Genomic DNA, 57,160 nt, shown 5'->3' with positions numbered 1-57,160 from the left:
GGCTGTCGGGGTCGGGGAACTCCACGGCCGCGTTGATGAAGGGGCAGCCCCGGAAGTCCGCGCCGCACACGGTGGCGGAGATGCCGACGACGACCGCCTCCAGGAGCTGGTCCGGGTCGTCGAGGGACGCCTCGGCCGCCCGGTACTGCGCCCGCAGCTCGTTGTCCTTGGCCTCCAGGTAGGCGGTGACGAGGTCGTCCTTGCCGGAGTGGTGGCGGTAGAACGTCGCCCGGGTGATGGCCGCCTCGGAGATCAGCCGCTCGATGCCCACCGCCCGGATGCCCTCCGCGTAGAACAGGCGCGCGGCGGTGTGGAGGAGGCGTTCACGCGGGGTCAGGGAGCTTTCGGCGGGTTCGCGGTCGTGGTCGTGCATGTCCCCAACATAGCGACCCGCCGATCTGCTGCTACGGTGGGAGAAAGACCGGTCGGTCTACCTGATGTCCCGGCTGTTCACAGGTCCGCCCGCCCCCCTCCCCGCCCCGGAGCGTGTCCCCATGGCCTTCACCGACGTCGTCCTCATCCACGGCCTCTGGATGACCCCGCTGAGCTGGTCGGACTGGGCCCGGCGGCTCACGGAGCGCGGGTTGCGCGTCCACACGCCGACCTGGCCCCGGATGGACCACCCGATCGCCGAACTGCGCGCCGACCCCTCCCTGGTGGGCGGCCTCGGGGTCACGGAGGTCACCGATCACCACGCGCTCCTGATCGAGGGCCTGGACACGCCGCCGCTGATCATCGGGCACTCCGTGGGCGGCCTGGTCACCCAACTCCTCCTGGACCGGGGCCTCGGCGCCGCCGGAGTCGCCGTGCACCCCGGACAGACCAAGGGTGTGTGGGGTCTCCCGCCGGTCCAACTGCGCGCCGCGCGGCCTGTGTTGGGAAACCCGTTCAACCTGAACAAGGGGGTTCCGCTGACCGCCGAGCAGTTCCACTTCGGCTTCGCCAACGCGCTCGACGCCGCCGCCTCCCGCCGCGCCTGGGAGACCTTCCACGTCCCCGCGCCCGCCCGCCCCCTCTTCCAGGCGGCGTTCGGCAACCTCACCCCGCGCGCCGCCACCCGCGTCGACTACCGCCGCCCGGACCGTGCCCCGCTGCTGTTCGTCGCCGGGGGCCTCGACCGCACCGTGCCGTCCTCGGTGGTCCGCGAGAACCACCGCCGCTACCGCAGCGGCGTCGTCGAGCTGAAGGAGTACCCGGCCCGCTCCCACTTCACCGTGGGCGAGCCCGGCTGGGAGGACGTCCTCGACGACGCCGTGCGGTGGGCCGAGCAGGTCTCCCCGCAGCACTGAACCCCGGTCGGCCGCGGCACTGAACCCCGGTCGGCCGCGGCGCTGAACTCAGGACGGCCGCGGCGCGCTGAACTCAGGACGGCCGCGGCGCTCGGCCCGGCCGTCGCAGCACGCGGCGCCCGGTGGAGGCGCACGCCGGAGCGGGCGCCGCGCGCGGGCGGACACTCCGTCGGTGCGCGGTTCCCCGCCGTGATCGATGCGCATAGGCTGCTGACCCGCCGGAACAGCTCTACGGGAGAGTCTTGGTGACGATTCGTCAGCACGTGCCGGTGCGGCTGTGCCAGGAGGACGCGGACGCGCTCGCCGACGCCCTGGAACGGGCGCGTGGACACGACACCGGCACGGCGTTACGGCTCCTGCTCCCCGGACTCGCTGAGGCGGAACGGTCGGCCGTCGCCGCCCACTGCGCCCTGGCCCATGTCGCGGTGATGGTCTTCCCGCCCTCGATCGGCCTGCTCCGCACGTCACTCACCGATCTCGGCCTGACCGTCGGCCCGCCGACCCCGAGCACGGTCGTACGGGAACGCGTCGCCCGTCGGCACGGCCTCGACCCCGCCGGACTCGACGTGGTCATCCTGCGGGCCGCCGTCCCGGTGGCGGGCGGGAACCCGCGCGAGGTGGAGGTCTTCGCCCTCGCCACGGACGACGGCACCCGGCACGGGCCGATCGCCGCCCGTGAACGCGCCGAACGGAACGAGTCCCACGTGGCCTTCGGCGTCCCGGACGCCGACGAGGTCGTCCTCGCCGGGCTCCGCGCGCTCCTGACCGGCCCCGGCGCGATGCGCGCGGACGGCGGGGGACACAACGCCCACGAAGACACCACCGTCCTCTACTTCCGTACGCCACCCGGAGAGCCCGACGGCACGGCGTCCCCCTCGGGGGAACAGGGGCAGCGGCTCGAACTCGGCGCCCCCGGACGCTTCGAGAGCGCCCTGACCACCCACACCGCGGCCACACACGCCCCTTGGACACCGGAGACACCGGACACACCGGACCACAGCCCTGCGGAGCCGACGGCGCTGGCAGGGCCGACGGCGCCGACGGAACCGACGGCGCCGATGGCGCCGACGGAACCCGCCCGCAGGCTCCTGGAACTCATGACGGGAGCCTGGGCCACCCAAGCTGTCGCCGTCACCGCCGAGTTGGGCATAGCCGACCACCTTCCGGCCCCCGGAACCCCCGACGAGGCGCCCGCGCTCCCGGAGCTGGCCGAACGCGTCGGCGCCCGGCCCGATCCCCTAGCCCGCCTGCTGCGCTACCTCGCGGCCCTCGGACTCCTGGAGCGCCGGGGAGACGCGTACGCCCTCTCCGCGACGGGACGGCTGCTGCGCGAGGACGCGCCCCGCTCGCTGCGGCCCCTCGCGCTCCTGTACGGCGGCCCCTTCTACCGGTCCTTCGCGGAGCTGGCGCACTCCGTCCGCACGGGCGGCGACGGCTTCGCCCGCCTCCACGGCCGGGGCCACTTCGACCACTTCGCCGCGGACCCGCGGCTCGCGGACCTCTTCGAGCGGGCGATGGCGGCCAGCGCCGAGATGTTCGACCCGATCCCCGGACTCGTCGACCTCTCGACGGCCTCCGTCGTCGTCGACGTCGCGGGCGGCAACGGCGAACTCCTGGCCGGAATCCTGACCCGCCACCCCCACCTGCGCGGCGTCCTGCTGGAGCGGCCCGGCACCCTGGAGGCCGCCCGCGAACGCCTCGCGCGGGCCGGGTGCGCGGACCGCTGCACCTTCGTGGCGGGCGACTTCACCACCTCCGTCCCGACCGGCGGGGACGTCTACCTGCTGTCGCGGGTGCTGCACGACTGGGACGACGAGACCTGCGCCGCCCTCCTGCGCCGGTGCGCGGCGGCGATGGCGCCGGGCGCGCGGCTGCTGCTCGTCGAACGCGTCCTGCCCGAGGACAGCCGGCCCTCGCTCGCCCCGGCCTGGGACGTCCACATGCTCTGCAACGTCGGCGGCCGGGAGCGGACGGCCGCCCACTACGGCCGTCTCCTCACCGCCGCCGGTTTCACCCCGGGCGCGGTGTCGCCCCTGCCGCTGGACGCCCACCTGATCCGCGCCCGCCGCACCCCCAGCCCGGAGCCCTCCCATGCCCCTCACTCCTGACGACTACCTCGTCCGGCCCCCTGCCCCCGCGCGCGGCGACACCTTCCGCACACTGCCCGACGTGTTCGCCGAGGCCGTGGCCACCCGCGGCGACGCGTACGGGGTACGGGGCGCGCGGCGCCGGTGGACCTGGCGGCAGTGGGACGAGGAGTCCGCCGCGCTCGGGGCCGGGCTGCGGCGGCTCGGCGTCGGCGCCGGGGACGTCGTGGCCGTACAACTCCCCAACTCGTGGGAGTTCCTTCTCGCGCACGTGGCGATCGCCGCCGCCGGGGCGGTGATGCTGCCCCTGCACCGGGCCCTCGGGGAGCGGGAGGTGCGGGCCCTGCTGGAACGGGCCGGGGCCCGGCTGCTCGTGGTCTCCGCCGACGCGGCCGGTGCCCTGCCGACGGCCCGTCCCGCCTGCGTACGGCACACACTGGTCACCTCCGGCCCGCCGGACGCCCCTGCCGGTCCGGAGGGCCTCACGGGTCCGGCCGGTCCCGCCGACCCCCAACACCCCACCACCGTCTCGTCGTTCACGGACCTCGTCCGCGCGCACGCCGGTGCCCGACCCGACCCCGTCCCGGTCACGCCCGACGCGCCGTTCGTCCTGCTGCCGTCCTCCGGCACCACCTCGGCCCGCCCCAAGATCTGCCTGCACAGCCACGGCGGACTCCTGTCCAACGCGGCGGCGGTCGCCGAGGACGGCCGGGCCGACGCCGACCGGACCCTGATCAGCGCCAGCCCCTTCACCCACCTGTTCGGCCTGCTGTCGGTCCACCTGACCCTCCTGACCGGCGCCCGTCAGGCCCTCCTGCCCGCCTGGGACGTCGACGCCCTGCGCGCCCTCGCCGACCCCGGCGAGCGCACCGTCCTCTTCGCCGTCCCCGCCCAACTCCGCGACCTGACCCGGCGCGCGGCGGACCCGACCGCGCCCGAGGCCGACGTACGGCTGCACGAGGTGCGGACCGGCGGCGCCGCCGTCCCCGGCGACCTGGTCACCGACGTACGGCGGCTGCTGGGCGCCACAACCGTCGTGCAGTGGGGCATGTCCGAACTGGGCGCGGGCACGTACACGCGGCCCGGTGATCCGCCCGAGGCCGCCGTACGCGGCATCGGCCGCCCCGTCACCGGCAGCGCCGCCCGCGTCGCCGCGCCCGACGGGACGCCGTGCCCGGACGGAGAGACCGGCGAACTCCACTTCCGAGGAGCGCACTTGTTCCGCGGCTACCTCGGCGACCCCGCCACGACCCGGGCCGCGTTCACGGGCGACGGCTGGCTGCGCACCGGCGACCGGGCCGTCCGCCACGCCGACGGCTCCTTCTCCTACCGGGGCCGGGAGGCGGAGCTGATCAACGTCGGCGGGACGAAGTTCAGCGCCTCCGAGGTCGAGGGCCTGCTCGCCGGCCTGCCCTTCGCGGCCCTCGCGGTCGGCGCCCGCCCGGACCCCCGGCTGGGCGAGATCCCCTGCCTGGTGGCCACCCCGCGCCCCGGGGCCGACGTCGGCCTCGACGAGGTCCGGGCCCACCTGCGGGCCAAGGGGGTCGCGGAGTACAAGTGGCCGCTCGACCTGCTCCTCGTCGACGAGGTCCCGATGACCCCCACCGGAAAGGTCGCGCGGGCCGCGCTGGCGTCCCTGCTGGCGGCCCCGGCGCCGGGCGCAGACCCCGGGTGGGCCGCCGCGCTGGCCGCCCTCGGCCCGGCGGAACGCCTGCGCCGGGCCCGCGACCTCGTCGAGGAAGCCGTACGGGAGGCCACGGACACCGCCCCCGACACCGCCCCCGACACTGGTCCCGACACCGGTCCCGGCGGCCAGGACGTCTCCCCGGACGCCTCGTTCCGTGACCGGGGGATCGGCTCCCTCGCCGCGGTGCGCCTGGCGGCGGTCCTGGCCGCGCGGACCGGTCTGCCCGTCTCCGGCACGGCCGTCTTCGGCCATCCGACCCCGCCGTCCCTCGCCGCCCACCTGCTCGCCCTCGCGGCCGAAGCCTCCGGGACACGGACGGGGACGGGCATCGTGAAAGAGGCGGAAGCGGGGGAAGCGGCGGACATGGCGGACGCGGTGGACACGGGCCGCCGTGCGGACGGGCGCGCGGGCCCCGCCTCGGCCGCCGCCTCGGCCGCCCGCGCCGACCCCGTCGTCATCACCGGGATCGGCTGCCGCTTCCCCGGCGGCGTCCGCACCCCGGACGACCTGTGGCGGATCGTCGCCGACGGGCGGGAGACACTGGGCGACTTCCCCGCCGACCGCGGCTGGGACCTCGCCGCCCTGCGCCACCCCGACCCCGGCCACCCCGGGTCGACCCCGGCGCGCGGGGGAAGCTTCCTCGACGACGTCGCCGGGTTCGACGCCCGCTTCTTCGGGATCGCGCCCCGTGAGGCGACGGCCATGGACCCGCAGCAGCGGCTCCTCCTGGAGACCGCCTGGGAGGCGCTGGAGCGCGCCGGGACCGACCCGGCCACCCTGCGCGGCTCCCGTACCGGCGTCTTCGTCGGCATGATGGCGTCCGACTACGCGCCCCGCCTCCACGAGCACCCCGAGGCCCACGACGGCAGCCTGCTGACCGGGAACGCGGCCTCCGTCGCCTCCGGGCGCATCGCCTACACCCTCGGGCTGACGGGCCCCGCGCTGACCGTCGACACCGCCTGCTCGTCCTCCCTCGTCGCCCTCCACCTGGCCCGCCACTCCCTCCTGCGCGGCGAGTGCCGGCTGGCGCTCGCGGGCGGGGCCACCGTCATGTCCACCCCCGCCTCCTTCGTGGACTTCGGACGGCAGGGCGCGCTCTCCGCCGACGGCCGGTGCAAGCCCTTCGCCGCGTCCGCCGACGGGGCCGCCTGGGGCGAGGGCGCCGCGGTCCTCGTCCTGGAGCGGCTTTCGGACGCCGTCCGCGCGGGGCATCCGGTGCTCGCGGTGCTCGCCGGGTCGGCCGTGAACCAGGACGGTGCCAGCAACGGCCTCACCGCGCCCAGCGGTCCGGCGCAGGAGCAGGTCATCCGGCAGGCCCTCGCGGACGCGCGGCTCTCGGCCGCCGACATCGATCTGGTCGAGGCGCACGGCACCGGCACCCCGCTGGGCGACCGGATCGAGGCCGAAGCCCTCCTCGCCGTCTACGGCACCGACCGGCCCGCCGCACGGCCGCTCGGGCTCGGCTCGGTCAAAGGCAACATCGGACACACACAGGCGGCCGCCGGGGTCGCCGGGGTCATCAAGACCGTCCTCGCCCTGCGTCACGCCACCCGGCCCCGCACGCTGCACGCCGACGCACCGCACCCCGGACTGGACGCGGACAGCGACGGACCCGTCCGGCTCCTGCGTGACGCGCTGCCCTGGCCCCCGGGACCACGGCCCCGCCGCGCGGCCGTGTCCGCCTTCGGCATCAGCGGCACCAACGGCCACCTGATCCTCCAGGAACCACCCCACCCCGACGCACAGCCCCACCCGCATCCGCAGTCCTCTCCGCACCCGCAGCCCCCTAGGCACCCCCACCCGGATGCGCAGCCCCTGCCCTGGGTCCTGTCCGCCCGGACCCCGGCCGCGTTGCGTGCCACGGCCGCCGCGCTCGCCGAGATCCCGGAGATCACCGACCCCGCCGCCGCACGCCAACTCGCCCTCACCCGGACCGTGTTCGACCACCGGGCCGTGATCGTGGCCGACGGCGACCCCGACGAACTCCGGCGCGGGCTAAGGGCGGTGGCCGAGGGGGAGTGGCATCCGCGGGTCGTCACCGGACGCGCCCGCCCCCGCACCCGTACGGTCTTCGTGTTCCCCGGCCAGGGGGCCCAGTGGCCCGGCATGGCCGCCGAACTCCTTCACACGGAAGGGCCGTTCGCGGACTCCCTCGCCGCCTGCGACCGGGCGCTCGCCGCGCACGTCGACTGGTCGGTGGCCGACGTCCTGCGCGGCGCCCCCGGTGCCCCGCCGCTGACGCGGGACGACGTGGCGCAGACCGCGCTCTTCGCGGTGATGGTCGCCCTCGCCGCGCAGTGGCGTGCTCACGGCGTCCGCCCCGACGCCGTCATCGGGCACAGCCAGGGCGAGATCGCCGCCGCCCACGTGGCGGGCGCCCTCGGTCTGGAGGACGCGTGCGCCGTCGTGGCCCGGCGCGCCGCCGCCGTCCGCGCGCTGCCCCCGGGCGCGATGGCCACCGTCGCCCTGTCCCGGCGGGACACCGTGGCCCGGATCGCCGCCTCGGCCGACCCGGAGACCGCCTCGCTCACGGTCGCCGCGGTCAACGCGCCCCGCGCCACGGTGGTGACCGGTCCGCCCGCCGCCGTCGCCCGGCTGGTCGCCGGACTGACCGCCGAGGGCGTCCGCGCCCGCGCCGTCCCCGTCGGCTACGCCTCCCACTCGGCCGCCGTCGAGCCCCTCCGCGCCGCCCTGCTCACCGGCCTCGCGGATCTCGTCCCCCGCCCGGCGGAAGTCCCCTTCTACTCGACGGCCGAGGGCGCGCTCCTCGACACCACCGCGCTCACTGCGGAGTACTGGTACGGCAACCTGCGCCGCCCCGTCGAGTTCGCGGCGGCGGTGACGGCGGCCCTCGCCGACGGCTGCACCGCGTTCCTGGAGATGAGCCCGCATCCGCTGCTCACCCACGCCGTCCTGGAGACCGCGGAGGCGGCGGACCGGCCCGCCACCGCCGTCGGCACCCTCCGACGCGGCGAGGGCGGCCCCGAACGGTTCCTGCTGTCCGCCGCGGAGGCGTTCGTGGCGGGCGTACCCGTCCGCTGGGACACGGCGATACCCGAGCCAGAAGCGGGAGTTGGGCTGGTCGACCTGCCCACGTACCCGTTCGAGCGCACCCGCCACTGGCTCACCCTCCCAGGCCGTACGACCGCCCCCACCCCGCAACCGGCCCCCGCACCCCCGGCCCCCGTGACGGAGCCGCCGGTCGGCGCGGCCGACGTCCTGGACCTCGTACAGGCCCTCACCGCCGAGATCCTCGGCTACGCGGACGGCGCCGGACCGGCACCGGACGAGACGTTCCTCTCCGCCGGGATGACCTCGCTGTCCGCCACCCACCTGCGTACCCGCCTCACCCACCGCCTCGGCGTACGGCTGTCCGCCACCGCCGTCTTCGACCACCCCACCCCCGCCGCGCTGACCCGCCACCTCACCGCCCTCCTGGCCCAGCTTCACCGCGCACCAGCCCCGGACGCCCAACTCCCTTACACCGAGGGGCCGTACGGCGGAGAGCCGCACGGCGAACTCCCGGACGGTCTCGAAGCCCTCTACCGGCGGGCCCTGGCCGCGGGCCGCGCCGATGTGGCCCTGCGCCTCGTCGGGGACGCCGCCCTGCTGCGGCCGTCGTTCGACGCGGCCTCCCACGCCGCCCACCTCCCCCCGGCCGTGCGGCTGGCCGACGGGGACACCGCGCCCGCCCTGGTGTGTTTGCCGTCCCTCGTGCCGCTGTCGGGGCCGCACGAGTACGCCGCGTTCGCCCACCTCCTTCCGGGCGGCCACCGCGTCGACGCCCTCCCACACCCCGGTTTCGCCCCAGGGGAGGCCCTGCCGGGGGACGCCGAGGCGCTGCTCGCCGTGCAGACGGCGGCCCTGACGCGGCTCGGGCCGGGCACCGCGTACGTCCTGTGCGGGCACTCCTCGGGCGGCCTCGTCGCCCGCGCGCTCGCCGCCCGCCTGGAACGGCTCGGGCGGCCCGCGGCGGGCCTCGTCCTACTGGACACCTTCGAGGGCGACGGCCTCCTCGACGCCGGGCCGCTGTCCCGGTTCCTCGCCGCCTCCGCCGCCCGTCACGACCTGCTCGGGTCCGCCGGGACCGGAGTCACCCGCCTCACCGCCGCGGGGGGTTACCTGCGGCTGCTCGGCGACCTCACCGGCACCCCGGCCGCCACCCCGACCCTCCTGGTCCGCGCCGCCCGCCCGCTGCCCGGCACCCCGCCGGACGCGCCGGAGGCCCGCCGTCCGGCCGCCGACGACACCGCCACCGCCGACGGCGACCACTTCACGATGATGGACGCGCCCCGCGCGGCCTCGGCCGCCGCCCTCGTCGCCGACTGGCTGGCCGCCCGGTGACCGCGCCGCCCGCCCCGGACCCGCGCCCGGCCCCCGCCCCCGCCCCGACCGCGAAGGAAGCCACAGCCATGACCGCCCCGTACGACCGGGACCTCGTCGACCTCCTCACCGACGCGTCGTTCGACCGGTTCGCCTCCGGCGACCCCGACCCCGCCGCGTGGGCGTACGCGGGCCTGCGGCGGATCACCGCGGCCCTCGGCGGGGAGAAGCCGCTGCTCGCGGACCACCGCAGGCTGCGGCAGTTGCTCGAACTGGCCGCGATGACCGACCCGGTCCTCTTCCACGTCCTGTTCCTCCACCACTGCATGACCATCGGGCCCGCCCTGGACCACGGGGCCCGGCCCGACGACGTCGCCGCGCTCGCCTCGGCCGACGCCGTCGGCGCCGCCCTGATGACCGAACTCGGCCGGGGCAGCAGCAGCGCGGACATCCGCACCCGCGCCACGTACGACCCCGCGACCGACGGGTTCGTCCTCGACACGCCGGAACCCGGCGCGGCCAAGTACCCGCCCAACGTGGGCCTGCCGGGCGTCGCGCGGCTCGCCGTCGTCAGCGCCCGCCTGCACGCGGGCGGCGCCGACCGCGGCACGTTCCTGTTCCTCGTCCCCCTCGCCGACGACCACGCGCCGCTGCCCGGCGTGGTCGTACGGCGGCGGCCCCCGACCGCCCTGCTGCCGCTGGACTACGCCACCGTCGCCTTCGACGGCGTACGGCTGCCCCGGCACCGCTGGCTCGCCGACGGCGCCACCCTCGACGCCGACGGCCGGTTCCACGACCCGCTGGCCGACCCCGCGGCCCGTACCGCGCGCAGCCTCGGCATGAGCCGGTTCGCCTGCGGCGCCGTCACGGCGGGCCTCGCCGCGACGGCGCGCGCCGTGACCGCCCTCGCTCTGCGGCACGCGGTCCGCCGCCGCACCCACGACCGGCTCGCGGGCGACGTGCCCGCCCTCGCCCACCACCACCAGCGGCGCCTCCTGTTCGGCGCCGCCGCCCGCGCGCGGGCGGCCACCGCCCTGGCCCGCACCGTCACCGAGGACTGCTGGTCCGTCCCCGGCGGCGGCGGACGCGGCAGCGGCCCCGCGCCCGAGGTGATGCGCCGCTGCGCGCTGGCCAAGGCCGCCGCCGCCCGGCTCGCGGAGACGGCGGTCGCCCGGAGCCGGTCCGCCGCCGGTGCCGTCTCGTTCTTCTCCGAGAACCGGCTGCTCGGCCACCACGGGCTCGCTCTCGCCTTTCAATCCGCGGGTGGCGACAACCGGCTGATCCTCCTCGACGCGGCCCGCTCCATGGCCGCGGGCACCGGCTACACGCCCCCGGCCGGGGACGGGCCCGACCGGTGGACCACGCTGTTCCGGGCCCGCGAGCGCCTGCTCCACGAGCGGCTGACCGGCGCCCTGCGCGCCGCCGAGGCCGCGGGCACCGACGGCTTCCGCGCCTGGGACGACGCGAGCGACCTGGCCGAACGGTTCGCCGCCGCGCACCTCACCCGCGTCACCGCCGAGGCGTCCCACGCCGCGCTCCCCGCGCCCGGTGCGCCGAACGGCCCTGACGTCCGCCGCGCTCTCCACCTGCTGTTCTGCGCCGAGGAGACCCTGGCCGACACGGGCTGGTTCCACGAGGCCGGACTGCTCACCGTCGAGGAGTCCCGCACCCTCCCGGACCGGCTGGCCGAGACCGTCCGGGGCCTGGCGCCCCACGTGGACACGGTGCTGGACGTGCTCGGCGTACCCGACGGCGTGACCCGCGGCCCCCTCGCCGACGACGACTACGTCGCCACACTCTCCGCGGACGGGCATCCGGCGACGTCCTGACGGCCGACGGGGCGGCGGGGCGGCGGCGTGCCACGCGGGGCGGTGCGCGCGGTGTGGCACGCGGGGCGGTCCGCCCTGGCCCCCACCTTTGGTTACTATCCCCGGATGGGTGAACTGAGGGGTCCCGCGCCATGCTGAGACAGGTCGTCGCCACCCGCTACGTCGAACCCCTGCGTTCCGGCGGCTCCGTGCCCGCCGTCGTCGAGGCCGACGACCTCGGCACGTACGTCGTCAAGTTCACGGCGTCCGCGCAGGGGCGCAAGGCGCTCGTCGCCGAGGTCGTGGTGGGGGAGCTGGCGCGGGCGCTGGGGCTGCGCTTCCCCGAACTGGTCCTGGTCGACTTCGACCCCGCGATCGCCGACGCCGAGCCCCACCAGGAGGTCCGCGACCTGCACGCCGCGAGCCCCGGCCTCAACCTGGGCATGGACCACCTGCCGGGCGCCCGCGACTTCACCCCCGAGGTCGCGCAGGTCTTCCCGGTGGACCCCGAGGAGGCCGGACGGATCGTCTGGCTGGACGCGCTGACCGCCAACGTCGACCGTACGGTGCACAGTTCGAACCTGATGGTGTGGCCGACGTCCGGCACGGTGCCCGCCCGGCTCTGGCTCATCGACCACGGCGCCGCCCTCGTCTTCCACCACCGCTGGGACGGCGCCGACCCCACCCGGCGCTACGACTTCCGCCACCACGCCCTCGGCCGCTACGCCCCCGACGTGACCGCCGCAGACGCCGCGCTCGCGCCCCGCGTCACCGAGGACCTGCTGCGGGCCGTCGTCGCCGAGGTGCCGGACGCCTGGCTCGCCGACGACCCCGCCTTCGACGGGCCCGACGCGGCCCGCGCCGCGTACGTCGCGCATCTCCACGCGCGCGTGGAGGCCTCCGCCGCCTGGCTGCCCACCGACTTCCCCACCCGCGAGGAACTGGCCGCCGAGGACGCCCGCCGCACGGCCAGGACCCGCCAGGAACGCCCGGACTGGCTGAAACGCGTCCCCGACCTGCACGGGAGACCGGCGGCGGAACAGGACTGGTCCATCCACCTGGGCTGACGGCGACGAGGTCAGCCGGGGTGTTCCTCGGGCCGGTGGCTGGGACGCCTCGGGGCGGGGGCCGACGCGCGCTCCGGGATGGGTGACAATCTCCGCGATGAACACCACCGAGAACCCGCCGGACCCGGCGCACGACGCCCCCGCCGACCAGAGCCCCGCAGAGCAGCCCCGCCGCGTCGAGATCGAGTACTGCACCCAGTGCCGCTGGCTGCCCCGTGCGGCCTGGCTGGCGCAGGAACTGCTCACCACCTTCGAGGCCGAGCTGACCGAACTGGCCCTCAAGCCGGGCCGCGGCGGCGTGTTCGTGGTCCGGGTGAACGACGAGGTCGTCTGGGACCGGCGCGAGCAGGGCTTCCCTGAGCCGACGGCCGTCAAGCGGGTCGTCCGCGACCGGGTGGCCCCGGGGAAGTCCCTGGGCCACTCGGAGCGCGGCGCGTCCGGCGAGGTCAGCCCCTGAGCCGCTCGTACGCCGGGAGGGTCAGGAAGTCGGCGTAGTCCTTGTCCAGGGCGACCGTCAGCAGCAGGTCGTGCGCCTCCTGCCAGTGCCCGCCCGCGAAGGCCTCCTCACCGATCTCGGCGCGTACGGCGGCGAGTTCGCGGGCGGCGATCTCCCGCGTCAGCTCCGGCGTGGCCCGCACGGTCGCGCCGTCGTGCTCGAACTCCACGCCCGCGTCGATCCACTGCCAGATCTGCGAGCGGGAGATCTCGGCGGTGGCCGCGTCCTCCATCAGGTTGAAGATGGCGACCGCGCCGAGCCCGCGCAGCCAGGCCTCGATGTACCGGATGCCGACCTGGACGGCGTTGACCAGCCCGTCGTACGTTGGCCGCGCCTCCAGCGAGTCGACGGCGAGCAGGTCGGCCGCCGTGACGTGGACGTCCTCGCGCAGCCGGTCCTTCTGGTGGGGCCGGTCGCCGAGGACGCGGTCGAAGGACTCCAGGGCGATCGGCACCAGGTCCGGGTGGGCGACCCAGGACCCGTCGAACCCGTCGCCCGCCTCGCGGTCCTTGTCCGCGCGGACCTTCTCGAAGGCCACCTTGTTGACCTCGGGGTCGCGCCGGGAGGGGATGAAAGCGGCCATCCCGCCGATCGCGTGCGCGCCCCGCCGGTGGCAGGTGCGGACGAGGAGTTCGGTGTAGGCGCGCATGAACGGGGCGGTCATCGTGACCGCGTTGCGGTCCGGGAGGACGTACTTGGCGCCGCCGTCACGGAAGTTCTTCACGATGGAGAACAGGTAGTCCCAGCGGCCCGCGTTCAACCCGGAGGCGTGGTCGCGGAGTTCGTAGAGGATCTCGTCCATCTCGAAGGCGGCCGTGATGGTCTCGATGAGGACGGTCGCCCGGATCGTGCCCTGCGGGACGCCGAGCCGGTCCTGCGCGAAGACGAACACGTCGTTCCAGAGCCGGGCCTCCAGGTGCGACTCGGTCTTCGGGAGATAGAAGTACGGTCCCTTCCCGAGGTCCAGCAGCCGTCGCGCGTTGTGGAAGAAGTACAGCCCGAAGTCGACCAGCGCGCCCGGCACTTCCGCGCCGTCGACCCGCAGATGACGCTCGTTCAGGTGCCAGCCGCGCGGCCGGGTCACCACGGTGGCCAGTTCCCCGGCCGGGCGCAGCGCGTACGCCTTCCCGGAGACCGGGTCGGTGAAGTCGATCCGGCCGCTGTAGGCGTCGATCAGGTTGAGCTGGCCGAGGACGACGTTCTCCCAGGTGGGCGCGGAGGCGTCCTCGAAGTCCGCGAGCCACACCCGCGCCCCGGAGTTGAGGGCGTTGACGGTCATCTTCCGGTCGGTCGGCCCGGTGATCTCCACCCGGCGGTCGTCCAGAGCCTGCGGAGCGGGCGCCACCCGCCAGGAGTCGTCGGCGCGGATCGCGGCCGTCTCCGGCAGGAAGTCGAGGGTTCCGGTGCGGGCGATCTCGGCGCGGCGCTCGGCGCGGCGGGCCAGCAGTTCGTCCCGGCGCGGGGTGAACCGGCGGTGCAGGTCGGCCACGAAGGCGAGGGCCGCGTCGGTGAGGACCTCCGCCTGCCGGGGCAGGGGCTCGGCGTCGACGACGGCCGGGGTCGGCGCTGGTGCGGACATGAGCGGTCACTTCCTTCGACGGGCGGGACACTCCGGATGTGGATATTAGTTTCCTCATTGTGGAAGTTCAACGGTGGGTGGCAGTGGGTGGCGGCTCCGGGCCGTCCGGCCCACCGAGACCGAACGGACCATCGAGACCGCGCGGACGACCGGGGCCGTCCGGCCCGCCGACGTCGCCGGGTGTGCCGAGGCCGTTCACGTGTCTCAGGTCGGCGGGGGTGTCGATGTCGTACGGGCGGGCCACGTCCCCACACTCCACGAGCCGGAGCGTGTCCGCGTGTGCCGCGAGGTAGGCCCGCGCGCCCCGGTCGCCCGTCGCGGTCGCCGCCACGCCCGCCCAGTGGTCGGCGCCGAGCAGCACCGGGTGCCCGCGCCGCCCGTCGTAGGCGGCCGACACCAGCGACGCCGGGCCCTCGTAGGCCGCCCGGACCCGCGCCAGGGCCGCCGCCCCGATGCCCGGCTGGTCCACCAGCGCGACCAGCGCCGCGCGCGCCCCCGTACCGGCCAGCGAGTCCAGCCCCGCCCGCAGCGAGCCGCCCATGCCGTCCGCCCACCGCCGATGGACCACCACCACGCTGCCCGCCAGCCGCGCCCGCTGCCGGACGGTGTCGGCGGCGGCGCCCAGGACCACGTGGACGCGCGTACAGCCCGCGGCCCGCAGTTCCGCGACCGCGTGCTCGACGAGCGGGCGCCCGTGGAGCGTCAGCAGGGCCTTGGGGTGTCCGCCGAGGCGCCGCCCGCCGCCCGCGGCGAGGAGCAGACCGGTGACCCGGTCCGCCGTGTCGTCCGTGCTGCCTTCCTGATCGTTCATGCCCTCCTGCATACCTGACGGAGCGACAGCGGCGTACCGTCGCGGGGCCGCCGCGCGGGGCGGGATTTCGGTCCGCGGTGTGGCGCGGCGGGTGCCGGGTGGCGTTTACTGGCCCGCGTCCTCGGACGGCCGACCACCGTCCGGAGGTGGTCCGGTGACAGCGCGCCCTGGGTGGGGAGGGCCGTGGTGCGGAGCGTGGGGCAGAGGGCAGTGACCGGCAGCGAAGAAGACCCGAGGGTCGTGGGACTGCGGACGGCGGTCGCCCGGCTGCGGCGCGAACTCGCCGCGCTTCCGGCCGAGTTCCCGGACCGGGTGATCGCCGAGGACGAACTCGCCGCGCTCGCCGCGATGGTGACCCACGGCGTCCCCGAACCACCCCGGCTGCGCCGCTCGTTGCTGCTGGTCGCGGGCGCGATCGGCTCGGTGAGCGCCCTGACCCGCGCGCTCACGGACGTACGTCACGCCGTGGAACTGTTCGGCCGACCGCCGCGCGGATGACGGGACGTGCGGACGAGGGGACTGGGGAGACGGGGTGATGGGGAGACGGAGGGACGGGGGCGAGGTGGGGGAGAGGCGGGCCGGGTCAGGCGGGCGGGCCGCCGGGGTTCGACAGGGCCTGCGACAGTTCCGCCGCCACCTGCTGGAGCACCGGCACGATCCGTTCCGTCGCGGACTCGGTGACCCGGCCCGCCGGGCCCGAGATGGACACGGCGGCCGCGGTCGGGGAGTCGGGCACGGGCACGGCGAGGCACCGGACGCCGATCTCCTGCTCGTTGTCGTCCACCGCGAACCCGCCCCGGCGGACCTCGGCGAGCGCGGCGAGGAAACCGTCCGGGGTGGTGATCGTCCGCTCGGTCGCGGCCGGCATGCCCGTGCGGGCCAGCAGCGCCCGCACCTCCTCGTCCGCGAGTCCGGCGAGCAGCGCCTTGCCCACCCCGGTCGAGTGCGGCAGGACACGGCGGCCGACCTCGGTGAACATCCGCATCGAGTGCTTCGACGGCACCTGCGCCACGTAGACGACCTCGTCGCCGTCGAGGAGCGCCATGTTCGCCGTCTCGCCGGTCTCCTCCACCAGACGCGCCAGATACGGCCGCGCCCAGGTGCCGAGCAGCCGGGACGCGGACTCGCCGAGCCGGATCAGGCGCGGGCCGAGCGCGTACCGCCGGTTGGGCTGCTGGCGGACGTAACCGCAGGCCACCAGGGTGCGCATCAGGCGGTGGATGGTGGGCAGGGGCAGGCCGCTGCTCGCGGACAGCTCGCTCAGCCCGACCTCGCCGCCCGCGTCCGCCATCCGCTCCAGCAGGTCGAAGGCGCGCTCCAGGGACTGGACGCCGCCGGTCGTGGACTTGGCGGAGTCGGTGGTGCGGGCGCTCGACGGGGGCACGGCGCGTTCCTTTCGGCACGGTCGGGAAGAGCTGAAGCCTACCCGGCGGCCGGTCGACGGCCCGGCCGTACGGCACCACGTTCTGGCAGACGGAAAGCCTATTCCATTCAGTGGAAAACTCCAGGGTGACGGTGGTCGGCGCCGGGGCGACGGGGAACTCTTGACGGCGTGCGGGGCGGGAGTGAAGACTCCTTCAACAGAACGTTGAAATTCGTTACGCGGGCGTCACGGCCACGTGAACCCCGCGCACCGGAGGCCGACGGACGGGTGCGGGCCGACCGCGGGCAGGCGGAGCGCGTGCGGACCGCGGGCAGAGAGGGGACCGGGTGTCCGAGGCTCCACTGGTACTGCGCTCGACGCGCGTCGTTACACCGGAAGGGACCCGCGCCGCCGCGGTCGCCGTCTCCGACGGCACGATCACGGCCGTCCTGCCCCACGACACGCCCGTCCCACCCGGCACCCGCCTGGAGGACCTCGGCGACGACGTCCTGCTGCCCGGCCTCGTCGACACCCACGTCCACGTCAACGACCCCGGCCGCACCGCCTGGGAAGGCTTCTGGACCGCCACCCGCGCCGCCGCCGCCGGAGGTATCACCACCCTCGTCGACATGCCGCTCAACTCCCTCCCGCCCACCACCACCGTCGACCACCTGCGCACCAAACGCCGGGTCGCCGCCCCCAAAGCGCACGTCGACGTCGGCTTCTGGGGCGGCGCCCTGCCCGACAACGTCAAGGACCTCCGCCCCCTGCACGAGGCGGGCGTCCACGGCTTCAAGGCCTTCCTCTCCCCGTCCGGCGTCGACGAGTTCCCCCACCTCGACCCCGCGCACCTGGCCCGCTCCCTCGCCGAGATCACCGCCTTCGGCGGCCTGCTCATCGTCCACGCCGAGGACCCGCACCGCCTCGACGCCGCCCCGCAGCGCGGCGGCCCCCGGTACGCCGACTTCCTCGCCAGCCGCCCCCGCGCCGCCGAGGACAGCGCCATCGCCCAACTGATCTCCCTCGCCCGCGAGTCGGACGCCCGCGTGCACGTCCTGCACCTCTCCTCCGCCGACGCGCTGCCCCTGATCGCCGCGGCGAAGGCGGACGGCGTCCGCATCACGGTGGAGACCTGCCCGCACTACCTCACCCTCACCGCCGAGGAAGTCCCCGACGGCGCCAGCGAGTTCAAGTGCTGCCCGCCGATCCGCGAGGCCGCCAACCAGGACCTCCTGTGGCAGGCCCTCGCCGACGGCACCGTCGACTGCGTCGTCACCGACCACTCCCCGTCCACCGCCGACCTCAAGACCGCCGACTTCGCCACCGCCTGGGGCGGCATCTCCGGCCTCCAGCTCAGCCTCCCCGCCGTCTGGACCGAGGCCCGGCGCCGCGGCCACGACCTGACGGACGTCGTCCGCTGGATGTCCGCGCGCACCGCCGCCCTCGCCGGCCTCGACCGCAAGGGCGCCATCGCCCCCGGCCGCGACGCCGACTTCGCCGTCCTCGCCCCCGACGAGACCTTCACCGTCGACCCGGCCGCCCTCCACCACCGCAACCGCGTCACCGCCTACGCCGGACGCACCCTCCACGGCGTCGTCCGCTCCACCTGGCTGCGCGGGGAACGCGTCTTCTCCGAAGGGGAGTTCACACCGCCGAAGGGGAGGCTGCTCAGCCGTACGGGCTGACGGCGACGTCGGCTGCCGTTCCCTTCCAGCCCCGCCTGCCCCCATCCGTCTTCATCCGTTTTCATCCGTCTCCGTCCCCGCCCGCACCTGCCGCAGCCCGGCCGACCCGGAAGGACCCCGATCACCGTGACGGCCATTCCCCGCTTCACCGGCGACGCCCAGCCCTACGGCGGCGGCGACCCCTACGCCGACCACCGCACCGCCGACTTCCCCTTCACCCACCACGCCGACCTCGCCGGACGGCAGCTCGGCGCCGCCGTCATCGCCGCCAACGACGAGTTCTTCGCCCACCGCGAGAACCTGCTCCTGCCCGGCCCCGCCGTCTTCGACCCCGAACACTTCGGCCACAAAGGCAAGATCATGGACGGCTGGGAGACCCGCCGACGGCGCGGCGTCTCCGCCGACCGGCCCTGGCCCGAGGACGACGACCACGACTGGGCCCTGATCCGCCTCGGCGCGCCCGGCGTGATCCGCGGCATCGTCGTCGACACCGCCCACTTCCGCGGCAACTACCCGCAAGCCGTCGCCGTCGAAGCCACCGCCCTGCCCGGGACGCCCTCACCCGACGAACTCCTCCACGACGACGTCACCTGGACAACCCTCGTACCGCGCACCGCCGTCGGCGGCCACGCCGCCAACGGGTTCGCCGTCGACGTCGAACAGCGCTTCACCCACCTGCGGCTCAAGCAGTACCCCGACGGCGGCATCGCCCGGCTCCGCGTCCACGGCGAAGTCGTACCCGACCCCGCATGGCTCGCCGTCCTCGGCACCTACGACGTGCTCGCCCTGGAGAACGGGGGATGGGCCGAGGACGCCTCCGACCGCTTCTACTCACCCGCCTCCCACACCATCCAGCCCGGACGGTCCCGGCAGATGGACGACGGGTGGGAGACGCGGCGCCGGCGGGACCGGGGGCACGACTGGATCCGGTACCGGTTGGCCGGGCAGTGCGCGGTGCGGGCCATCGAGATCGACACCGCGTATCTCAAGGGGAACAGTGCGGGGTGGGTTTCCGTGTCCGTGCGGGACGGCTCCGCCGGGGGCGGGGAAGAGGGCGGGGAGTGGGTGGAGGTGGTGGGGCGGACTCGGCTCCAGCCGGACGCGAATCATCGGTTCGTGGTGGCGGGGGTGGTTGTGGGGACGCATGTGCGGGTCGACATCTATCCCGATGGGGGGATCTCGCGGGTGCGGATGTTCGGGGCGTTGACGGGGGAGGGGGAGGCGGGGGTGCGGGAGCGGTATCGGGTGGTGGGTGGGTGAAGGGGGTCGCCCCCGCCGCCCCTTCCCGTCCCTGGGGGCTGCCGCCCCCAGACCCCCGCTTCGGCCCTGGACGGGCCTCGTCCTCAAACGCCGGACGGGCTGGGGGGGCTGGCCTCGGTTTTCACGCTCTCCCGGACTGGCTCGAACGGTGCTTGAGGTGGTGCAGTGCTGCCTCCGCTGCTCCCGCGCCGCACATGCCGTGGGCGCCGGGGCCGGGTGGGGCGGCTGCTGAGCAGAGGAAGACGCCGGGGATGCCCACCGAGTAGGGGGAGAGGGTGGGGCGGGCGCCGAGGACGAGGCGGGGGACGGTCTCGGCGCCGGTGAGGATGTCGCCGCCCGTGAAGTTGGGGTTGGCGGTGGCGAAGTCGGCGGGGCGGGTGGTGCGGGTGCCGAGGACGCGGTCACGGGTGCCGGGCGCGAAGCGTTCCAGCTGGGAGAGGATCGCGTCCGTGGCGTCGCCGTCGTAGCCGTGGGGGACGTGGGCGTAGGCCCAGACGGGGTGGACGTTCCCGGCCGAGCGGGTGGGGTCCGCCAGGTACTGCTGGCCGACCAGGACGAAGGGACGGTCCGGCATCCGCCCGGCGGTGATGTCCTTCTCCGCGCGCGCGACCTCGGCGAGCGGGCCGCCCAGGTGCACGGTTCCGGCGCGGCGGGCGTGCGGGTTGGTCCACGGAATGCCGCCCTCCACCGCGAGGTCGAGCTTGAAGGCGCCGGGGCCGCGCCGGTAGCGCCGGTACGCGGCGCGGACCCGTGACGGCAGGCGGTCGCCGTAGAGGCGGGCGATCTGGGCCGGGTCCAGGTCGAGCAACGTGACGTCGGCGGGCGGGAGTTGGTCGTGGCGGGTGACGCGTACCCCGGTGTGGATCTCGCCGCCGTGGGCGCGCAGCACCCGCTCCATGGCGCGCGCGATGGCCTGCGAGCCGCCCTCGGCGACCGCCCAGCCCGCCGCGTGACCGGCCGCCAGCAGGCCGAGGCCGACCGCCGAGCCGAACGGGTGGGACAGCGGACGGAAGGCGTGCGCCGCGACCCCGGCCCACAGGGCGCGGGCCTGGGGGGTGCGGAACAGGCGGGCCAGGACGGTGGCCGGCAGCACGGTCGGGGCGCCGAAACGGGCCAGCAGCAGGGGGTGCGCGGGGACGCGGAGGAGGGGGCCCATGACGTCGGCGGCCAGTGACTCCCAGTGGCGGACCGACGGGCCGACGAGGGCCCGGTAGCGGTCGCCGTCCCGGCCGAGGAGGCGGGCGGTGTCGTCGACGGAGCGCAGCAGCACCCCGGCGGAGCCGTCGTCCAGCGGGTGGACGCAGTCCACCTCCGGCAGCCGCCAGCGCAGCCCGTGCCGCTCCAGCTCCAGCGCCCGGAAGGCGGGCGAGGTGACCCCCATGGGGTGGATCGCCGAGCAGTGGTCGTGCAGCAGGCCCGGCAGGATCGCCTCCCCGGTGCGGGTGCCGCCGCCGGTCTCCTCGGCGGCCTCCAGGAGCGTCACCCGCAGGCCCGCCCGCGCCAGCAGGGCGGCAGCGGCCAGCCCGTTCGGTCCGCCGCCGACCACCACAGCCGTCGTCATGTCCCGCTCCCTCCGGGCGACGTCTCCGCGCCGCCCGCCTCGGTGCCGCGGCCGGGCACCGGGTCGCCCGCCGTCGGTCGCAGCGGTCGCAGCGACCGCACGTCGTGGACAGGGTAGTCGGGCCCGTCGGTCGGCCACGGCTGACGGTCCCTCATGTCCCGTACGGTGACCCGGCCCTGCTCCAGTAGGCCGAGCGCGGCGTCGTGGACGGCGTAGTCCTGCGACGGGCGGTGGATCGGCTGGCCCTCCAGGGTGATGACCCGCACCTCGCCCGGCGCGAAGCCGGCCGGATCCGGCGGGAGTTCGGTGACACCCGAGCGCAACGCGACCCGGCCGATCGGCGGGGGTGGCCGGTCCGCTGGGGGCGGCCCGGTCGCGCGGCCGGGCCGCCCGAGGGAGCGGGGGCTACCGGACCCAGATCTCGGCCAGCGCGTCCTTCGTGGTCTCCTCGCCGACGATGCTGACCATCCGCCAGCCCTCCTGGGTGCGGCGCACCTCGAAGTGCACCGCCCACCGCTCGATCTCCGACTCGTCGGCCCGCCGCCGGGACCAGATCACGTCGACGGAGGCGGCGTTGCGTCCGTAGAGCGTCACCTGGCGGTCGGGCACCACGGTGTGGGTGTAGCCGCCCTCGCGCAGGGGTGCGTGGTTCAGTTCCAGGAAGCCGATCACCTCCTCGGGCGTGAGCAGCCACTGGTTGAAGACGGCCGACGCCACGTGCAGGGGGCGCCCCCAGTACCGCAGGATCGTCTCCGGCCCGTCCGAGGACGTTCCGCTGCCGATGCCGACCCAGGTGGGGATGTAGTCGTCGAAGAACCAGGCCGTCACCTCGTCGAGGACGGAACCGCCCGGGTCCGCGACGGCACCCGGCCCGGAGGGGGAGGAGGGGGCGGCAGTGGTGGCGTTGTCGTCCGTGATCGCCATGTCATCACCTTGCTTCGCTGGAAGGGGAGTTGAGGGAATCCGCAGAGACGGGTGGGGGTCTGAAGGGGGGCGGGAGGCGTGCCCGGCGTCGGGTGGGGCGCGGCGGCCGGGTCAGGACGGGTGGCCGACCGGTGACCAGGGGTCCCGCTCGACGCGGCGGGCGAGGAACGCGCCGAGCAGCGCGGCGACTTCGGCGGGCCGCTCGGCGTGCGGCCAGTGGCCGACCTCCTCGACGGTGACGTACTCCGGGGCGGGGAAGCGCGGCAGGACCGCGTCCTTCACCAGCCGCTCCGTGACGAAGGGGTCGCCGCCGCCGCGCACGACGAGCACGGGACCCGGGTAGGCGCTGGGCCGCCCGCCGTCGGGGTGGCCGTCGATCCAGCAGTCCGCCAGTTCCCTGGCCGTGGACACCCGCATTCGCAGCGCGGTCGCCACCTGCTGCCGCAGGGCGTCCTCCGGCATCGCGACGGAGAAGCCGGTCCGGCCGAACTCGACGTACTCGGCGGTGAGTTCATCCGGGCCGAACACCGCGCGCATCTCCTCCGACATCGGCACCCCGGCCGCCGGGACCGGCGTCAGCAGTACCAGGGCCCGGGTGGCGTGCGGCCGGGCCGCCGCGGCGAGTTCGGCCACCACCGCGCCCATGCTCTGACCGACCAGCACCACGGGCTCGGTGAGTCCGTCGAGCACCTCGACGACATCGGCCGCCAGCCGGTCGTAGGTGAAGGGGCCGTCGGCGCCGGAGCGGGTGCCGCTGCCCGCGAGATCGAGCCGCACGGTCTCCGTGCCGGCCTCGCCCAGGGCGGCGGCCACGCCGTCCCAGATGTGGCGGTCGTCCATGAAGCCGTGGACGAGGACGACGGCGTAGCCGCTCGTCCCGGGGTGCCGCACGACGTGCGGGCCATCGCTGGACATGGCGCATCTCCTCAACCTGCCGGTGGAGAAAGAACCATAGGCTTGGTGCCTCTTTCCGGCAAGAGGGTGCGGTTGCTACGATCGGACCCGGCCGCAGCCGACAGGGCAGGTGAGCGGGTGACCGGTTGACCGGTGAGCGGGACGAGGGAGAGGAGGGCGGCGCATGGAGTGGCCCGCCACGTCCCGAGCCCCGTTCCCGATCGCGATGGGTCCCGGTGGACTGGCGCTCGTCCAGGACTTCCTCAACACCGGCCCGGCCTCCGAGCCGCCGGTGGCCGACCTGCTGGCCGACCGGGAGAGCGCCCAGCGCTGGCTCGACGCCGCCCTCGACTGCTGGTCCCGCACGACCGGCCTGGCCGCGGAGACCGTCCGGCTCGCCGAGGGGGACGCGGAACTGCTGCTGGCCCTCCGGACCGCGGTGCGCGAGGCCCTGCACGCCCGCGACCTCGCACCGGGCGGCGGCCCGTCCGCCGGGTCCCCTCCCACGGCCGCCACGGCCGCCACGCCCGCCTCGTCCGTCGCTTCCGCCGTCGGCCCGCTGGCGGTCGCGGGCGAGGTGGCGCTGCGGGTCGGCGTCGACGGCGCGGTCACCGCGCAGCCGAGCGGCACCGGCCGGACCCGGCTCGTGTCGCTCCTGCTGCTGGAGGCGTTCCAGGCACAGGGCCGGGACACCTGGCGCCGGGTCAAGGTCTGCCGCAACGCCCGCTGCCCCGTCGCGTTCTACGACCGCTCGCCCAACGCCAGCCGGGTCTGGCACGACGTGGCCACCTGCGGCAACCGGGCCAACCTGCGGTCCTTCCGCGAACGCCGCAGGGCGGCGAGCGACTGACCCGGCGGGTCACCGGGCCGGACACGCGGACGTAGGGACAGTCACGCGGACGTACGGACAGGACCGCTGGGGAAAGGGCTCCCCGCCTCAGCCGTCCTTCGCGCTCTCCGCCGCCGCGAACAGGGCGAACGCGAGGACCAGCAGGGCGACGCTCGCGTAGATCTCGTAGCCGTCCAGGAACCCGATCCGCTGCACGATCCCCCAGTCCCAGTCGGTGAACTCGGTCGCCAGCCCGGCGACGCCCTGGGCCAGCGCGAGGAACCCCAGGACCTCCAGCAGATGCTTCATGCTCCAGACCCTCGCCCCGCGCCGGGCGGGGGTCCATCGGCCGGGGGCCGCCGCGTCCGCGACGGAAGTCCGACTTCCGGCCGACCGCGAGCGCCGAAAGAAGGTGGCCCCGCGACTTTGGTGGCGAACCGCGCCGCTTCGGTCGCCGATGGGCGTCGCGGGGCGGTGCCGCGGCCCCGGGCTGCGTAGATTTGTCGGCCATGAGACGTGTGAGGTGAGGATGAGGGACATGAGCGGTGACGAGCGGGAGGCGCCGACACAGCCCGTGTTCCGGGAACGGCGCTGGCTGCTGCCGTCGGCGGTGGCCGAGGAACTGGACCTGGACGCGGCGGGCCTGCCCGGGGAGCGCAGGACCGGCGACGCGGGCGCGTCCGGGACCGCCCGCACGTCCGGCGGAGCCGGTGGGCCGGGACGGCGCGGGCGGCGGCCCCGGCGGACCGTACGCGACTGGATCGTGGACTTCACCTGCTTCCTGCTGGCCGTCGGCATCGGACTGGTCGTCGCCGACTCGCTCGCCGAGAAGGGCGACCTCTCCGAACCCTTCCTGGCGGTCGACCAACTGCTGGGCGCGGTGGCCTGCGCCGCGGTCTGGGTGCGCCGCCGCTGGCCGGTCGCCCTGGCCGCCGCGATGGTCCCGCTGGGCTTCCTCTCCACGGTCTCCGCCGGGGCGAGCATCGTCGCCTTCTTCACCCTCGCCGTGCACCGCCCCTTCCGGTACATCGCCTGGGTCGGCGGCGTCCAGCTCGCGGTGCTCCCGCTGCTGTTCCGGGTCCGCCCCGACCCCGACCTCGACTACGTCGCCGCCCTCGTGTGGACCAGCCTGTTCACCGTCATGGTGATCGGCTGGGGCATGTTCGTCCGCTCCAAGCGGCAGCTCCTGCTGAGCCTCCGCGACCGGGCCCGGCACGCCGAGACGGAGGCGCAGCTGCGGGCGGAGCAGGCGCAGCGGCTGGCCCGCGAGTCCATCGCACGCGAGATGCACGACGTCCTCGCGCACCGGCTGACCCTGCTCAGCGTGCACGCGGGCGCCCTGGAGTTCCGGCCGGACGCGCCCCGCGCCGAGGTCGCGCGGGCGGCCGGGGTGATCCGGGAGAGCGCCCACGAGGCGCTTCAGGACCTGCGGGAGATCATCGGCGTGCTGCGGGCGAGCGACCCCGACGACGGAGGCCGCCCCCAGCCCACCCTGGCCGCCCTGGACGCGCTGGTCGCCGAGTCCCGCGAGGCCGGCATGAAGGTCGTCCTCGACCTGCGGGTCACCGAGCCCGCGAGCGTCCCGGCGTCGGTCGGCCGCACCGCGTACCGCATCACCCAGGAATGCCTGACCAACACGCGCAAGCACGCCCCCGGCACGGAGGCCGCCGTCACGGTCACCGGCGCCCCCGGGGACGGCCTCACCGTCACGGTCCGCAACCCCGCGCCCGACGGCCCGGTACCGCACGTGCCGGGTTCCGGCCAGGGCCTCATCGGCCTCACCGAGCGCGCCACGCTCGCCGGGGGGCACCTGGAGCACGGGCCGCGCGCGGGCGGCGGCTTCGAGGTACGGGCCTGGCTGCCCTGGCCCGCCGCCGCGTGACCGCCCCCGCGGAGGCGACCCCGCCCCCGCCCCCCTCCACGCGTGACCGTCCCACCCGTGACCGTCCCACCCGTGACCGTCCCGTCCGTGACGATCCCGATCACCCGCCCACCTCGTGATTACGTAAGGGCCATGACAGCGATCAGACTCCTCCTCGTCGACGACGACCCCCTGGTGCGGGCCGGTCTCTCCTTCATGCTGGGCGGCGCCGAGGACATCGAGATCGTCGGCGAGGCGGCCGACGGCGCCGAGGTCGAGGACCTGGTCGACCGCACCCGCCCGCACGTCGTCCTGATGGACATCCGCATGCCCGCGGTCGACGGCCTGACCGCCACCGAACGGCTGCGCGCCCGCCCCGACGCCCCGCAGGTCGTCGTCCTCACCACCTTCCACGCCGACGAACAGGTCCTGCGCGCGCTGCGCGCGGGCGCCGCCGGGTTCGTCCTCAAGGACACCCCGCCCGCCGCGATCGTCGAGGCGGTACGGCGGGTCGCGGCGGGCGACCCGGTCCTCTCGCCCACCGTCACCCGCCAGTTGATGGCCCACGCGGCCGGTACGACGGCCGACACCCGGCGCGCCCGCGCGCGCGAGCGCATCGCGCTCCTCGCCGAACGCGAACGCGAGGTCGCCGTCGCCGTCGGGCGCGGCCTGTCCAACGCCGAGATCGCGGCCGAGCTGTTCATGAGCGTCGCCACCGTCAAGACCCACGTCTCGCGCGTCCTCGCCAAGCTCGACCTCAACAACCGTGTCCAGATCGCGCTGCTGGCGCACGACGCGGGGTTGCTGACGGACGAGGACTGACTGAACCATGACCGGGGCACGGCGCCCCGCGCGGGCAGGGTGACCGCCAAGACCATGGCGACCGCCACGGGCACGTGGTCCGGCGCCGGGCACGCGGTCCGACACCGGGCAGGGCACGGGTGCGGGCACTCGACGGGCGCTCCGCGCGTTGAGCGGGTGGCGACAGCGACAGGGCAACGGCGGGGACAACGGCGGGGACCGGGTGGCGGCAGCGGCGGCGACCGGCTGACGAAGGGGGACGTCATGTCCGTCCAGGTGACCGATCTGGCGGAGTTCGGCGAGCAGTTCAGGACCGACCCGCATCCGGTGTACGCCCGGTTGCGGGAGCGCGGACCGGTGCACCGGGTGCGGCTGCCCGCCCCGGACGCCCACCACGAGACCTGGCTCGTCGTCGGCCACGAGGAGGCGCGCGCCGCGCTCGCCGACCCTCGGCTCGCCAAGGACGGCAACCGCATCGGCATCACGTTCCTCGACGAGCAGCTCATCGGGAAGTACCTGCTGATCGCCGACCCGCCGCAGCACACCCGCCTGCGCGCGCTGGTCACCCGCGCGTTCACCGCCCGCCGGGTCGAGGCGCTGCGTCCGCGGATCGAACGGATCACCGCCGACCTGCTCGACGCGATGCTGCCGCGGGGCACGGCCGACCTGGTGGACGCCTTCGCCTATCCGCTGCCCCTCACCGTCATCAGCGAACTGCTGGGCATCCCCGAGCCCGACCGCGCGGAGTTCCGCGCGCTGTCCTCGGAGGCCGTCGCGCCCACCGGCGCGATCGCGGAGCGCGAGGCGTTCGTCCGGCTCGCCGCCTACCTGACCGAGCTGATCGAGGACAAACGCTGCTCCGGCCCCGGCGACGACCTGCTGAGCGACCTGATCCGCACCACCGCCGCCGACGGTGACCGCCTCTCGCCCGGCGAACTGCGCGGCATGGCGTTCCTCCTGCTGATCGCCGGTCACGAGACCACCGTCAACCTCATCACCAACGCCGTCCACGCCCTCCTCACCCACCCCGGCCAACTCGCCGACCTGCGCGCCGACATGACCCTCCTCGACGGCGCCGTCGAGGAGGCCCTGCGCTACGAGGGCCCGGTGGAGAACGCCACGTTCCGCTTCGCCGCCGAGCCGTTGGAGATCGGCGGCACGGCGATCGGGCGGGGCGAGGTGGTCATGGTCGGCCTGACCGCCGCCCACCGCGACGCCGCCCGCTTCCCGGCCCCGGACCGCTTCGACATCCGCCGCGACACCCGCGGCCACCTCGCCTTCGGCCACGGCGTCCACTACTGCCTGGGCGCGCCCCTGGCCCGGCTGGAGGCCCGGATCGCCCTGCGCGCCCTCCTCGACCGCGCCCCGGATCTCGCCCTGGCGGGCCCGCCCGGCGCGTGGCTCCCCGGCATGCTGATGCGCGGGGTACGGAGCCTGCCGGTGCGCTGGTAGCGGCCGGGCCGGGGGAGCGGGCAGGCCGGGACAGGGGAGCGGGCATGCCGCGACAGGGAAGGGGACGGGGGTGAAGGAGAGAGCCGTGCGGGGGCCGGGGACGAGGGCTGTGCAGGGGGCGGTGGCGAGGGCGGGGCGGGGGGCAGGGGTGAGGTCAGGTCCGGGCGCCCGCGGGCGCGTCGCCGGGGATCTCCGCCAGCGCCACCGCCCGCCGCTCCCGCCGCGACAGCTCGCACGCCTCCGCGATCCGCAGCGCCTGGAGCGCCTCACGCCCGTCGCAGGGGTTGGCCCGGTCACCGCGTACGACGTCGACGAACGCGATCAGCTCCGCCGTGTAGGCCGGGCCGAAGCGTTCCAGGAAACCGGTCCAGGGCTTGTCGGCGGCCGGCGGCCCGGTCGGCTCGGTGGACGCGATCGGCGTCCGGTCGTCCAGGCCCACCACGATCTGGTCCAGCTCCCCGGCCAGCTCCATGCGGACGTCGTACCCGGCGCCGTTCAGGCGGGTCGCGGTGGCCGTGGCGAGGGTGCCGTCGTCGAGGGTGAGGACGGCCGCGGCCGTGTCGACGTCGCCCGCGGCGCGGAACATCGCGGGACCGGCGTCCGACCCGGTGGCGTACACGTCGGTGATCTCCCGCCCGGTCACCCAGCGCAGCCCGTCGAAGTCGTGGACCAGCGCGTCCCGGAACAGCCCGCCGGAGACCGGCAGCCAGGCGGCGGGCGGCGCGGCCTGGTCGGAGGTGACCGCACGTACGGTGTGCAGGCGCCCGAGCCGCCCCGACCGTACGGCCTCCCGCGCGCCCGTGTACCCGGCGTCGAAGCGCCGCTGGAAACCCATCTGGAGCACGGTCCCCGCGGCCTCGACCTCCGCGATCGCGGCCAGGGTGCCCGCCAGGTCGAGCGCGATCGGCTTCTCGCAGAACACCGGGAGCCCGGAGCGGGCGGCCCGGCCGATCAGCTCGGCGTGCGCGGCGGTCGCCGTGGTGATCACGACCGCGTCGACGCCCCACCGGAAGATCTCGTCCACGCCCGGCGCGGCCGTCTCCCCGAGCCGCAGCGCCAGCTCCGCCGCCCTGGCCGGTTCCGCGTCCGTGAGGATCAGGGAACCGACCTCCCGGTGACGGCTGAGCGTGTTCGCGTGGAAGGAACCCAGACGGCCCGTGCCGATGACGCCGATGCGCATGGAATCACGGTGGGGTCGGACCAGCCTCGCTGTCAATCGGTTGTCAGTACGTTTGTCCGGACAACCGAACTACACGACTTCCCGTCAACCGGCCACGGAGCTACGCTCGGCCCGTGCCGAAACCAGAGGTGGACCCGACCGTGCAGCTGGACCTCCATGTGGACCGCGGCTCCCCGGTGCCGTTGTACTTCCAGCTCTCCCAGCAGCTGGAGGCGGCGATCGAGCACGGCACGCTCACCCCCGGCAGCCTGCTCGGCAACGAGATCGACCTGGCCGGCCGCCTCGGCCTGTCCCGGCCGACCGTCCGGCAGGCCATCCAGTCCCTCGTCGACAAGGGCCTCCTGGTCCGGCGGCGGGGCGTCGGCACCCAGGTCGTGCACAGCCAGGTCAAGCGCCCCCTGGAACTCAGCAGCCTCTACGACGACCTGGAGGCGGCCGGGCAGCGCCCCGCCACCACCGTCCTCGTCAACACCGTCGTCGCGGCCACCGCCGAGGTCGCCGCCGCGCTCGGCGTCGCCGAGAACAGCCAGGTCCAGCGCGTCGAACGGCTCCGCCTCGCCCACGGGGAGCCGATGGCGTACCTCTGCAACCACCTGCCGTCCGGCCTGCTCGACACCGACACCGCGCAACTGGAGGCCACCGGCCTGTACCGGCTGATGCGGTCGGCGGGCATCACCCTGCACAGCGCCCGGCAGTCCATCGGCGCCCGCGCCGCCACCGCCGCCGAGGCCGACCGCCTCACCGAACCCGAGGGCGCCCCGCTGCTCACCATGCAGCGCACCACGTACGACGACACGGGCCGCGCCGTCGAGTTCGGCGACCACATCTACCGCCCGAGCCGCTACTCCTTCGAGTTCCAGCTCCTCGTACGCCCCTGAGCGTCTGCCCGATCCTCCGCCCTGCCCGACCCGCCGCCCCAGCGCTGCCGTGGGACGACCGCCGTCCGCAATTGGTCGTAATGTACGGACAATGCGACCGCCGTGCGGTCCCCGGACGCACCCCCGCGCCTCCCGGGCGGCGAGGGCGGCGCGCGAAGACGCGCCCCGCCGCCCCATTCGGCACCGCCCACCCCCGTGCGGCAGAATCGGCCCCGATGAGCACCTACCGCGACCTCACCGCCCCCATCGGCTCCCGCCGCGCCACCGTGCTGCGCACGGCCGGCACGCGGGAGCGCCGATCGCACCTGACGGCACCCCGCGTGCCCACGGTCGGCATCGACATCGGCGGCACCAAGGTGATGGCGGGCGTGGTCGACGCCGACGGCGTCATCCTGGAGAAGCTCCGCGCGGAGACCCCGGACAAGTCGAAGAGCCCCAAGGTCGTGGAGGACACGATCGTGGAGCTGGTCCTGGACCTGTCCGACCGCCACGACGTGCACGCGGTGGGCATCGGCGCGGCGGGCTGGGTCGACGCCGACCGCAACCGGGTGCTGTTCGCCCCGCACCTGTCGTGGCGCAACGAACCCCTCCGGGACCGGCTGTCGGGCCGTCTCTCGGTGCCCGTGCTGGTGGACAACGACGCGAACACGGCCGCGTGGGCGGAGTGGCGCTTCGGAGCGGGCCGCGGCGAGGACCACCTGGTGATGATCACCCTGGGCACCGGCATCGGCGGCGCCATCCTGGAGGACGGCCAGGTCAAGCGCGGCAAGTACGGGGTGGCGGGCGAGTTCGGCCACATGCAGGTCGTGCCCGGCGGCCACCGCTGCCCGTGCGGCAACCGGGGCTGCTGGGAGCAGTACAGCTCCGGCAACGCCCTGGTCAGGGAGGCGAAGGAGCTGGCCGCGGCGGACTCCCCGGTGGCGTACGGGATCATCGAGCACGTCAAGGGGCAGATCGGTGACATCACCGGCCCGATGATCACCGAGCTGGCCCGTGAGGGCGACGCGATGTGCGTCGAACTGCTCCAGGACATCGGCCAGTGGCTGGGCGTGGGCATCGCCAACCTGGCCGCCGCGCTCGACCCGTCCTGCTTCGTGATCGGCGGCGGTGTCTCGGCCGCCGACGACCTGCTCATCGCGCCCGCGCGGGACGCGTTCAAGCGTCAGCTGACCGGCCGCGGCTACCGCCCCGAGGCGCGCATCGTGCGCGCGCAGCTCGGCCCCGAGGCGGGCATGGTCGGCGCCGCGGACCTGGCCCGCCTGGTCGCCCGCCGCTTCCGGCGCGCGAAGCGCCGCAGGGTCGAGCGTTCGGAGCGGTACGAGCGGTTCGCCGAGGCGGCCCGCCGCGCGAGGGACACCGCGTGACCGCCGCGCTGCCGCACCAGTCCGCGCCCGCGGAGGAGCCGCCCCGCCCGGCGGAGACGCCCCGGCACGTGCTGTGGCGCCGGGCCGTCACGCTGCTGATCATCGCGCTGCTCATCGGCGTACCGGCCGGGTATCTGGTGATCTCGGCGAACCAGAGCCGCGACAGCGGCAAGGACAAGGAGGCCAAGTACGCCGCGACCGGTCTCGCGGAGGGCTGGCCCTCCAAGGTCCAGCGCCGTATCTACGAGGTGCCCGTCCCGCATCCGGCGAACAAGGTCGCCTACTACGAGACGAACAACTGGCGCACCAGCCGCCTGTACGTCCAGTTCCAGACCACGCACGCCGGTCTGGACGCCTTCCTCGCCGAACTCGGCTACAGCCGGGACGACCTGAAGAAGGACGCGATCACCATCGGCGCCCGCGACCAGGGCATCACCGGCTGGCGGTTCAGCGGCCCCGGTTCGCGCGACGGCGCCAACTTCGGCTTCATCCGCAAGCAGAAGGACCCGCAGCCCACCCAGGACATCGTGGTCAACACAGGCAACCCGACGTTCCCGATGGTGTACGTCGTCTCCCGTACGGTCCCCTGACCGGCCCCGCCCCCACGCCGCCCCCCTGCCGCCGCCCCGGCCCGACCGGGCTCCGCGCACCCTCCGCCTGCCGTTCCGTCCGGCCCCGGCCCGTCCTCGGGGCCGATTGTCAGACCCCGCCCGTAGAGTCGAAGACAACTGATCCGACACACGGGTGGGGAGGTGGACACCGCTCATGACCGACACGACCGTACGGGCCGCGACCCCGGCCGGGACCGACGCCGCGCACCTCCGCCTCGCCGCCGTCTTCCTCCCCGCCGCCCTCCCGCGCGACGGCCGCATCGCCCTCTGGGACCCCGACGACGGCCCGCTGCCCGCACCACCCCCCACCGGCGCCGCCGCGTCACCGGACCCGACGGCAGGGTCCGCGCGGGCCGCGGGGACGGACCTCACGCACCTCACCGTCGTACGCCCCCACGGCCCCTCCGGTTCCGCGGTCCGCCGTAAACAGGTCCCCGCGCTGTCGCTCCCCCTCGACCAGGCACTGCCGCTGCTGGTGCGCGCCCGCCACGACCCCGCCGCGCATCCCGCGACCGCCTGCTGGGGTGCCGCCGCGCTGCACGCGCTCGGGCTCGCCGCCCGGGGCAGGCTGCTGCCCGGCCTCACCCCGGCGGAGCACGACGCCTGGCGGGCCGGACCGCTCGCCCCGGACGACATCGCCCACCTGCGCGCCATCGCCGCCGCCCTCCCGCCGGAAGGGCACGCCGTCCCGCTGCCCGGCACGGGCCCGCTCCGCCTGCCGACCCCCGAGGCGCTGCTGCGCGCCTTCCTCGACGCCGTCGCCGACACCCTGCCCCGCACCCCCGCCGCCCCCCACGCCTCCGGCCGCCCCTTCGCCGACCGCCGCCCCCGACGGCTGCCCGGCGCGCGGGACTGGGCGGCCGAGGTCGCCGCCGGGATGGACGCGGGCGTGCGGATCTCGCTCCGCCTCGACCTGTCGGCGTACGACCTGTTCGACGACAGCGAGGGCTCCCGCCGCGCGGGCGCCGCCGTCGTCCAGGTCCACAGCCTCGCCGACCCGACCCTCGTCGCCGACGCGGCGGCCCTCTGGGCGGGCACCGCCGACAGCGCCTTCGGGCCGCGCGCCCGCGTCGACGCCGCCCTCGCCGTACGGCGCGCCGCCCACGTCTGGGCGCCGCTGGCCCGCCTCACCGAGCAGGACACGCCCGACGTGCTCGCCCTGTCCGAGGACGAGCTGGGCGACCTCCTCGGCGTGGCCGCCACCCGGCTCGCGGCGGCCGGGGTGGCCGTGCACTGGCCGCGCGACCTCGCCCAGGACCTCACCGCGGCCGCCGTGGTCCGGCCCGCGCCCGGCTCCGCCACCGACGGCACCGGCTTCTTCGAGAGCGAGGACCTGCTCCGGTTCCGCTGGCAGCTCGCCCTCGGCGGCGACCCGCTCAGCGAGGCCGAGATGGACCTCCTCGCCGAGGCGCACCGCCCCGTCGTCCGGCTGCGCGACCAGTGGGTCCTGGTCGACCCCGCCCTCGTCCGCAAGGCCCGCCGCCGCGAACTGGGCCTGCTGGACCCGGTCGACGCCCTCTCCGCCGCCCTCACCGGCACCGCCGAGGTCGACGGCGAGACGGTCGAGGCGGTCCCCGTCGGCGCCCTCGCCACCCTCCGCGACCGCCTCACCGCGGGCGTCCGGCCCGCCGAACCGCCACCCGGCCTGCGGGCCACCCTCCGCGACTACCAACTGCGCGGCCTGGCCTGGCTCGACCTCATGACCTCCCTCGGCCTCGGCGGCTGCCTCGCCGACGACATGGGCCTCGGCAAGACGATCACCCTGATCGCCCTCCACCTGAAACGGGCCCGCCCCGAACCCACCCTGGTGGTCTGCCCGGCCTCTCTCCTCGGCAACTGGCAGCGCGAGATCACCCGCTTCGCCCCCGGCGTCCCCGTCCGCCGCTTCCACGGCGCCGACCGCACCCTCGACGGCCTCACCGGCGGCTTCGTCCTCACCACCTACGGCACCATGCGCTCGGCCGCCGCCACCCTGGCCGACCAGGCGTGGGGCATGGTCGTCGCCGACGAGGCCCAGCACGTCAAGAACCCCTACTCGGCGACCGCGAAAGCTCTCCGCACGATCCCGGCGCCCGCACGCGTCGCCCTCACCGGCACCCCCGTGGAGAACAACCTCTCCGAACTGTGGGCCCTGCTGGACTGGACGACGCCCGGCCTGCTCGGCCCCCTCAAGGCCTTCCGCGCCCGGCACGCGCGCGCCGTGGAGAACGGCGAGGACGCCGAGGCCGTCGAACGGCTCGCCCGCCTGGTCCGCCCCTTCCTCCTGCGGCGCCGCAAGTCCGACCCGGGCATCGTCCCCGAACTGCCGCCGAAGACCGAGACCGACCACCCCGTCCCGCTCACCCGCGAACAGGCCGCGCTCTACGAGGCGGTGGTGCGCGAGTCGCTGCTCGCGATCGAGACCGCCGACGGCATCGCCCGCCGCGGCCTCGTCCTGAAACTGCTGGGCGCCCTCAAACAGATCTGCGACCACCCCGCGCTCTACCTCAAGGAGGAGAACCCGCCCACCGGGGACGCCCTCGCCGCCCGTTCCGGCAAGCTCGCCCTCCTCGACGAACTCCTCGACACCCTGCTCGCCGAGGACGGCTCGGCCCTGGTGTTCACCCAGTACGTCGGCATGGCCCGCCTCATCACCGCCCGTCTGACCGGACGCGCGATCCCCGTCGACCTCCTGCACGGCGGCACGGCGATCCCCGAACGGGAGCGCATGGTGGACCGTTTCCAGAGCGGCGCCACCCCCGTCCTCGTCCTCTCCCTGAAAGCCGCCGGGACCGGCCTCAACCTCACCCGCGCGGGCCATGTCGTCCACTTCGACCGCTGGTGGAACCCGGCCGTCGAGGAACAGGCCACCGACCGCGCCTACCGCATCGGCCAGACCCAGCCGGTCCAGGTCCACCGCCTCATCACCGAGGGCACCGTCGAGGACCGCATCGCGGACATGCTCCAGGCCAAGCGCGCACTCGCCGACGCCGTCCTCGGCTCCGGCGAGTCCGCCCTCACCGAACTCACCGACCGGGAGCTGTCCGACCTGGTCAGGCTGCGCAGGGAGGCCTGATGGACACCGACACCCCGGACCCCCGCCCGGCCGCCGACGCCATCCGCGCCGCCCTCCGCGCGGCCCGCGACCGCGCGCACCGCCCGGACGACGACGCGCCCCCGCGACCGGGGGGCGCCACGGCACCGGATTCCCCGCCCACAACCGGCCCAGCGCCCACGCCCGGGGCCGTGCCCGCACCGGGGGCTCCGGACGCCGACCCGACCGGGCCCCACCCCGCCACCCGACCGACCGGGCCCGACCCGGCTACGGAGCCGACCGGGCCCGACCGGACCGCGCGGCCGACCGGGCCCGACCCCGCTACCGAGCCGACCGGGGCGGTGGCGGAAGCGCGCAGCGGGCCGGGTGAGAAGCTGCTGGGCGGGACGGTGCCTCGTACTCCGCCCGTCCCCGGCGCCCCCGCTGCGGACCGGGTCCCGGCGGAGTCCGCCTCCGCCGAGCCAAGGCGGGCCCGTCCCGCCGACGCCGCGCGGGCGGCCCTTCGCAGGTACACCGACGGACGACGCCCGGCCGGACGGAGCGACAGCCCGGACGCGCCCACGACACCCCACGACGAGGTGGGCGAGCAGAGCCGGGAGGCCGCCGGGAACCCGGACGAGCCCGACCCGCCCGCCCCCGCCCCCGCCGCCGACGAGACCGCCCCGTCCGCCCCGTCGGCTCCGTCCGCTTCCGCCCGCCCCGTGCCGGAGACGGAGCCCGGTGACGGGACCGCCGCTCGTCCCGGCGACGCCGCCCGAGAGGCGCTGCGTGCCGCCCGCGCCCAGGTCCGCCGGGCGGAGGCGGAGGAGACCCGGCGCAGCGGCCCGCGCCGTTCCCCGCGTACCACCGCGCGGCCCGCCGTCCGGCTGTCCGGTGCCCCGCGCGACCCGGTGTCCGACGCCCGCGCGCGCGACGTACGAGCCTTCCTGACGGACGCCTTCCGCATGCCCTCGGAGCCCTCGGAGACCGTCGAGACCGCCGGGACCTCCGGGACTTCGGATATGGCCGACCGTGACGAGCCCGCATCGCCCCACGCCACCATCCCCGCTCTCACCACCGCCGACCTCCCGGCACCCCCCGACTCCGCCGCCCTCGCTCCCCGTGCCACCCCCGCGACCCGCGCCACGGAAGCCGCCGGGACGGCACCCCCGTCCGCCCGCTCCATGGCCGCCCCCTCCCGCGACGGCGACCACCGGCGGACCTTCGCCGCCTTCCCGCCCCGATCCGCCGCCCCGGCACTCGCACCGCACGCCGACGCCGCCGTCCTGGCCGAAGCCGCCACCCCCCGCTTCGCCGACACCTGGTGGGGCAACGCCTGGATCACCGCGCTGGAGGACGGCGCGCTGGACGCCAAAAGGCTTGTGCGCGGCCGGAGTTACGCCGAGCGGGGCCAGGTCGACGCCATCACCGTCACCCCGGGGCTCGTCCTCGCCTACGTGCAGGGCAGCCGCGCCCGCCCCTACCGGGTCCAGGTCCGGCTGCGCACCCTCGGCGAGGCGGACTGGGAGCGCTTCCTGGACGCCGCCGTGGAGCACCCCGCCCACATCGCCGCGCTCCTCGACAAGGAGATGCCCGAGTCCCTCGCGGAGTGCGGGGTCCCGCTGCTGCCCGGTCCGGGGGACCTGGAACCGCAGTGCAGCTGCCCCGACCGGGGGCACCCCTGCAAGCACGTCGCCGCCCTCTGCTACCAGACGGCCCGGCTCCTCGACGCCGACCCGTTCGTCCTGCTCCTGCTGCGCGGCCGGGGCGAGCGCGAGGTGCTGGACGCGCTGTCCCGCCGCAACGCCACCCGGGCGGCCCGCGCCGCACGGGACAGCGCGCCCGAGGACCTGCCCGGCGTCCGCGCCTCCGAGGCCCTCGCCCCGCGCCGCCGCCCGCCGCTCCCGCCGCCCGCACCGGTGCCCGCGCACCCCGGGCAGCCCCCCGCGTATCCCGCGGTGCCGGGCGGCCCGGACGCCTTCGCGCTGGACCAGCTCGCCACCGACGCAGCCGCCCGCGCCCACGCCCTGCTCACCACCGGCCGGGACGACATCGGCGGGCTGACCCTCTGGCAGGACGCCGTCCGGCTGGCCGCGGCCCGCCCCGGCTCGGGACTCACCGCGACCACCCGCGCCCTCTACGCCTCCCTGGCCTCCGCCGCCGGACGCACCCCGGCCGAGCTGGCGCGGGCGGTCGCCGCCTGGCGGCAGGGCGGACCCGACGGGCTCGCCGTCCTCGAAGACCCCTGGGACCCGCCCGCCGGCCGCTTCGACCGGGCCCGCCCCCTTCTCCTCGCCGCCGACCTGCCCGCCTTCCGTCCCTGGCGCAACCACCTCACCCACCCCCGGGGCCACGTCCAGCTCCGCTTCGGCCGCGACGGGCTGTGGTACCCGTACGAGTCGGAGCCCGGCCACGACGACTGGTGGCCGCGCGGCACCGCCGACATCGACCCCGTCGGCGCCCTCACCGGCCTGGGCGGCACCCCTGGCGACGCCGACGACATCTGACACCGCCCCACCTCCCCTCGCCACACCTCCCCCCGCCCCGCGTCCGCCCGCGTCCTCAAGGGTCCGGGGCTCACGTAGGGGTCTCCCCAATGCTGTGCGGCGGGAGCGTTCGCAGACTGGTGGCGTTCCAAGGGAGATACGGCGACCCGGCGGCCCGGCCTGCGCAGCGCGACGACGTCCCCGGTGCCGGGGAGCACCCTGACGCCCCTCCGAGAGAAGGAATCCGTCATGCACGCGATAGCGGACCGCACCAACGCGGTCTCGCCGGAACTCTTCGGCGACCTGAGCCCCGACGCCCCGGCGCGCGGGATGAACAGCCTCACCCCGGTCCTGGCCACCCCGGCGACGGTCGCGTTCGCCGTGACCATGGCCGGCTTCGCCGCCGGTGTGTACGTGGGGTACGCCAACGGCGGCTCCACCCGGCCCAAGGAGCGCTAGAGCCACCGGGCCCGCCCCGGACCGGGTCCGGGCCCGCCCCGGACCGGCCCTTCCCGGCCTTCCCCCTGCGCATGTCCCTCGCGCACGCCTTCGCGTACGCACCTCGACCTGTCCCGACCCAGGAGGACTTCATGCTCACCCTCGCCGACCGCGCGAACGTCAGCGGTGACCTCGCCGCCCTGCCGCTCCTCTCCGTCGAGGCCCGCAAGGACGGTGCGGTGACGCCCGTCATGGCCACCCCCATCGCGGTCGCCGCCGCCGGTGCGAACGCGGCCATCGGCGTCGTCGGCGGTTTCGCCGCCGCGTTCGCCGTCGGCTACGGCGTCGGCCAGGCCCTCGGTGGCCCCACCCGGCCCCGGGAGCGCTAGGCCTGACTGACAGTTCCCGTCTGCCGCGCGACGCCTGGACGCACTCCCGCCGCCACTTTCGCATCGCGCTCCGGCTCCGGCTCCGTGCTTCCGCGAAGCGCGGAGCCGCAGTCGCCGGGATCGTCCGGACCTGACCGGCCCTTCCCCGCCCTTCCCTCACGCACGTCTCCTTCGTGCGTACCTCGACCTGTCCAGCAACAGGAGGACTTCATGCTCACCCTCGCCGACCGCGCGAACTCCAGCGGCGACCTCGCCGCCCTGCCGCTCCTCACCGCGGAGGCCCGCAAGGACGGTGCGATGACGCCCGTCATGGCCACCCCCGCCGTGGCCGTCGCCGCGTTCGCCCTCGGTTACGGCGTCGGCCAGGCCCTCGGTGGTCCCACCCGGCCCCGGGAGCGCTAGGGCGTCTTCCGGGTTATCCCGAGAATCCTGCTCTGAAGCATCCGACTCGCCCTCCCCGGCCGTCCGGCGTCTCCGTACCGGAGCCGTCGGACGGCCGGCACCCCGCCCCCGCGCGCCGGTCTCCGGATCGCCGCCGATCCCGTACGACCGGAAGGAGGCCGCCCATGGCGCGGCTGCCGAAGCTGATCCGCACCGTCCTGTCCCCGCCCGACGTCGACCGGTCCACGGCCCTGGCGCTCACCGAGCGGCTCAGCGCCGTCACCCACCTGGTGTCCAGTCTCGAATACCTCGCGGCGGAGAGCGACCGCGAGCCGGGCGGCCTCAACAACTGGGCGGTGACCCGCGCCAATTTCGCCGCCACGTCGCCGCGGTTGCGCAAGGTCCTCGACGCCCTCGGCGACCGGCGGACGACCAAGGCCCTCAACCTGGTCCGGGTCGGCGCCGCCGTCAGCCTGCTGGCCCCGACGCCCCGGCCGGTGCGGCTCGCCGCCAACGCGGTCCTCTCCGCCACCTCGCTCGCCCTGCACCCCCGCAACCTCTACGGCACCGACGGCTCCGACCAGGTGTCGTTCCTCGTCCAGACCGCCGCCACCGTGGCCCGCGCGGGCGAGCGCCGCCCCCAACTCGTCGACGCCTGCCTGTGGTTCCTCGCCCTCCAGTCGACGCTCTCCTACAGCGTCTCCGGCTGGGTCAAGCTCGTCAGCCCGACCTGGCGCAGCGGCCGGGCCCTCCCCGGAGTGATGCGCACCCTCACCTACGGCGACCGCGCCACCTGGGAGTTCCTCCGCGACCGGCCGCGCCTCACGCAGGCGCTGTGCGCCGGGGTCCTCGCGCTGGAGTCGGCGTTCCCGGTGGTGTTCCTCGGCCGGGGCCGTCCGGCGCACCTCGTGATCGGGTCGGTCGGCGCATTCCACGTCGTCAACGCGCGGCTCATGGGGCTCGGCCGGTTCGTCTGGTCGTTCGCCGCGATGCACCCCGCGGTGCTCTACGCCAGCGGGCCCCGCGAGCGGACCGGCGCCGACGGGCGGACGTACCGGCGCGACGACGCCCTGCCGGTGGTCGCGGGCGGCCTCCTCGCGGCGGCCCTCGGCGGCGCGCTGCTGGCGTCGGCCCACCGGGCCCGCCTGGTCACCGCGGGCCGCCGCGACGAACGGACCGTGACCACCTCCGCCGGGAACACCCTCCGCTACCGGATCACCGGCACCGGGACCGACCCGCAGTCCGCCGGTGAACCGGCCCCGGAACGCCCCCTGTTCGTCCTGGAGAACGCCCTCGTCGCGTCCGCCGAGCACTGGGAGTGGATCACCCGGGCCCTCGGCGAGCACCACCGCGTGGTCACCTACCACCGTGCCGGATACGGCCCGAGCACCTACGCGGGCGGCGACGACTACCGGCTCGACACGGCCGTGGACGACCTCACCGACCTCGTCCGGCACGTGGCGGGCGACCGCCCCGTCGTCCTCGTCGGCCACTCCCTCGGCGGCTACCTCGCCCTCAAGGCCGCCGCGCTGCTCCCCGGCCAGGTGCGCGGGATCGTCCTCCTCGACTCCAGCCACCCCGCCCAGTTGCGCCGCTCCGAGCAGCAGGCCCAGGGCGCCGCCTCACTCAGCGGCACCCTCGCCCTGCTGCCGCTCTCCCTCTCCTTCGGCCTGGGCGCGCTGATGAAGCGCCCCGACTGGGTGGACCGGATGCCGGACGACGTACGGACGTTGATGGCCGCCCAGTACCGGGACGCCCGGATGTGGCGGACCGCGCGCCGTGAATGGCGGGCCGCGCAGGAGGACTTCGAGGCGTGCGAGGGCAGGCTGCCGCGGATCGACGCGCCCGCGCTGGTGCTCACGGCCGGACTCACCGGCGTCCAGGACCCCGTACAGACCGAACTGCACGACGAGTTGGCCGGAGCCGCGCGGGGTTCCGTGCGACAGGTCGTCGAGGGCGTGGACCACGACGGGCTCCTCAGCGTCCGGGAGGCCGCCGAGCACGTCGTGAAGCTCGTCACCGCCTTCACCGACGAACTCGACCGTCCCGAGCGGGAGTCGAGCACCTTCCGGCACCCCGAGAACAGCGGTGACCGCGACGACGAAGGGACGAAGGCCCCATGAACGGCGCCCACTTGAAGACCGCCCACTTGAAGGCCACCCACCTGAACAACGCGCCGGACACCGGCCGCGGGCCCCTCACCCTGCTGGTGCTCGGCGGTCTCGCGCTGTGGTTCGGGGCGACCGTGACCGGGCAGCACCCCAACCGGGCCTTCGACCGTGTCCGCGACCTCGACCGGGCCGGACTGACCATCCCCAACTGGCGTTTCTTCGCGCCCGAACCGGCCCAGCACGACTTCCACGTCCTGCACCGCGTGCTCACCGAGGACGGCGAGCAGACCCCGTGGGCCGAGACCTCGGCCGTCGCGCCCCGGCTGTGGCGGCACGCCGCCTGGTTCCCCGGACGGCGCCGCGAGAAGGCCCTGTTCGACATCTGCTCCGAGCTGATCATCCTCATGTCCCGGCCGGGGCTGGACCTTTCGCGCTTCCCGTCGTACCGGATGCTGAGCGACTTCACCGAGCGCGCCGTCCGCGCCGAGCACGCCGGACGGCTGCCCCGGGGCTTCCAGTTCCTGGTCGCCCGGCACACCGGCCACGACCAGGAGCAGGAACCCGACTACCTGTTCGTGTCACCGTTCGTCCCCCTCGACGGGGCAGACCCCTACACCGCCGGGGACGCCGCCGCCCCCGCGCCGGGGGACGCCGGATGAGCCGGGCTCCGGCCCCGGACGGCGCACCCCGCCCGCGCCCGTCCCGCCCGCGTACGGCCGTCCGCGTGCGGGGCGTCGCCTCCGCCGCGGGTCCGCCGCTCCTCGCGGCCGGGGTCCTCGCGGCGTCCGCGCTGCCCCCGCCCGCCGCGTCCCTGGTCCCCGTCCTGCTGTTCACCGGCGCCGCCCTGCTCGTCACGGGGGCGGCGCTCGCCGCTGTCCCCACCGCCTCCGGCCGCGCGGCACGCCCGGTGCGCCCGCCGGTCGAAGGCCGCTGGACGGTCCTCAACAGCCCCGCCGACCGGGTCCCGAGCCACGGCACCCACGCCTGGGGGCAGACGTACGCCGTCGACCTGGTGCACGACCCCGCGGACGGCGGCCGTCCCGCGTTCGGCGCCGGGCGCGCCTTCCGTCCCCCGGCCGACTTCCCCGCGTACGGGCGGCCCCTCGTCGCGCCCGACGACGCGGTCGTGGTCACCGTCCGGGACGGCGTACGGGATCACCGCAGCCGGTCGAGCCGGGCGGCGCTCCTGCTGATGGCGGCCGAGGCGCCGTTCCGGGAGGCGGGCGGGGCCCGCCGCGTCCTCGGCAACCACGTGGTCCTCGACCTCGGCGACGGCGTGTACGCCGTCCTCGCGCACCTGCGCCGGGGCTCCGCCGTCGTCCGGCCGGGGCAGCGGGTGCGCCGAGGCGAACTCCTCGCCCGCTGCGGCAACTCGGGCAACTCCGGCGAGCCGCACCTCCACTTCCAGCTCATGGACCGTCCCGCGCCCCGGTTCGCGGCGGGCGTCCCGTTCGTCTTCGCCGGCGGCGGCGACCTCCCCGGCAGCGGGGGCGCGGTCGACGTCTGAACACGCCCCCCGGCTTCCGGGGACGGCGCACAGCGGCCCGGGACCGTACGCCCCCCCACGGGGGTACGGTCCCGGGCCGCTGTGCGTGTGCTCAGGCGAGGAGCTGGTGGGAGGCGAGTTCGGCGTAGAGGCTGTCGTCGCGCAGCAGGTCGGTGTGGGTGCCGAGGGCGCGCAGCCGCCCGTCCTGGAGGACGGCGATCCGGTCGGCGGAGCGGACCGTGGACAGCCGGTGCGCCACCACCAGGACCGTCGTCCGGGTGGCCAGCTCCGCGACGACCTCGCGCAGCGCGGCCTCGTTGACGGCGTCGAGCTGCGAGGTGGCCTCGTCGAGCAGCAGCAGCCGGGGGCGGCGCAGCAGGGCGCGCGCGATGGCGATCCGCTGGCGCTCGCCGCCGGACAGCGAGGCACCGTGGTGGTCGATCGCGGCGTCCAGGTCGCCGCCCAGCCGGTCGAGCAGGGGCAGCAGCCGCGTCGTGGCCAGCGCCTCCCGCAGCTCCTCGTCCGTGGCGGCGGGGGCGGCGTAGGCGAGGTTGTCGCGCAGGGTCCCGGCCAGGACGGGGGTGTCCTGCTCGACGTAACCGATGGAGGCGCGCAGGGTGTTGAGCGGCCAGTCGCGCAAGTCGCGGCCGTCCAGCAGGACATGGCCGCGGTCGGGGTCGTAGAACCGTTCGATCAGGCTGAGGGCGGTGGTCTTGCCCGCGCCGGACGGGCCGACGAGCGCGGTCAGACCGGTCGCGGGCAGCCGCAGGTCGAGGCCGTCGAGGGCGGGCACGGTCCGGCCCGGATGGGTGAACGTGACCCCCTCGAACGCGAGCGTCGCCGCCCCGCCCGCCGCGCCCGGCAGCGGCGGCACCGACGCGAGGGGTGCCCCCGCGCCCACCGGCTCCACGGGCAGCGACGTCACCTCGGACAGGCGCTGCACGGCGGCCCGCGCGGCCTGGAAGTACGTTCCGACGTCGGTGAGCGACATGACGGGCTGGGCGAGGTAGAGGACGTACAGCAGGAACGCGGTGAGTGTCGCGACCGAGATGGCGCCGCTGCTGACGCGCGCGCCGCCCACGCCGAGCACGACCAGGAACGCGATCTGCACGGCGAGTCCGGCGGCGGTGCCCGCCACCGACCCCCAGCGGGCCAGGACGACCCCCTGCTCGTACGCCTTCCGCGCGGCGCTGTCCACGCGCCGGGCCTCGGCCTCCTCGGTGCCGGACGCCTTGACGGTGGTGAACGCGCTGAGCGCCCGCTCCAGCGCCGCGCCCATCGCGCCGACCGCCTCCTGCGCGCTGAGCGCGGCCCGCCGGATACGCGGCATGACCAGCCCGACGGACGCCGTGAGCAGGACGACCACGCCGACGGTGACGGCGAGGAGTTCGGGGTCGACGATCGCCATCATCACCAGCGTGCCGACGATCATCACCACGCCGGTGAGGGCCTGCACCAGGGTCTGGGTGACGATCTGCCGCAGCAGCGCGGTGTCGCCCGCGGCGCGCGACAGCAGATCGCCGGGGGCCTGCCGCCGCATCGCGCCCATCGGCAGCCGCAGGATGTGCCGCACCAGGCCGCTCCGCCCGGCGAGCACCACCCGCTCGGCGGCCCGCAGCAGCACGAAGTCGCCGACGGCGAGGGCGGCGGCGGCCACCAGGACGAGCGCCACGAGCCGCAGCAGGACCGGCGTCACGTCGCCGCCCCGCGCGTACGCCGTGAGCAGGTCCCGCACCGCGAGCGGCTGGAGCAGCCCGAGGACGCCCGCGCCCACCAGGAGGAACGCGGCGAAGGCGATCTCCCGCCAGTGCGGGCGGACATGGCCGCGGAACGCGGCGAACGACTCCCGCAGGGAAGGCGGCGCCGCCTCACCGGGGGCCGCGGCGGCGGGGGTGTCCGCGGCCGGCGCGGGAGGCGTGTCCTCCGCCTGCGGCGGGACGGGGCCGGGGTGGGTGCTGGTCGTCATCGGCGCTGTCCTCACTGGTCCCGGGCGGCGCGGTACACGCCGACCGTCATCGGCTCGCGGCCGGTGAAGGGCGTCCCGTGCCAGTCGCCGTAGCGGGCCTCCAGGCGCAGTCCGGCGCGCGCGGCGTACGCGTCGATCTCCTCCGGCCCGGTGAGCCGGCTGACCTCGTGCGCGAGGCGGGTGCCGCCGCCCTCGTGCCAGATGTGGGAGAGCTGCCACATCCGCAGCTCGGTGTTGAGCAGGGAGTACGTCTGGAGGCCCGCGTCGGGTCCGCACGGCACGAAGTACGTGTCCCGGACGCGCCCTTCGTGCATCTCCTCGACGAACGCCGGGTTGTGCGTCTCGACGACGACGGCGCCGCCCGGGGCGAGGGCCGCCGCGCAGGTCTCCAGCACCCGCCGCTGCTCCTCCGGGTCGAGCAGCATCGACAGCGTGCCGCACACGCACAGGACGAGGCCGTGGGCGTGGTCGCCCCGCTCGCTCCGGTAGTCGCGGATGTCGCCGCGGACCGACGTCACCGGCCGTGGTGCGCGGGCCAGTTCGGCGCGCAGGACGTCCAGCATCTCCGGCGACGAGTCGACGCCGACGACCTCGCCGACGAGCCCGGCCAGCGGGAGGGCCACCCGCCCGGTGCCGACGCCGAGTTCGAGGGTCGGCGTCCCGTCGCCGGGGTGCAGCGCCGCCAGCCACTTCGCCGTGAGGTCGCCCGGAGGGAAGAGCCGGTCGTAGAAGTCGGCGAACTGACGCCCGTAGCCCAGGTCCTGAAGGTCACTCATGTCGCGCTACCGCCTGCTCACTCGGAGGAAGGTCTCGGTGGACACGGGGCCGCAGACCGGCGGCGGGCGCGCTGCCGTACGTCCCGGACCGGTCGGGACGGCCCTCGTCCGGACGTACGGACCGGCGACCCCCGACGCGGCCGGACGGGCAGGTCCTGCCCGGCCGTCCACCGCGTCGGGAGGCCGCCCGTGTGCTTCCCCTTCGTGCTCGGACCAGTCTGTTCGGCCGCGCCGCGCGCAGCATTGGGGATACCCCCATGGCGGGACGGCCGGGCACTCGGCGGGCACGCGCGACGGCGCCGCACGTCCGGGGACGTGCGGCGCCGTGAGGTGCGGGTGGGGTGCTGACCGGCCGGTGCCGCCGGGTTACGGGAACGTCAGGCGGAACGCGTTGATGTAGCCGGTGTCGGCGGCGGCCCGGTCCTGGACGCGGAGCTTCCACGCGCCGGCGGCGACCTCGGAGGAGGCGTTCACCGTGTACGACTGGACGAGGTTGTCGGCGCTGCCGCCGGTCCGGTTGTGCAGGTTGTAGACCGAGCCGTCGGGGGCCACGAGGTCGACGACGAGGTCACCGCGGTAGGTGTGGACGATGTCCACGTCGACCTTGAGCGCGGCGGGCGCGTTGCCGGGGACGCCGGTGACGTTGACGGTCGAGGTGACCGCGGCGCCGTTGTCCGGGACGGCCACGTCGGCCGTGTTCTCGAAGACCGTGCCGGGCGGCGTCGTCGTGCCCGCGGACAGGGTCCAGACCGCGTGCGCGATGGCGTCGCTGTTGCGGTCGAGGGCGGTGTCGTTGATGTTCGCCGTCGTGTCGCAGGAGGAGTGGTAGCAGCGGTCGAACGCGGTCGCCGTACCGCCCCACTTCTGCACCTGGGCACTGGACTTGACGCGGCTGGCGCCGGTGAACAGACCGCCGACCGGGATGCCGACGTTCTTGAACGAGGCGTGGTCGGAGCGGCCGTCGCCCTCGGTCTCGATCTCGGTGGGGACGCCGAGGCCTGCGAAGTAGCTCTTGAAGGTCTGCTCGATCGTCGGGTCGTCGTCGTAGACGAAGTAGCCCGGGTTCGGCGAGCCGATCATGTCGAAGTTCAAGTACCCGGAGATCTTGGACCGTTCGGTCGTCGGCAGCTGGTTCACGTAGTACTTGGAGCCGACGAGGCCCAGCTCCTCGGCGCCCCACCAGCCGAAGCGCAGGTGCTTCGTGGGCTGGAAGTTCGCCCGGGACACGGCCAGCGCGGTCTCCAGGACGGCGGCCGAGCCGGAGCCGTTGTCGTTGATGCCGGGGCCCGAGGTCACCGAGTCGAGGTGCGCGCCGGACATCAGGACCTGGTTGGGGTCGCCGCCCGGCCAGTCGGCTATCAGGTTGTAGCCGGTGGCGCCGCTGGAGGTGAACTGCTGGACGGTGGTGGTGAATCCGGCCGCGTCCAGCTTGGCCTTCACGAAGTCGACGGACGCCTTGTAGCCGGTCCGGCCGTGGGCCCGGTTGCCGCCGTTGGCGGTCGCGATGGCCTGGAGGTCGGCCAGGTGCTGCTTGACGTTGGCCAGCGGGATGTCGGGCGCGGCGACGGCCGCCGACGGGGCCGCGCTCGCGGTGGCGCCGGTGAATCCGGCGAGGGCCAGCGCGGTCGCGGCGGCGAGGGCGGCGGCGCGTCTGGGAACGGAGAGGTTCATGTGGGGGCTCCGGATTCCGAACAGGGATGGGACGGAAACGTGCGAGACGCCCCGGGCGTGGTCGCCGCGGGGCGTTGGAGCTGTGCGGGTGATGCGTGCGCTGAATGGTCGACGGAACGCTGACTATGCGTCAAGGGCGTAAATGAGTCACGGGTGGTGTGGGGGTGGCCGGTGGGGCGTCCCGGCGGTGCCACGGGGGTGTCACGGGGCGCGGTGCGGGGCGCGGGACGGGAGGCCGTGCGGCCCGCTGGCCCCCGGCCGGCCACGGTCCCCCCGGTTCGTCTGCACGGTGCTCGGGTGCGGACCCCGGTCACGACCGCGCGGCTCGGCGCGATGAGGGATGCCCTCCGCCTCGGTGACCTCGGCCGGACGGAGAAGGAGCCGACGTCCGCGACGGGGTGAGCGTGAGCGTGCTGCCCCTGTCCACCGACCCGTCGCCTGCTCAGCACACGTGCCGCTGGTTCAGCCCACATGCGCGCCGGTTCAGCACGCGTGCCGCTGGTACAGACGCGCGCCGTCCACCACCGCCACCTGCCGGTAGTCGCGGGCGAGGAGATCCCGCAGTTCCGGGTAGGACGCCAGGCGGTACGGGGTTCCGGCGGAGTCGTCGACGACGAGACAGGGCGGAGACTCGGCCAACTCGGCGCGGAAGCGGTCCCAGGCGCCGGGCACGGCGTAGCGGTGGCCCACGCGGGCGGGGTCACCGCCGCCGCTGAAGTTCGTCAGGAGGCCCGCGGTGAGGTATCTGCTCGACGGCAGTCTCCCCGAGAGCCAGTAGATCTCCGGATGCATGCCCCACTGGAACACCCGCTGCTCAGGGGTGGTGCGCTCCGCGACGGCGGTGGCCACGCGCAGCATCTTGGGCAGACCGGGCGGCGCGCTGTGGAAGGCGGCGGCCGTCCAGACCCCGGCCGCGACGACGGCCCCCACCGCCAGCACGGACGCGGTCCTCGCCGCCCCGCCGGCCCTGGAGGTCCGGCGGTCGGCGGCGTCAGCGCGTCGCACGGTGTCCACCAGCCACAGCGAGCCGAGCGACAGCGGGGGAGTGAGCTGGAGGAAGTAGTGGCCGTAGAAGTGCCAGCCCACGGCCACGGCCGCCATCGAGGCGGGCAGCCACCCCGCGAGCGCGCGTGCGGCGTCCCGCCGTGCCTCGTCCCGGGGAGGCACGGCGGCGCCCCGGTCACGTGCGGCAGGAGCCTTGAGGCACCGGCGCCGCACCGGGTTCCGCCACGGCAGCCGCGGCACGAGCAGCAGTGCGAGGGCGAAGGCGGTGAGCAGGCACAGCAGCGCGTTGCCCGCGCGAGCGGCCGTCTCCGCCAGCCCCGGGGGTGACGAGGCGTAGGAGCCGGAGGAGAGGAAGACCCAGAACGTGAAGGGCCGCACGCCCAGGGCGAGGGCGCACACCGCCAGGGGCGTGGCGGCCCCCGCCAGGAGGACCGCCACGCCGCGGGCCCGCCGGTGCCCGGCGAGGATCTGCACGGCCAGCGGCAGCAGCGGCGCGAGGCCGACCTGCTTGGTGAGTGCGGCGACGGCGACGGCCAGCCCGGCCGACAGGTAGCGCCGACGCGCCCCGAAGTACATCGCGGCGACGGTGGCGGGCAGCATGAACACCTCGAAGGTCGCCGCCATCGCGTCCGGCGCGGGAAGCGCGGCCGTGCCCGCCACCGTCAGCACCCCCGCCGGGAGCGCCGCCCACCGCCCCCACCACCGTTCCGCGAGCCGCGCGGTCAGTATCCCGGTCAGCGCGAGCGCCGCGACGGCGAGGACGCGTACGAGCCAGAGCCCGTGCGGTCCCGCGAGGGCGAAGCTCGCCTCGTAGAGCCAGGGCACCAGCGGCGGTTTGCGGTCCACGACGTCCCCGTACATCGTGCCGCCCGCGCGCAGGAGGGCCGCCTCCGTGCCGAGATAGCCCTCGTCCGGGCTCCAGAACGGCCGGGCGAACGACGGCGCCCGGACGAAGAGCGCCAGCAGCGACAGCAGGGCCGCCTGCCGGACGAGGCCGGAGCGCCGGGCGCCGTGCGCCGGTGGAGCCGCGCGGGGCGGGGCCGTACCGGCGGGCTTCGGGAGGTGTCCGGTCCTGACGGCGACGTTCGGCACGTGCTCGCTCCTGTCCTGCGGACCAGCGGGGACCGGGGCTCCGCGGGCGCCGAGGGGGGCTTCGGGCGGCGGGGGAGCGAGCGTCGGCGGCACGGGGTGCGGGACGCGCCCATCATCTGGTTCACTAGTTATGTAGGGAAGTGAGTATGTGGAGGGGTGCCGAGTATTGTCAACGGACGACCCGAGGTCACGGCGGCGGCCGAAGAGCCGTACGGTTCCCGCCCCGTACCGCGCAGAGAGCATCGGCCCCGGCATCGACAGGGGGCCGACCTCTTCATCGAATGTGGGGAATCATGGAGTTCCGCATCGAGCGGCACAGTGGCGTGGCCGCCTACCAGCAGATCGCGCAGCAGGTCAGGCAGGCCCTGCGGCTGGGGCACCTGTCGCCCGGCGACAAGCTGCCCACGGCGGCCCAGGTGGTGGCCACCACGGCCATCAACCCCAACACCGTGTTCAAGGCCTACCGCGAGCTGGAGCGCGAGGGACTCGTCGACTCCCGGCAGGGGGTCGGGACCTTCGTCCGCCGCTCCCTCGCCCGACCCGGCGCCGCGGGCGGCTCGCCGCTGCGCGAGGAACTGCGGACCTGGATGACACAGGCACGCGAGGCCGGACTCGACCGCGAGGACGTCGCCGCGCTGCTCGCCGCGGAACTGGAGGAGTGCTACCCCCGCGCGGCCACGCCGCCCGTACGGCAGATCGAGGACCGATGACCGAGCGCACCCACGCCCCGTACGGGCATCCCCCGCCACCGGCGCTCAGGGCGGTGAACCTCGGCCTGCGCGCGAACGACGGCTGGACCCTGCGCCACTGCGACTTCGAGCTGCCGCGCGGCCGGATCGCCGGACTCGTCGGCCCCAACGGCGACGGGAAGACGTCCCTGCTCGCCCTGGCCGCCGGTCTGCGCGCGCCCGCCGAGGGCACGCTCCGGGTACTGGGGCACCCACCCGGCGCGGCCGATGTCCTGCCCCGCGTCGGCGTCCTGCTCCAGGACCGGCCCCTGTACGGCGGCTTCACGGTCGCCGAGACCCTCCGGCTGGGCCGCGAGCTGAACCCCGGCTGGGACGACGCCGAGGCCCGGGCCCTCACCCGCGAGGCGGACATCCCCACCCGCGTACGGGTCGGCAGGCTCTCCGGCGGTCAGCGCACCTGCCTCGCCCTGGCCCTGGCCCTCGGCAAGCGGCCCGACCTGCTGCTCCTCGACGAGCCGATGGCCGACCTCGACCCCCTGCGGCGGCACGCGATGATGGCCGCCCTGATGCGGACCGCCGCCGAACACGGCACCACCGTGGTGATGTCGTCGCACATTCTCGCCGAGCTGCACCTGGTCTGCGACTACGTCCTGGTGATGGCCCGCGGCCGCATGCTGATCGCCGACGACACGGACTTCGTGCAGGCGGCCCACACCCTGGTCACGTACTCCCTGGACGGACCGGGTGCGCGGCTCCCGCACCTCCTCGGCGCGGACGGCGCCACCGTGGTCGAGACCCGCGTCTCCGGCCGCACCGCCGCCGCGCTCCTGCGGCTCCCGACCTCGCTGCCCGCGGCCGTGCACGCCACCCCGCCCGCGCTCGACGAGATCCTCCTCGCCTACCTCCGGAGCCCCGACGTCACCCCCCTGCTCGCCCCGGCCGACGCCGCCCGCGCGACCGGTGCGCGAGGGGCCGACCACTCCGGCAGCACCGCCGACGGGAGCGGCGCGTGAGCACCGCGGGCCGCTACGTCAGATGGACCGTCCCCCGGCACATCCCTCTCCCGCTCCCACGCCCCGCCGGAGTCCTGTGGCTGGCGTGGCGCCAGCACCGGGCCTTCCACCTCACGGTGCTGGCGCTCGCCGCCCTCGCCGGAGCCTGGGCCGTCCGGCAGCACCACCTGCTGGTGACCGCCGTCGACTCCTACGCGGCGGCGTGCGGCCCGGACCCGTACTGCGGGCGGCCCGTACCGGACGCCGTACGCACGGTCCTCGACCGCGCCCCCTCCGTGCTGAACAGCCTCCCCCTGGTGGTCGCGGGCCTGCTCGGAGCCCCGCTGTTCGCCCAGGACATCGAACGCGGTGTCCACCGCCTCGCCTGGACGCAGTCCATCGGCCGCGCCGAGTGGGTCGTCGGCAAACTCCTCGTCGCCGCCGCCGTCACCGTGACCGGCGCGCTCCTCGTCACCGCCCCCGTCAGCTGGTGGTGGTACGCCGTCTGGCACGGGCGCGCCTCCACCGGTTCCTCAGGAATCGCCTGGCGACAACTCGCCGCCGGAGACGACTGGCCGTTCTTCGCCTACACCGGCACGGTCGGGATCGCGCACCTCCTGCTCGCCCTGCTGGCCGGAGCCACCGCGGGACTGCTGGTGCGCCGCGTCGTCCCGGCCGTCGCGATCGGAGCCGCGGCGGCCTGGGCGCTCCAGACCGGCCTGAGAGGGCTGCGCCCCCACCTGCTCCCGGCCGGGGTCCGTCCCGCCCCCACCGTGGACTACCCGCCGCTGCCGCCCAACACCTGGCACCTCGACGGCGGCTACCTGCGCGTCGACGGCAGCCTGACGGACAGAATCCCCTGCCCGCAGCCCTACGCCGACAGCCCGCAGTCCGCCTGCCTCCGCGCCCACGGCGTGACGAGCCCGTACAGCAGGGACCTCCGCCCCTCCCAGTTCCTCCCCCTCCACCTCACCGAGACCTTCCTGTGCCTCGGCGCCGCCGTCCTCCTCGCCGTCGTCTGCTCGCTCTACGTACGGCGCGTCGCCGCCCGATGAGCGGCGCGCGACCGACGGCATGCCGCGCAGGCATTCCGCAGCTCGGCTCGGGGCCCCGGTGTCATAGAACCCTTCCGAGGGGTTCCGCACAGTCCAGACAGTGCCGAGGACTCCCAGGTGAGCGGCGCTCACGCCGTCCCACTCCGCAGAGAGTGCGACACCTCGTGACACGACGAAGCCCCGGCCGGTGACCATCACCGCGCCGGGGCTTCTGCCGTCAGGCGCTCCGCTCCCGCAGCCTCTCTTCCCGGGTCTTGATCACCCGCAGCCGGTCCGGCTGCTGCGAGGTCCACCGGTCCGGCCCGTACTCCGGCCGCAGCACCCACGTGGCGCCGCCGCGCACGTCCGCGACGATCCCGCGCCGGTCGGTGTCCTGGTCATGGACCAGGTCGCCCACCCACGCGCGCCGCTCCTGCCCGCCGGTCATCCGTGTCCCTTCCCGTGCAGCTCCGCCCACACCCGTTTCCCCCACGGCAGCGGCTCGCTGCCCCAGTCCTCGGCCAGCGCCGACACGAGCGCGAGGCCGCGCCCGCCTTCGTCCCCGGCGCCGGGCTCCCGACGCACCGGCCGGGCCTTCGAGAAGTCCACGACGCCGATGCGCACACGTGCCGGTCCGGGGCGGTCGATCAGGACCCGGATCGACTCCCGCCGGGCGTGCTGCACGGCGTTGGACACCAGCTCGGACATGATCACCGCGCCATCGTCGGCTAAGTCGTCCAGCCCCCAGACGGTGCAGGCGACGCGCACCAGGCGCCGGGCAGGCGCCGCGCTCTCGGGCTGGCGGGGCAGGGTTTCGCTGTACCCAGGGTGCCCCGTCCTGCGAGCCCAGGTTGTAGTTTTCGGCACGTCGGTCTGCTCTCTCAGATCGGCCAAGCCCCGGGGCCGGTCGCACGGTCGCCGGGGCGCTGTGCCCTCATGTAACCGGCGCCCCCGTTCAGGGGGAGGTGCCACATGGGGGGCCAGGGGAGGGGCCGGCGCGGGTAGCTTGGTAGCAGGGAGGCACTGCATGAACGACCAAGCGAGACGCGCCCAGTTCGGCGCTCATCTGGCGGGCCTGCGCAAGCGCGCGGGCCTCTCGCAGCGCTCGTTGGCGCTCCGGCTGTGCGTCACCGCCGGGATCACCACCCTGACGCGCAACGAGGTCTCCCGGTGGGAGCGCGGAGGGCGCATCCCGGACGCGTGGCTGCCTCCGCTCGCGCAGGTGCTCGGGGTGCCGCTGGACGACCTGGAGAGGCAAGCCGTGCGGGCCCGGGGCGAGTCCGTACCGGACCACTCCGGCGACCGCGAGCCGGACACCTACGTGCAGGACGCCGTGGGGTGGCTGCTCGCCCACGACAACCGCCACGGCGGGGACCACGTGGCGGACGCCGCCGTGCAGGTGTGGGAGGGCGAACGCGGCCGGATCACGGGCGACAACAAGCAGCACCTCGCCCAGGTGGCGGAGATCGGGGAAGTGGCCGGGTGGCTGCTCCATGACGCAGCCCGGTTCCGCGAGGCGCGCGCCACGCTCGCGGAGGCGCACGCCCTGGCCCGCCTCGCCGGGGACGGTCCGCTGGAGTGGTTCATCCTGGACCTGATCGCCATGATCGACGTGCACACCGGCCGGGCCGGTGAGGCCATGGCGATCACGGACGAGATGCTGACCGGCCGCGAGGTGCCCGGCCGTGTGGCGCTCATGGCCCGCGTGCGGCGCGCGCGGAGCCTCGCGCAGGCAGGGAATCGGGCGCGCGCCCTGGACGCCCTGGAGCGGGCCACGGGGGCGCTCCAGGACTCGATACAGGCCAACGATCCGGCGTTCACGTGGTGGATCGACACCACGGAAGTGGAGCTGCACACCGGTGAGGCGCTGCTGAGCCTCGGAGACCCCCGGTCGGCGCTGCCGCATCTCCAGCGGAGTTCGGAGGGCTCCCGAGGCGGCGGCGGGCGGCGGGAGTTCGGCAACGTGCTCGCGGAGCTGACCGCCCTCGTGCAGCTCGGGGCGTGGCGAGACGCTGAAGCGCCGCTGTTCCGGCTCGAACCGATCCTGCGGGCGGTCACGTCGTCCCGGACCCGCGTCCGCCTCCGGTCCACGCTGCGCGCGCTCGACCGGGACGCCCCGCCGTGGCTCGCGGACACGGCCCGCGAGGTCGCGGCAGCCGGGTAGGCCGTTTACACGCACGGAAGCCGCAGCCGGTCAGGGCTGCGGCTTCCTGGCGTTCAGGCAGCGGGAAGTTCCGGCCGCGCCTCGGTGGCCATGCCCCGCAGGAGAAGACGTTCCGCGCCACGCGGGCAGCAAAGCGGCTGGCGGCGGGTGAGAGATACGAGGGCGCCGGCCGTCTGCTCGTGGCCGAACTGGGGCCGCGCTGAACGGTCGACAGCTCCGAGTGCGGGCCTGCAAGATCATGGACGAAAACGGTCTTCGCAGGGTCCGTCTGTACGATGCTCGGGCGTCATGCCTCACGTACCTCGCCGACAACGGTGTGCCGGATCACCTGCTCGCCATGGGGGCCGGGCACACCAACGTGAAGACGACCAAGAAGTGGTACGTGAAGCCAGACGTGGCGGACCTGCTTCCAGCAGCGGAGGCATGGGGAGGTCTCGCGGGGGGTGTGTGACAGATCGTGACAGATGAAGGTGTGAACCCGTGACCGAAGCCATGATCAATACGCTGCAACACCGCTTTGACGGGCCAGAAGACGCCCCAGTCCTGATCTTGGGGCCGTCGCTCGGTACTACATGGCACATGTGGGACCGGCAGGTTCCCGAACTCGCGCAGCAGTGGCGGGTGTTCCGGTTCGATCTGCCGGGGCACGGGGGCGCACCGGCGCATCCGGCGGGCTCCGTCGGCGACCTCGCCGACCGGCTGCTCGCCACCCTGGACGCGCTCGGCGTGCAGCGGTTCGGGTTCGCGGGCTGCGCCTTCGGCGGCGCGGTCGGCGTCGAACTGGCGCTGCGTCACCCCGAGCGGGTCGCCTCGCTGGCGCTGATCGCCGCCTCCCCGCGCTTCGGCACCGCCGACGAGTTCCGCCAGCGCGGTGTGATCGTCCGGACCAACGGACTCGACCCCATCGCCCGTACGTCGCCCGACCGTTGGTTCACCACCGGCTTCGCCGCGGCCCAGCCCGCGATCACCGAGTGGGCCGTGCAGATGGTCCGTACGACCGACCCCGGCTGCTACATCGCCGCCTGCGAGGCGCTCGCCGCGTTCGACGTCCGCACCGAGATCGGCCGGCTCGGCGTCCCCACCCTGGTCCTCGTCGGCTCCGACGACCAGGTCACCGGGCCCGCCGAGGCCCGCACCCTCGTCGCGGGCATCCCCGACGCCCGGCTCGCGGTCGTCCCCGGCGCCTCCCACCTGGTCCCCGTCGAACAGCCCGCCGCCGTCACCGACCTGCTCGTCCGGCACTTCTCCACCGCCTGGCAGCCCGCCCACGAGCACGCCACCGGCCAGACCGCCGTCCCCGGCGTGTCGCTCAAGCAGGCCGCCCAGAGCCTGCCGCCGCAGGGCGGCGCGCCGATCGCCGAGATCGCGCCCGCCCCGCCCGCCGGACCGCACCCCGTGCCGGGCGGCCGACCCGACCCCTACGACGCCGGGCTGAAGGTCCGCCGCGAAGTGCTCGGCGACGCCCACGTGGACCGGGCGCTCGCCGGGGCCGACGACTTCTCCGGCGACTTCCAGGAGTTCGTCACCCGCTACGCCTGGGGCGAGATCTGGGACCGACCCGGCCTCGACCGCCGCTCCCGCTCCTGCGTCACCCTCACCGCGCTCGTCGCGGGCGGCCACCTCGACGAGCTGGCCTTCCACACCCGCGCCGCCCTGCGCAACGGCCTCACCCCGGACGAGATCAAGGAGGTGCTGCTCCAGGCGGCCGTCTACTGCGGCGTACCCGCCGCGAACAGCGCCTTCCGCGTCGCCCAGCAGGTCATCCGGGAGGAGACCACCCCGACCGGGTGAGCCCCGCGCCCGGCGGCGGGGGCAGGATGGGACGCATGACGTCCACGACGGTGAAGCTCACGAAGATGTCCCACGCGTGCGTCCGGCTGGAGAAGGACGGGCGCACGCTCGTCGTCGACCCGGGCGGGTTCAGCGAGGAGGACGCCGCGCACGGCGCGGACGCGCTCCTCGTCACCCACGAGCACCCCGACCACTTCGACGAGGGGCGCCTGCGGGCCGCCCTGGACGCCAACCCGGCCGCCGCGCTGTGGACCCTGGGCTCCGTGGCCGACCGGCTCGCGGCGGCGTTCCCCGGCCGGGTCCACCGGGTCGGCCACGGCGACACCTTCACCGCCGCCGGGTTCGATGTCGAGGTGCACGGCGAACTGCACGCCGTCATCCACCCCGACCTGCCGCGCATCACCAACGTCGGTTTCGCGCTCGACGACGGCCGCGTCTTCCACCCCGGCGACGCCCTCACCGTCCCCGGCCGCCCGGTCGGCACCCTCCTGGTCCCCGTCCAGGCACCGTGGAGCAAGATCTCCGAGGTCATCGACTACGTCCGCGAGGTCCACCCCGCACGTGTGTACGACGTCCACGACGCCCTCCTCACCGACCTGGCCCGCCCGATCTACGACACCCACCTCGGCAACCTCGGCGGCGCCGACCACGCGCGCCTGACCCCGGGCGCCTCGGCGGACGTCTGACGCACGGGGCGGGCCGAACGGCGGCCGCGCGGGGGCGGAGGGCGTTGTCAGACCCTCCGGGTAGGTTGGTGGACATGCGCATCGCGACCTGGAACGTGAACTCGATCACCGCCCGCCTGCCGCGGCTCCTGGCCTGGCTGGAGAGCAGCGGCACCGACGTGCTGTGCCTCCAGGAGGCGAAGGTCGCCGAGGCGCAGTTCCCCACCGAGCAGCTCGCCGACCTGGGGTACGAGGCGGCGGTGCACGCCACCGGCCGGTGGAACGGCGTGGCGGTCCTCTCCCGCGTCGGCCTCGCCGACGTCGTCAAGGGCCTGCCCGGCGATCCGGGGTACGACGGGGCGCAGGAGCCGCGCGCGGTCTCCGCGACCTGCGGCGGCGTCCGCGTCTGGTCGGTCTACGTGCCCAACGGCCGCGAGGTCGACCACGCGCACTACACGTACAAGCTCCAGTGGTTCGAGGCCCTCACGGCCGCCGTGGCGCAGGACGCGGCGGGCAGCCGCCCCTTCGCCGTCCTCGGCGACTACAACGTCGCGCCGACCGACGAGGACGTCTTCGACGTGGCCGCCTTCGAGGGCCTCACCCACGTCACCCCCGCCGAGCGCGAGGCCCTCGCCGCCCTGCGCGGCACGGGCCTGACGGACGTCGTCCCGCGCCCCCTGAAGTACGACCGCCCGTACACGTACTGGGACTACCGCCAGCTCGCCTTCCCCAAGAACCGCGGCATGCGCATCGACCTGGTGTACGGCAACGCGTCCTTCGCGAAGGCAGCCAAGGACGCCTACGTCGACCGCGAGGAGCGCAAGGGCAAGGGCGCCTCCGACCACGCCCCGGTCGTCGTCGACCTCGACGTGTAGCCGCCGGACGGGCACCCGCCCCCGCCCGGCGGGCCGCCCGTCACAGCAGGCTCAGGTCCACCGCGTCGGCGAGCGCCGCGTACCCCGCGTCGCCGGGGTGCAGATGGTCGCCGCTGTCGTAGGCGGGCAGCAGCCGGCCCGGCGCGGCCGGGTCGCGCAGCGCCCGGTCGACGTCGAGGACGGCGTCGAACAGGCCCGCGTCCCTGATCCACACGTTGACCGCCGTCCTGGCCGCCTCCACGGCCGGGGTGCAGGCCGCCAGGCCCCCGCAGGGCGGCAGCGTCGCACCGAGCACCCGCACGCCCCGGGCGCGCGCCCGCTCGGCG

General features: G+C 75.3%; 48 protein-coding genes and 1 pseudogene (2 of these 49 cut by a window edge). 32 read left to right on the top strand and 17 right to left on the bottom strand.

Annotated features, from left to right (window positions below):
- Positions 1–373, bottom strand: partial view of a TetR/AcrR family transcriptional regulator gene (locus ACIQPQ_RS19870; protein ID WP_401305478.1) — the 5' portion only. 224 nt of this gene lie to the left of the window's left edge; 373 of the gene's 597 nt are visible here — the first part of the coding sequence; the start codon lies at positions 371–373; the stop codon falls past the left edge of the window.
- Positions 374–494: 121 nt separating this feature from the next.
- Between ACIQPQ_RS19870 and ACIQPQ_RS19865 the strand changes: the two genes are divergently transcribed.
- From ACIQPQ_RS19865 to ACIQPQ_RS19840, 6 genes are all read left to right on the top strand, one after another.
- Complete coding sequence (locus tag ACIQPQ_RS19865) at positions 495–1,289, top strand: alpha/beta hydrolase (RefSeq protein ID WP_401305476.1); 795 nt, start codon at positions 495–497, stop codon at positions 1,287–1,289.
- A 245-nt stretch (positions 1,290–1,534) separates the two neighbouring features.
- Positions 1,535–3,397, top strand: a complete 1,863-nt coding sequence (locus ACIQPQ_RS19860; protein ID WP_401305474.1) for a methyltransferase — start codon at positions 1,535–1,537, stop codon at positions 3,395–3,397.
- A complete protein-coding gene (locus tag ACIQPQ_RS19855; RefSeq protein ID WP_401305472.1) occupies positions 3,381–9,407 on the top strand; it encodes a beta-ketoacyl synthase N-terminal-like domain-containing protein in 6,027 nt (2,008 codons plus the stop codon). Before ACIQPQ_RS19860 ends, ACIQPQ_RS19855 begins: the two co-directional genes overlap by 17 nt.
- A 68-nt stretch (positions 9,408–9,475) precedes the next feature.
- Positions 9,476–11,215, top strand: a complete 1,740-nt coding sequence (locus ACIQPQ_RS19850; protein ID WP_401305470.1) for an acyl-CoA dehydrogenase — start codon at positions 9,476–9,478, stop codon at positions 11,213–11,215.
- A gap of 131 nt (positions 11,216–11,346) precedes the next feature.
- On the top strand, positions 11,347–12,261 hold the full coding sequence (locus ACIQPQ_RS19845; RefSeq protein ID WP_401305468.1) for a HipA family kinase: 915 nt from the start codon (positions 11,347–11,349) through the stop codon (positions 12,259–12,261).
- Positions 12,262–12,358: 97 nt separating this feature from the next.
- A complete protein-coding gene (locus ACIQPQ_RS19840) occupies positions 12,359–12,718 on the top strand; it encodes a SelT/SelW/SelH family protein (protein ID WP_401305467.1) in 360 nt (119 codons plus the stop codon).
- Here ACIQPQ_RS19840 and aceB read toward each other — a convergent pair.
- Positions 12,708–14,336 (bottom strand): malate synthase A, encoded by a 1,629-nt coding sequence (gene aceB, locus ACIQPQ_RS19835; protein ID WP_401305465.1) that lies wholly within the window; start codon positions 14,334–14,336, stop codon positions 12,708–12,710. The genes ACIQPQ_RS19840 and aceB overlap by 11 nt on opposite strands.
- 196 nt (positions 14,337–14,532) lie before the next feature.
- A pseudogene (locus ACIQPQ_RS19830) lies at positions 14,533–15,147 on the bottom strand (NTP transferase domain-containing protein); the annotation flags it as partial.
- A 183-nt stretch (positions 15,148–15,330) separates the two neighbouring features.
- On the opposite strand from ACIQPQ_RS19830, the gene ACIQPQ_RS19825 reads away from it, so the two are divergent.
- The gene (locus ACIQPQ_RS19825) at positions 15,331–15,645 is read left to right on the top strand and encodes a DUF5955 family protein (RefSeq protein ID WP_401305464.1); all 315 of its coding nucleotides are present in this window, start codon (positions 15,331–15,333) and stop codon (positions 15,643–15,645) included.
- 85 nt (positions 15,646–15,730) lie between these two features.
- Here the strand turns inward: ACIQPQ_RS19825 and ACIQPQ_RS19820 are convergent, their stop codons facing one another.
- Positions 15,731–16,531: an IclR family transcriptional regulator gene (locus ACIQPQ_RS19820; protein ID WP_383777210.1), complete on the bottom strand. Its 801-nt coding sequence runs from the start codon at positions 16,529–16,531 to the stop codon at positions 15,731–15,733.
- A 326-nt stretch (positions 16,532–16,857) separates the two neighbouring features.
- Here ACIQPQ_RS19820 and allB point away from each other — a divergent pair, with 326 nt between their 5' ends.
- On the top strand, positions 16,858–18,195 hold the full coding sequence (allB, locus tag ACIQPQ_RS19815; RefSeq protein WP_401305462.1) for an allantoinase AllB: 1,338 nt from the start codon (positions 16,858–16,860) through the stop codon (positions 18,193–18,195).
- Positions 18,196–18,315: 120 nt separating this feature from the next.
- The gene (gene alc, locus ACIQPQ_RS19810; RefSeq protein WP_401305899.1) at positions 18,316–19,455 is read left to right on the top strand and encodes an allantoicase; all 1,140 of its coding nucleotides are present in this window, start codon (positions 18,316–18,318) and stop codon (positions 19,453–19,455) included.
- Between the two features lie 121 nt (positions 19,456–19,576).
- On the opposite strand, the gene ACIQPQ_RS19805 is transcribed toward alc, so the two are convergent.
- The 4 genes from ACIQPQ_RS19805 to ACIQPQ_RS19790 all read right to left on the bottom strand — a co-directional run bounded on the left by ACIQPQ_RS19805 (position 19,577) and on the right by ACIQPQ_RS19790 (position 22,855).
- Positions 19,577–21,016 carry a phytoene desaturase family protein gene (locus tag ACIQPQ_RS19805; RefSeq protein ID WP_401305461.1) on the bottom strand — a complete coding sequence of 480 codons (1,440 nt, stop codon included), beginning with the start codon at positions 21,014–21,016 and terminating at the stop codon, positions 19,577–19,579.
- The gene (locus tag ACIQPQ_RS19800) at positions 21,013–21,339 is read right to left on the bottom strand and encodes a DUF3556 domain-containing protein (RefSeq protein WP_401305460.1); all 327 of its coding nucleotides are present in this window, start codon (positions 21,337–21,339) and stop codon (positions 21,013–21,015) included. The genes ACIQPQ_RS19805 and ACIQPQ_RS19800 overlap by 4 nt, the downstream gene beginning before the upstream one ends.
- An 82-nt stretch (positions 21,340–21,421) precedes the next feature.
- On the bottom strand, positions 21,422–21,940 hold the full coding sequence (locus tag ACIQPQ_RS19795) for a hypothetical protein (protein ID WP_401305459.1): 519 nt from the start codon (positions 21,938–21,940) through the stop codon (positions 21,422–21,424).
- Positions 21,941–22,051: 111 nt separating this feature from the next.
- Positions 22,052–22,855 (bottom strand): alpha/beta fold hydrolase, encoded by an 804-nt coding sequence (locus ACIQPQ_RS19790; RefSeq protein WP_401305458.1) that lies wholly within the window; start codon positions 22,853–22,855, stop codon positions 22,052–22,054.
- Between the two features lie 163 nt (positions 22,856–23,018).
- Here ACIQPQ_RS19790 and ACIQPQ_RS19785 point away from each other — a divergent pair, with 163 nt between their 5' ends.
- On the top strand, positions 23,019–23,684 hold the full coding sequence (locus ACIQPQ_RS19785) for a CGNR zinc finger domain-containing protein (RefSeq protein WP_401305456.1): 666 nt from the start codon (positions 23,019–23,021) through the stop codon (positions 23,682–23,684).
- A gap of 87 nt (positions 23,685–23,771) precedes the next feature.
- On the opposite strand, the gene ACIQPQ_RS19780 is transcribed toward ACIQPQ_RS19785, so the two are convergent.
- Positions 23,772–23,972, bottom strand: coding sequence for a hypothetical protein (locus ACIQPQ_RS19780; protein ID WP_401305455.1), 201 nt, complete (start codon positions 23,970–23,972; stop codon positions 23,772–23,774).
- Positions 23,973–24,201: 229 nt separating this feature from the next.
- Here ACIQPQ_RS19780 and ACIQPQ_RS19775 point away from each other — a divergent pair, with 229 nt between their 5' ends.
- The 3 genes from ACIQPQ_RS19775 to ACIQPQ_RS19765 all read left to right on the top strand — a co-directional run bounded on the left by ACIQPQ_RS19775 (position 24,202) and on the right by ACIQPQ_RS19765 (position 27,777).
- The gene (locus tag ACIQPQ_RS19775) at positions 24,202–25,545 is read left to right on the top strand and encodes a sensor histidine kinase (protein WP_401305453.1); all 1,344 of its coding nucleotides are present in this window, start codon (positions 24,202–24,204) and stop codon (positions 25,543–25,545) included.
- A 132-nt stretch (positions 25,546–25,677) separates the two neighbouring features.
- The gene (locus tag ACIQPQ_RS19770; RefSeq protein ID WP_383777219.1) at positions 25,678–26,346 is read left to right on the top strand and encodes a response regulator; all 669 of its coding nucleotides are present in this window, start codon (positions 25,678–25,680) and stop codon (positions 26,344–26,346) included.
- A 243-nt stretch (positions 26,347–26,589) separates the two neighbouring features.
- Positions 26,590–27,777 (top strand): cytochrome P450, encoded by a 1,188-nt coding sequence (locus tag ACIQPQ_RS19765; RefSeq protein ID WP_401305452.1) that lies wholly within the window; start codon positions 26,590–26,592, stop codon positions 27,775–27,777.
- A gap of 154 nt (positions 27,778–27,931) precedes the next feature.
- Here the strand turns inward: ACIQPQ_RS19765 and ACIQPQ_RS19760 are convergent, their stop codons facing one another.
- Positions 27,932–28,957, bottom strand: a complete 1,026-nt coding sequence (locus ACIQPQ_RS19760; RefSeq protein ID WP_401305450.1) for a Gfo/Idh/MocA family oxidoreductase — start codon at positions 28,955–28,957, stop codon at positions 27,932–27,934.
- Positions 28,958–29,097: 140 nt separating this feature from the next.
- Between ACIQPQ_RS19760 and ACIQPQ_RS19755 the strand changes: the two genes are divergently transcribed.
- The 11 genes from ACIQPQ_RS19755 to ACIQPQ_RS19705 all read left to right on the top strand — a co-directional run bounded on the left by ACIQPQ_RS19755 (position 29,098) and on the right by ACIQPQ_RS19705 (position 42,135).
- Positions 29,098–29,835, top strand: a complete 738-nt coding sequence (locus ACIQPQ_RS19755; RefSeq protein ID WP_401305897.1) for a GntR family transcriptional regulator — start codon at positions 29,098–29,100, stop codon at positions 29,833–29,835.
- A 215-nt stretch (positions 29,836–30,050) separates the two neighbouring features.
- Positions 30,051–31,199, top strand: a complete 1,149-nt coding sequence (locus ACIQPQ_RS19750; RefSeq protein ID WP_401305449.1) for an ROK family glucokinase — start codon at positions 30,051–30,053, stop codon at positions 31,197–31,199.
- Entirely contained in the window at positions 31,196–31,789 is a 594-nt protein-coding gene (locus tag ACIQPQ_RS19745) for a sugar kinase (RefSeq protein WP_401305448.1), read from the top strand. The genes ACIQPQ_RS19750 and ACIQPQ_RS19745 overlap by 4 nt, the downstream gene beginning before the upstream one ends.
- Positions 31,790–31,964: 175 nt before the next feature.
- A complete protein-coding gene (locus tag ACIQPQ_RS19740; RefSeq protein ID WP_401305447.1) occupies positions 31,965–34,865 on the top strand; it encodes an SNF2-related protein in 2,901 nt (966 codons plus the stop codon).
- A complete protein-coding gene (locus ACIQPQ_RS19735) occupies positions 34,865–37,330 on the top strand; it encodes an SWIM zinc finger family protein (protein WP_401305445.1) in 2,466 nt (821 codons plus the stop codon). Before ACIQPQ_RS19740 ends, ACIQPQ_RS19735 begins: the two co-directional genes overlap by 1 nt.
- A gap of 228 nt (positions 37,331–37,558) precedes the next feature.
- Complete coding sequence (locus tag ACIQPQ_RS19730; protein ID WP_383777231.1) at positions 37,559–37,768, top strand: hypothetical protein; 210 nt, start codon at positions 37,559–37,561, stop codon at positions 37,766–37,768.
- Between the two features lie 71 nt (positions 37,769–37,839).
- On the top strand, positions 37,840–38,136 hold the full coding sequence (locus tag ACIQPQ_RS19725) for a hypothetical protein (RefSeq protein ID WP_401305443.1): 297 nt from the start codon (positions 37,840–37,842) through the stop codon (positions 38,134–38,136).
- A 210-nt stretch (positions 38,137–38,346) separates the two neighbouring features.
- A complete protein-coding gene (locus tag ACIQPQ_RS19720; protein WP_401305441.1) occupies positions 38,347–38,538 on the top strand; it encodes a hypothetical protein in 192 nt (63 codons plus the stop codon).
- 164 nt (positions 38,539–38,702) lie between these two features.
- Entirely contained in the window at positions 38,703–40,640 is a 1,938-nt protein-coding gene (locus ACIQPQ_RS19715) for an alpha/beta fold hydrolase (protein WP_401305439.1), read from the top strand.
- The gene (locus ACIQPQ_RS19710; protein ID WP_401305437.1) at positions 40,637–41,287 is read left to right on the top strand and encodes a DUF5819 family protein; all 651 of its coding nucleotides are present in this window, start codon (positions 40,637–40,639) and stop codon (positions 41,285–41,287) included. Before ACIQPQ_RS19715 ends, ACIQPQ_RS19710 begins: the two co-directional genes overlap by 4 nt.
- A complete protein-coding gene (locus ACIQPQ_RS19705; RefSeq protein WP_401305436.1) occupies positions 41,284–42,135 on the top strand; it encodes a M23 family metallopeptidase in 852 nt (283 codons plus the stop codon). The genes ACIQPQ_RS19710 and ACIQPQ_RS19705 overlap by 4 nt, the downstream gene beginning before the upstream one ends.
- Positions 42,136–42,226: 91 nt before the next feature.
- On the opposite strand, the gene ACIQPQ_RS19700 is transcribed toward ACIQPQ_RS19705, so the two are convergent.
- From ACIQPQ_RS19700 to ACIQPQ_RS19685, 4 genes are all read right to left on the bottom strand, one after another.
- Positions 42,227–44,080, bottom strand: a complete 1,854-nt coding sequence (locus tag ACIQPQ_RS19700; protein ID WP_401305434.1) for an ABC transporter ATP-binding protein — start codon at positions 44,078–44,080, stop codon at positions 42,227–42,229.
- A gap of 11 nt (positions 44,081–44,091) precedes the next feature.
- Positions 44,092–44,856, bottom strand: a complete 765-nt coding sequence (locus ACIQPQ_RS19695; RefSeq protein WP_401305432.1) for a class I SAM-dependent methyltransferase — start codon at positions 44,854–44,856, stop codon at positions 44,092–44,094.
- A 366-nt stretch (positions 44,857–45,222) separates the two neighbouring features.
- The gene (locus ACIQPQ_RS19690) at positions 45,223–46,527 is read right to left on the bottom strand and encodes a M28 family metallopeptidase (RefSeq protein WP_401305430.1); all 1,305 of its coding nucleotides are present in this window, start codon (positions 46,525–46,527) and stop codon (positions 45,223–45,225) included.
- 483 nt (positions 46,528–47,010) lie between these two features.
- Positions 47,011–48,624, bottom strand: coding sequence for an ArnT family glycosyltransferase (locus ACIQPQ_RS19685; protein WP_401305429.1), 1,614 nt, complete (start codon positions 48,622–48,624; stop codon positions 47,011–47,013).
- 293 nt (positions 48,625–48,917) lie between these two features.
- On the opposite strand from ACIQPQ_RS19685, the gene ACIQPQ_RS19680 reads away from it, so the two are divergent.
- Genes ACIQPQ_RS19680 through ACIQPQ_RS19670 form a run of 3 tightly spaced genes read left to right on the top strand, consistent with a single transcriptional unit; the run spans position 48,918 to position 51,360 of the window.
- Positions 48,918–49,334 (top strand): GntR family transcriptional regulator, encoded by a 417-nt coding sequence (locus tag ACIQPQ_RS19680; protein WP_401305427.1) that lies wholly within the window; start codon positions 48,918–48,920, stop codon positions 49,332–49,334.
- A 53-nt stretch (positions 49,335–49,387) separates the two neighbouring features.
- Positions 49,388–50,326 carry an ATP-binding cassette domain-containing protein gene (locus ACIQPQ_RS19675; RefSeq protein ID WP_401305896.1) on the top strand — a complete coding sequence of 313 codons (939 nt, stop codon included), beginning with the start codon at positions 49,388–49,390 and terminating at the stop codon, positions 50,324–50,326.
- Positions 50,323–51,360, top strand: coding sequence for a cell wall protein (locus tag ACIQPQ_RS19670; protein WP_401305425.1), 1,038 nt, complete (start codon positions 50,323–50,325; stop codon positions 51,358–51,360). Before ACIQPQ_RS19675 ends, ACIQPQ_RS19670 begins: the two co-directional genes overlap by 4 nt.
- A 217-nt stretch (positions 51,361–51,577) precedes the next feature.
- On the opposite strand, the gene ACIQPQ_RS19665 is transcribed toward ACIQPQ_RS19670, so the two are convergent.
- Positions 51,578–51,787, bottom strand: a complete 210-nt coding sequence (locus tag ACIQPQ_RS19665; protein WP_401305423.1) for a hypothetical protein — start codon at positions 51,785–51,787, stop codon at positions 51,578–51,580.
- Positions 51,784–52,206: an ATP-binding protein gene (locus tag ACIQPQ_RS19660; RefSeq protein ID WP_401305895.1), complete on the bottom strand. Its 423-nt coding sequence runs from the start codon at positions 52,204–52,206 to the stop codon at positions 51,784–51,786. The genes ACIQPQ_RS19665 and ACIQPQ_RS19660 overlap by 4 nt, the downstream gene beginning before the upstream one ends.
- Before the next feature lie 160 nt (positions 52,207–52,366).
- Between ACIQPQ_RS19660 and ACIQPQ_RS19655 the strand changes: the two genes are divergently transcribed.
- From ACIQPQ_RS19655 to ACIQPQ_RS19635, 5 genes are all read left to right on the top strand, one after another.
- Entirely contained in the window at positions 52,367–53,503 is a 1,137-nt protein-coding gene (locus tag ACIQPQ_RS19655) for a helix-turn-helix domain-containing protein (RefSeq protein ID WP_401305421.1), read from the top strand.
- A gap of 238 nt (positions 53,504–53,741) precedes the next feature.
- A complete protein-coding gene (locus ACIQPQ_RS19650; RefSeq protein WP_401305419.1) occupies positions 53,742–53,954 on the top strand; it encodes a hypothetical protein in 213 nt (70 codons plus the stop codon).
- 41 nt (positions 53,955–53,995) lie between these two features.
- Positions 53,996–55,294: a 4-carboxymuconolactone decarboxylase gene (gene pcaC / locus ACIQPQ_RS19645; RefSeq protein WP_401305893.1), complete on the top strand. Its 1,299-nt coding sequence runs from the start codon at positions 53,996–53,998 to the stop codon at positions 55,292–55,294.
- A gap of 50 nt (positions 55,295–55,344) precedes the next feature.
- Positions 55,345–55,980 carry an MBL fold metallo-hydrolase gene (locus ACIQPQ_RS19640; RefSeq protein ID WP_401305891.1) on the top strand — a complete coding sequence of 212 codons (636 nt, stop codon included), beginning with the start codon at positions 55,345–55,347 and terminating at the stop codon, positions 55,978–55,980.
- A 74-nt stretch (positions 55,981–56,054) separates the two neighbouring features.
- Positions 56,055–56,834: an exodeoxyribonuclease III gene (locus tag ACIQPQ_RS19635; protein WP_401305417.1), complete on the top strand. Its 780-nt coding sequence runs from the start codon at positions 56,055–56,057 to the stop codon at positions 56,832–56,834.
- Positions 56,835–56,874: 40 nt separating this feature from the next.
- Here ACIQPQ_RS19635 and ACIQPQ_RS19630 read toward each other — a convergent pair whose 3' ends face one another.
- Positions 56,875–57,160: the 3' portion of an SGNH/GDSL hydrolase family protein gene (locus ACIQPQ_RS19630; protein WP_401305415.1), read on the bottom strand. The gene runs 1,481 nt beyond the window's last position; only the last 286 of its 1,767 coding nucleotides appear in the window; the start codon falls outside the window, past its right edge; it ends in the stop codon at positions 56,875–56,877.

The sequence above is a fragment of the Streptomyces sp. NPDC091281 genome (assembly GCF_044757425.1).
Lineage (GTDB): Bacteria > Actinomycetota > Actinomycetes > Streptomycetales > Streptomycetaceae > Streptomyces.
This window is presented reverse-complemented; position numbering and strand designations above follow the sequence as displayed.

Excerpts from the sequence above, each read along its gene's own strand:
- ACIQPQ_RS19650 (WP_401305419.1), top strand. The coding sequence starts at position 53,742 with ATGGACGAAAACGGTCTTCGCAGGGTCCGTCTGTACGATGCTCGGGCG.
- ACIQPQ_RS19865 (WP_401305476.1), top strand. The coding sequence starts at position 495 with ATGGCCTTCACCGACGTCGTCCTCATCCACGGCCTCTGGATGACCCCG.
- ACIQPQ_RS19655 (WP_401305421.1), top strand. The coding sequence starts at position 52,367 with ATGAACGACCAAGCGAGACGCGCCCAGTTCGGCGCTCATCTGGCGGGC.
- ACIQPQ_RS19855 (WP_401305472.1), top strand. The coding sequence starts at position 3,381 with ATGCCCCTCACTCCTGACGACTACCTCGTCCGGCCCCCTGCCCCCGCG.
- ACIQPQ_RS19690 (WP_401305430.1), bottom strand. The coding sequence starts at position 46,527 with ATGAACCTCTCCGTTCCCAGACGCGCCGCCGCCCTCGCCGCCGCGACC.
- ACIQPQ_RS19665 (WP_401305423.1), bottom strand. The coding sequence starts at position 51,787 with ATGACCGGCGGGCAGGAGCGGCGCGCGTGGGTGGGCGACCTGGTCCAT.
- aceB (WP_401305465.1), bottom strand. The coding sequence starts at position 14,336 with ATGTCCGCACCAGCGCCGACCCCGGCCGTCGTCGACGCCGAGCCCCTG.
- ACIQPQ_RS19680 (WP_401305427.1), top strand. The coding sequence starts at position 48,918 with ATGGAGTTCCGCATCGAGCGGCACAGTGGCGTGGCCGCCTACCAGCAG.
- ACIQPQ_RS19740 (WP_401305447.1), top strand. The coding sequence starts at position 31,965 with ATGACCGACACGACCGTACGGGCCGCGACCCCGGCCGGGACCGACGCC.
- ACIQPQ_RS19720 (WP_401305441.1), top strand. The coding sequence starts at position 38,347 with ATGCTCACCCTCGCCGACCGCGCGAACTCCAGCGGCGACCTCGCCGCC.
- ACIQPQ_RS19805 (WP_401305461.1), bottom strand. The coding sequence starts at position 21,016 with ATGACGACGGCTGTGGTGGTCGGCGGCGGACCGAACGGGCTGGCCGCT.
- ACIQPQ_RS19780 (WP_401305455.1), bottom strand. The coding sequence starts at position 23,972 with ATGAAGCATCTGCTGGAGGTCCTGGGGTTCCTCGCGCTGGCCCAGGGC.
- ACIQPQ_RS19715 (WP_401305439.1), top strand. The coding sequence starts at position 38,703 with ATGGCGCGGCTGCCGAAGCTGATCCGCACCGTCCTGTCCCCGCCCGAC.
- ACIQPQ_RS19850 (WP_401305470.1), top strand. The coding sequence starts at position 9,476 with ATGACCGCCCCGTACGACCGGGACCTCGTCGACCTCCTCACCGACGCG.
- ACIQPQ_RS19775 (WP_401305453.1), top strand. The coding sequence starts at position 24,202 with ATGAGCGGTGACGAGCGGGAGGCGCCGACACAGCCCGTGTTCCGGGAA.
- ACIQPQ_RS19840 (WP_401305467.1), top strand. The coding sequence starts at position 12,359 with ATGAACACCACCGAGAACCCGCCGGACCCGGCGCACGACGCCCCCGCC.
- ACIQPQ_RS19700 (WP_401305434.1), bottom strand. The coding sequence starts at position 44,080 with ATGACGACCAGCACCCACCCCGGCCCCGTCCCGCCGCAGGCGGAGGAC.
- ACIQPQ_RS19735 (WP_401305445.1), top strand. The coding sequence starts at position 34,865 with ATGGACACCGACACCCCGGACCCCCGCCCGGCCGCCGACGCCATCCGC.
- ACIQPQ_RS19845 (WP_401305468.1), top strand. The coding sequence starts at position 11,347 with ATGCTGAGACAGGTCGTCGCCACCCGCTACGTCGAACCCCTGCGTTCC.
- pcaC (WP_401305893.1), top strand. The coding sequence starts at position 53,996 with ATGATCAATACGCTGCAACACCGCTTTGACGGGCCAGAAGACGCCCCA.
- ACIQPQ_RS19785 (WP_401305456.1), top strand. The coding sequence starts at position 23,019 with ATGGAGTGGCCCGCCACGTCCCGAGCCCCGTTCCCGATCGCGATGGGT.
- ACIQPQ_RS19770 (WP_383777219.1), top strand. The coding sequence starts at position 25,678 with ATGACAGCGATCAGACTCCTCCTCGTCGACGACGACCCCCTGGTGCGG.
- ACIQPQ_RS19765 (WP_401305452.1), top strand. The coding sequence starts at position 26,590 with ATGTCCGTCCAGGTGACCGATCTGGCGGAGTTCGGCGAGCAGTTCAGG.
- ACIQPQ_RS19760 (WP_401305450.1), bottom strand. The coding sequence starts at position 28,957 with ATGCGCATCGGCGTCATCGGCACGGGCCGTCTGGGTTCCTTCCACGCG.
- ACIQPQ_RS19710 (WP_401305437.1), top strand. The coding sequence starts at position 40,637 with ATGAACGGCGCCCACTTGAAGACCGCCCACTTGAAGGCCACCCACCTG.
- ACIQPQ_RS19635 (WP_401305417.1), top strand. The coding sequence starts at position 56,055 with ATGCGCATCGCGACCTGGAACGTGAACTCGATCACCGCCCGCCTGCCG.
- ACIQPQ_RS19695 (WP_401305432.1), bottom strand. The coding sequence starts at position 44,856 with ATGAGTGACCTTCAGGACCTGGGCTACGGGCGTCAGTTCGCCGACTTC.
- ACIQPQ_RS19750 (WP_401305449.1), top strand. The coding sequence starts at position 30,051 with ATGAGCACCTACCGCGACCTCACCGCCCCCATCGGCTCCCGCCGCGCC.
- ACIQPQ_RS19730 (WP_383777231.1), top strand. The coding sequence starts at position 37,559 with ATGCACGCGATAGCGGACCGCACCAACGCGGTCTCGCCGGAACTCTTC.
- ACIQPQ_RS19705 (WP_401305436.1), top strand. The coding sequence starts at position 41,284 with ATGAGCCGGGCTCCGGCCCCGGACGGCGCACCCCGCCCGCGCCCGTCC.
- ACIQPQ_RS19725 (WP_401305443.1), top strand. The coding sequence starts at position 37,840 with ATGTCCCTCGCGCACGCCTTCGCGTACGCACCTCGACCTGTCCCGACC.
- ACIQPQ_RS19790 (WP_401305458.1), bottom strand. The coding sequence starts at position 22,855 with ATGTCCAGCGATGGCCCGCACGTCGTGCGGCACCCCGGGACGAGCGGC.
- ACIQPQ_RS19795 (WP_401305459.1), bottom strand. The coding sequence starts at position 21,940 with ATGGCGATCACGGACGACAACGCCACCACTGCCGCCCCCTCCTCCCCC.